This is a genomic window from Actinokineospora fastidiosa (assembly GCF_014648415.1).
GTDB lineage: Bacteria > Actinomycetota > Actinomycetes > Mycobacteriales > Pseudonocardiaceae > Actinokineospora > Actinokineospora fastidiosa.
In genome coordinates, this window is record NZ_BMRB01000002.1 from 1,342,288 (window position 1) to 1,399,958 (window position 57,671).

50 protein-coding genes and 1 pseudogene (2 of these 51 only partly in view) are annotated in these 57,671 nt (G+C 72.1%); 24 read left to right on the top strand and 27 right to left on the bottom strand.

Annotated features, from left to right (window positions below; genetic code table 11):
• Window positions 1–1,005, bottom strand: partial view of a PQQ-binding-like beta-propeller repeat protein gene (locus IEY98_RS16110; protein WP_189211228.1) — the 5' portion only. The gene continues 522 nt to the left of window position 1, outside the view; only the first 1,005 of its 1,527 coding nucleotides appear in the window; its start codon is at window positions 1,003–1,005; its stop codon lies beyond the left edge, outside the window.
• A 151-nt stretch (window positions 1,006–1,156) separates the two neighbouring features.
• Window positions 1,157–2,077 (bottom strand): LysR family transcriptional regulator, encoded by a 921-nt coding sequence (locus IEY98_RS16115; RefSeq protein ID WP_189211229.1) that lies wholly within the window; start codon window positions 2,075–2,077, stop codon window positions 1,157–1,159.
• 50 nt (window positions 2,078–2,127) lie between these two features.
• Between IEY98_RS16115 and IEY98_RS16120 the strand changes: the two genes are divergently transcribed.
• Entirely contained in the window at window positions 2,128–3,081 is a 954-nt protein-coding gene (locus tag IEY98_RS16120) for a Gfo/Idh/MocA family protein (protein WP_189211230.1), read from the top strand.
• A 41-nt stretch (window positions 3,082–3,122) separates the two neighbouring features.
• Here the strand turns inward: IEY98_RS16120 and IEY98_RS16125 are convergent, their stop codons facing one another.
• On the bottom strand, window positions 3,123–3,551 hold the full coding sequence (locus IEY98_RS16125; RefSeq protein ID WP_189211231.1) for a DUF6292 family protein: 429 nt from the start codon (window positions 3,549–3,551) through the stop codon (window positions 3,123–3,125).
• A gap of 106 nt (window positions 3,552–3,657) precedes the next feature.
• Entirely contained in the window at window positions 3,658–4,935 is a 1,278-nt protein-coding gene (locus IEY98_RS16130) for a fibronectin type III domain-containing protein (protein ID WP_189211232.1), read from the bottom strand.
• Between the two features lie 195 nt (window positions 4,936–5,130).
• Between IEY98_RS16130 and IEY98_RS16135 the strand changes: the two genes are divergently transcribed.
• Window positions 5,131–7,365 (top strand): pyridoxal phosphate-dependent decarboxylase family protein, encoded by a 2,235-nt coding sequence (locus IEY98_RS16135; protein ID WP_189211233.1) that lies wholly within the window; start codon window positions 5,131–5,133, stop codon window positions 7,363–7,365.
• A gap of 182 nt (window positions 7,366–7,547) precedes the next feature.
• Here the strand turns inward: IEY98_RS16135 and sigJ are convergent, their stop codons facing one another.
• Complete coding sequence (gene sigJ / locus IEY98_RS16140; protein WP_373292400.1) at window positions 7,548–8,456, bottom strand: RNA polymerase sigma factor SigJ; 909 nt, start codon at window positions 8,454–8,456, stop codon at window positions 7,548–7,550.
• Between the two features lie 156 nt (window positions 8,457–8,612).
• Here sigJ and IEY98_RS16145 point away from each other — a divergent pair, with 156 nt between their 5' ends.
• Window positions 8,613–9,752: an NAD(P)/FAD-dependent oxidoreductase gene (locus IEY98_RS16145; protein ID WP_189211234.1), complete on the top strand. Its 1,140-nt coding sequence runs from the start codon at window positions 8,613–8,615 to the stop codon at window positions 9,750–9,752.
• A gap of 11 nt (window positions 9,753–9,763) precedes the next feature.
• Here the strand turns inward: IEY98_RS16145 and IEY98_RS16150 are convergent, their stop codons facing one another.
• The gene (locus tag IEY98_RS16150; protein ID WP_189211235.1) at window positions 9,764–10,645 is read right to left on the bottom strand and encodes a LysR family transcriptional regulator; all 882 of its coding nucleotides are present in this window, start codon (window positions 10,643–10,645) and stop codon (window positions 9,764–9,766) included.
• Between the two features lie 115 nt (window positions 10,646–10,760).
• Here IEY98_RS16150 and IEY98_RS16155 point away from each other — a divergent pair, with 115 nt between their 5' ends.
• The 4 genes from IEY98_RS16155 to IEY98_RS16170 are packed head-to-tail and all read left to right on the top strand — an operon-like array spanning window position 10,761 to window position 14,198.
• On the top strand, window positions 10,761–11,111 hold the full coding sequence (locus IEY98_RS16155; protein WP_229786955.1) for a hypothetical protein: 351 nt from the start codon (window positions 10,761–10,763) through the stop codon (window positions 11,109–11,111).
• Complete coding sequence (locus IEY98_RS16160; protein ID WP_189211237.1) at window positions 11,104–12,654, top strand: multicopper oxidase family protein; 1,551 nt, start codon at window positions 11,104–11,106, stop codon at window positions 12,652–12,654. Before IEY98_RS16155 ends, IEY98_RS16160 begins: the two co-directional genes overlap by 8 nt.
• 23 nt (window positions 12,655–12,677) lie before the next feature.
• Window positions 12,678–13,523: a GNAT family N-acetyltransferase gene (locus IEY98_RS16165; RefSeq protein WP_189211238.1), complete on the top strand. Its 846-nt coding sequence runs from the start codon at window positions 12,678–12,680 to the stop codon at window positions 13,521–13,523.
• 45 nt (window positions 13,524–13,568) lie between these two features.
• Complete coding sequence (locus IEY98_RS16170; RefSeq protein ID WP_189211239.1) at window positions 13,569–14,198, top strand: class I SAM-dependent DNA methyltransferase; 630 nt, start codon at window positions 13,569–13,571, stop codon at window positions 14,196–14,198.
• Here IEY98_RS16170 and IEY98_RS33300 read toward each other — a convergent pair whose 3' ends face one another.
• Window positions 14,199–15,797 (bottom strand): LuxR C-terminal-related transcriptional regulator, encoded by a 1,599-nt coding sequence (locus IEY98_RS33300; RefSeq protein WP_308425902.1) that lies wholly within the window; start codon window positions 15,795–15,797, stop codon window positions 14,199–14,201.
• Window positions 15,707–16,927, bottom strand: coding sequence for an AAA family ATPase (locus tag IEY98_RS32665; protein ID WP_229786956.1), 1,221 nt, complete (start codon window positions 16,925–16,927; stop codon window positions 15,707–15,709). Before IEY98_RS32665 ends, IEY98_RS33300 begins: the two co-directional genes overlap by 91 nt.
• Before the next feature lie 189 nt (window positions 16,928–17,116).
• Here IEY98_RS32665 and IEY98_RS16180 point away from each other — a divergent pair, with 189 nt between their 5' ends.
• Together IEY98_RS16180 and IEY98_RS16185 are read left to right on the top strand one after the other, a co-directional pair.
• A complete protein-coding gene (locus IEY98_RS16180; protein WP_189211241.1) occupies window positions 17,117–18,640 on the top strand; it encodes a S8 family serine peptidase in 1,524 nt (507 codons plus the stop codon).
• A 35-nt stretch (window positions 18,641–18,675) separates the two neighbouring features.
• Window positions 18,676–20,127 carry a S1 family peptidase gene (locus IEY98_RS16185; RefSeq protein ID WP_189211242.1) on the top strand — a complete coding sequence of 484 codons (1,452 nt, stop codon included), beginning with the start codon at window positions 18,676–18,678 and terminating at the stop codon, window positions 20,125–20,127.
• Window positions 20,128–20,232: 105 nt separating this feature from the next.
• Here IEY98_RS16185 and IEY98_RS16190 read toward each other — a convergent pair whose 3' ends face one another.
• Window positions 20,233–20,916, bottom strand: a complete 684-nt coding sequence (locus tag IEY98_RS16190; RefSeq protein ID WP_189211243.1) for a hypothetical protein — start codon at window positions 20,914–20,916, stop codon at window positions 20,233–20,235.
• A 32-nt stretch (window positions 20,917–20,948) separates the two neighbouring features.
• Window positions 20,949–22,793: a P-loop ATPase, Sll1717 family gene (locus IEY98_RS16195; RefSeq protein WP_189211244.1), complete on the bottom strand. Its 1,845-nt coding sequence runs from the start codon at window positions 22,791–22,793 to the stop codon at window positions 20,949–20,951.
• 304 nt (window positions 22,794–23,097) lie between these two features.
• Here IEY98_RS16195 and IEY98_RS16200 point away from each other — a divergent pair, with 304 nt between their 5' ends.
• The 4 genes and pseudogenes from IEY98_RS16200 to IEY98_RS16215 all read left to right on the top strand — a co-directional run bounded on the left by IEY98_RS16200 (window position 23,098) and on the right by IEY98_RS16215 (window position 27,104).
• Window positions 23,098–24,540 (top strand): FAD-dependent monooxygenase, encoded by a 1,443-nt coding sequence (locus tag IEY98_RS16200; protein ID WP_189211245.1) that lies wholly within the window; start codon window positions 23,098–23,100, stop codon window positions 24,538–24,540.
• 386 nt (window positions 24,541–24,926) lie between these two features.
• Window positions 24,927–25,537, top strand: a pseudogene (locus IEY98_RS16205) (dihydrofolate reductase family protein).
• A 20-nt stretch (window positions 25,538–25,557) separates the two neighbouring features.
• Window positions 25,558–25,881, top strand: a complete 324-nt coding sequence (locus IEY98_RS16210; protein ID WP_189211246.1) for a YciI family protein — start codon at window positions 25,558–25,560, stop codon at window positions 25,879–25,881.
• Window positions 25,878–27,104: an RNA polymerase sigma factor gene (locus IEY98_RS16215; protein WP_189211247.1), complete on the top strand. Its 1,227-nt coding sequence runs from the start codon at window positions 25,878–25,880 to the stop codon at window positions 27,102–27,104. The genes IEY98_RS16210 and IEY98_RS16215 overlap by 4 nt, the downstream gene beginning before the upstream one ends.
• A gap of 11 nt (window positions 27,105–27,115) precedes the next feature.
• On the opposite strand, the gene IEY98_RS16220 is transcribed toward IEY98_RS16215, so the two are convergent.
• Genes IEY98_RS16220 through fxlM form a run of 4 tightly spaced genes read right to left on the bottom strand, consistent with a single transcriptional unit; the run spans window position 27,116 to window position 32,632 of the window.
• Entirely contained in the window at window positions 27,116–28,276 is a 1,161-nt protein-coding gene (locus tag IEY98_RS16220) for a lanthionine synthetase C family protein (protein ID WP_229786957.1), read from the bottom strand.
• Window positions 28,273–31,161: a lantibiotic dehydratase gene (locus IEY98_RS16225; protein ID WP_189211248.1), complete on the bottom strand. Its 2,889-nt coding sequence runs from the start codon at window positions 31,159–31,161 to the stop codon at window positions 28,273–28,275. Before IEY98_RS16225 ends, IEY98_RS16220 begins: the two co-directional genes overlap by 4 nt.
• A gap of 2 nt (window positions 31,162–31,163) precedes the next feature.
• Window positions 31,164–31,352, bottom strand: a complete 189-nt coding sequence (locus tag IEY98_RS16230; RefSeq protein ID WP_189211249.1) for an FxLD family lantipeptide — start codon at window positions 31,350–31,352, stop codon at window positions 31,164–31,166.
• A 17-nt stretch (window positions 31,353–31,369) separates the two neighbouring features.
• Window positions 31,370–32,632: a methyltransferase, FxLD system gene (gene fxlM / locus IEY98_RS16235; RefSeq protein ID WP_189211250.1), complete on the bottom strand. Its 1,263-nt coding sequence runs from the start codon at window positions 32,630–32,632 to the stop codon at window positions 31,370–31,372.
• Window positions 32,633–33,283: 651 nt separating this feature from the next.
• On the opposite strand from fxlM, the gene IEY98_RS16240 reads away from it, so the two are divergent.
• From IEY98_RS16240 to IEY98_RS16260, 5 genes are all read left to right on the top strand, one after another.
• Window positions 33,284–33,562, top strand: a complete 279-nt coding sequence (locus tag IEY98_RS16240) for a hypothetical protein (protein ID WP_229786958.1) — start codon at window positions 33,284–33,286, stop codon at window positions 33,560–33,562.
• A gap of 8 nt (window positions 33,563–33,570) precedes the next feature.
• Window positions 33,571–34,761, top strand: a complete 1,191-nt coding sequence (locus tag IEY98_RS16245; RefSeq protein ID WP_189211251.1) for a DUF6357 family protein — start codon at window positions 33,571–33,573, stop codon at window positions 34,759–34,761.
• 10 nt (window positions 34,762–34,771) lie between these two features.
• A complete protein-coding gene (locus IEY98_RS16250; RefSeq protein ID WP_189211252.1) occupies window positions 34,772–35,569 on the top strand; it encodes a DUF6357 family protein in 798 nt (265 codons plus the stop codon).
• Window positions 35,570–35,681: 112 nt separating this feature from the next.
• Window positions 35,682–36,029: a Cd(II)/Pb(II)-sensing metalloregulatory transcriptional regulator CmtR gene (gene cmtR / locus IEY98_RS16255; RefSeq protein WP_189211253.1), complete on the top strand. Its 348-nt coding sequence runs from the start codon at window positions 35,682–35,684 to the stop codon at window positions 36,027–36,029.
• The gene (locus IEY98_RS16260) at window positions 36,026–36,712 is read left to right on the top strand and encodes a cation efflux transmembrane domain-containing protein (RefSeq protein WP_189211254.1); all 687 of its coding nucleotides are present in this window, start codon (window positions 36,026–36,028) and stop codon (window positions 36,710–36,712) included. The genes cmtR and IEY98_RS16260 overlap by 4 nt, the downstream gene beginning before the upstream one ends.
• 3 nt (window positions 36,713–36,715) lie before the next feature.
• Here the strand turns inward: IEY98_RS16260 and IEY98_RS16265 are convergent, their stop codons facing one another.
• Window positions 36,716–38,755: a HelD family protein gene (locus tag IEY98_RS16265; protein ID WP_189211255.1), complete on the bottom strand. Its 2,040-nt coding sequence runs from the start codon at window positions 38,753–38,755 to the stop codon at window positions 36,716–36,718.
• Between the two features lie 111 nt (window positions 38,756–38,866).
• Here IEY98_RS16265 and IEY98_RS16270 point away from each other — a divergent pair, with 111 nt between their 5' ends.
• Window positions 38,867–39,616 carry a PIG-L deacetylase family protein gene (locus IEY98_RS16270; protein WP_189211256.1) on the top strand — a complete coding sequence of 250 codons (750 nt, stop codon included), beginning with the start codon at window positions 38,867–38,869 and terminating at the stop codon, window positions 39,614–39,616.
• On the opposite strand, the gene IEY98_RS16275 is transcribed toward IEY98_RS16270, so the two are convergent.
• Window positions 39,603–40,424, bottom strand: a complete 822-nt coding sequence (locus tag IEY98_RS16275) for a dienelactone hydrolase family protein (protein ID WP_189211257.1) — start codon at window positions 40,422–40,424, stop codon at window positions 39,603–39,605. The two genes, IEY98_RS16270 and IEY98_RS16275, sit on opposite strands and share 14 nt — an antisense overlap.
• 74 nt (window positions 40,425–40,498) lie before the next feature.
• Between IEY98_RS16275 and IEY98_RS16280 the strand changes: the two genes are divergently transcribed.
• Window positions 40,499–41,464 (top strand): GlxA family transcriptional regulator, encoded by a 966-nt coding sequence (locus tag IEY98_RS16280; protein ID WP_229786959.1) that lies wholly within the window; start codon window positions 40,499–40,501, stop codon window positions 41,462–41,464.
• A gap of 101 nt (window positions 41,465–41,565) precedes the next feature.
• On the opposite strand, the gene IEY98_RS16285 is transcribed toward IEY98_RS16280, so the two are convergent.
• The 5 genes from IEY98_RS16285 to IEY98_RS16305 form a co-directional block, all read right to left on the bottom strand.
• Window positions 41,566–42,333, bottom strand: coding sequence for an ABC transporter ATP-binding protein (locus tag IEY98_RS16285; protein ID WP_189211258.1), 768 nt, complete (start codon window positions 42,331–42,333; stop codon window positions 41,566–41,568).
• Complete coding sequence (locus tag IEY98_RS16290) at window positions 42,330–43,433, bottom strand: FecCD family ABC transporter permease (RefSeq protein WP_189211259.1); 1,104 nt, start codon at window positions 43,431–43,433, stop codon at window positions 42,330–42,332. The genes IEY98_RS16285 and IEY98_RS16290 overlap by 4 nt, the downstream gene beginning before the upstream one ends.
• Window positions 43,423–44,424, bottom strand: a complete 1,002-nt coding sequence (locus IEY98_RS16295) for an ABC transporter substrate-binding protein (protein ID WP_189211260.1) — start codon at window positions 44,422–44,424, stop codon at window positions 43,423–43,425. Before IEY98_RS16295 ends, IEY98_RS16290 begins: the two co-directional genes overlap by 11 nt.
• A 75-nt stretch (window positions 44,425–44,499) precedes the next feature.
• Window positions 44,500–45,252 (bottom strand): TauD/TfdA family dioxygenase, encoded by a 753-nt coding sequence (locus IEY98_RS16300; RefSeq protein WP_189211261.1) that lies wholly within the window; start codon window positions 45,250–45,252, stop codon window positions 44,500–44,502.
• Window positions 45,249–46,409 carry an MFS transporter gene (locus IEY98_RS16305; protein WP_229786960.1) on the bottom strand — a complete coding sequence of 387 codons (1,161 nt, stop codon included), beginning with the start codon at window positions 46,407–46,409 and terminating at the stop codon, window positions 45,249–45,251. The genes IEY98_RS16300 and IEY98_RS16305 overlap by 4 nt, the downstream gene beginning before the upstream one ends.
• Window positions 46,410–46,854: 445 nt before the next feature.
• On the opposite strand from IEY98_RS16305, the gene IEY98_RS16310 reads away from it, so the two are divergent.
• Window positions 46,855–48,063, top strand: coding sequence for a S8 family peptidase (locus IEY98_RS16310; RefSeq protein ID WP_189211262.1), 1,209 nt, complete (start codon window positions 46,855–46,857; stop codon window positions 48,061–48,063).
• 68 nt (window positions 48,064–48,131) lie between these two features.
• On the opposite strand, the gene IEY98_RS16315 is transcribed toward IEY98_RS16310, so the two are convergent.
• The 6 genes from IEY98_RS16315 to IEY98_RS16340 form a co-directional block, all read right to left on the bottom strand.
• Window positions 48,132–50,162: an iron ABC transporter permease gene (locus tag IEY98_RS16315; RefSeq protein WP_189211263.1), complete on the bottom strand. Its 2,031-nt coding sequence runs from the start codon at window positions 50,160–50,162 to the stop codon at window positions 48,132–48,134.
• Window positions 50,162–51,127, bottom strand: coding sequence for an ABC transporter substrate-binding protein (locus IEY98_RS16320; RefSeq protein WP_189211264.1), 966 nt, complete (start codon window positions 51,125–51,127; stop codon window positions 50,162–50,164). The genes IEY98_RS16315 and IEY98_RS16320 overlap by 1 nt, the downstream gene beginning before the upstream one ends.
• Window positions 51,128–51,162: 35 nt before the next feature.
• Window positions 51,163–51,981, bottom strand: a complete 819-nt coding sequence (locus IEY98_RS16325) for an ABC transporter ATP-binding protein (protein WP_189211265.1) — start codon at window positions 51,979–51,981, stop codon at window positions 51,163–51,165.
• 316 nt (window positions 51,982–52,297) lie between these two features.
• A complete protein-coding gene (locus tag IEY98_RS16330; RefSeq protein WP_189211266.1) occupies window positions 52,298–53,332 on the bottom strand; it encodes a pyridoxal-phosphate dependent enzyme in 1,035 nt (344 codons plus the stop codon).
• Between the two features lie 13 nt (window positions 53,333–53,345).
• Window positions 53,346–54,146 carry a Rossmann-like domain-containing protein gene (locus IEY98_RS16335; RefSeq protein WP_189211267.1) on the bottom strand — a complete coding sequence of 267 codons (801 nt, stop codon included), beginning with the start codon at window positions 54,144–54,146 and terminating at the stop codon, window positions 53,346–53,348.
• Window positions 54,143–54,859, bottom strand: coding sequence for a class I SAM-dependent methyltransferase (locus IEY98_RS16340; RefSeq protein WP_189211268.1), 717 nt, complete (start codon window positions 54,857–54,859; stop codon window positions 54,143–54,145). Before IEY98_RS16340 ends, IEY98_RS16335 begins: the two co-directional genes overlap by 4 nt.
• 130 nt (window positions 54,860–54,989) lie before the next feature.
• Here IEY98_RS16340 and IEY98_RS16345 point away from each other — a divergent pair, with 130 nt between their 5' ends.
• The 3 genes from IEY98_RS16345 to IEY98_RS16355 form a co-directional block, all read left to right on the top strand.
• On the top strand, window positions 54,990–56,237 hold the full coding sequence (locus tag IEY98_RS16345; protein WP_229787054.1) for an MFS transporter: 1,248 nt from the start codon (window positions 54,990–54,992) through the stop codon (window positions 56,235–56,237).
• 107 nt (window positions 56,238–56,344) lie between these two features.
• Window positions 56,345–57,223 carry an ABC transporter substrate-binding protein gene (locus IEY98_RS16350; protein ID WP_189211270.1) on the top strand — a complete coding sequence of 293 codons (879 nt, stop codon included), beginning with the start codon at window positions 56,345–56,347 and terminating at the stop codon, window positions 57,221–57,223.
• A 17-nt stretch (window positions 57,224–57,240) separates the two neighbouring features.
• A protein-coding gene (locus tag IEY98_RS16355; protein ID WP_189211271.1) for a FecCD family ABC transporter permease crosses the window boundary here: on the top strand, window positions 57,241–57,671 show its 5' portion. The gene runs 667 nt beyond the window's last position; 431 of the gene's 1,098 nt are visible here — the first part of the coding sequence; its start codon is at window positions 57,241–57,243; its stop codon lies off the right edge, out of view.

Consider the following 57,671-nt stretch of genomic DNA (forward strand, 5'->3'; position numbering starts at 1 on the left):
CCGTGTCCCCCCGGTGTACTCGGCGATCCGCACCGTCCTGCCCGAGTCCGGGTCCACCCGCATCAGCCGGGTGTCGCTGCCCGAGTGCCCCAGCTCGACCACGAGCGGGTCGAGCGACAGCACGCCCAGCACCGGCAGCGGCTCCCCGTCATCGCCCTGGGGCGTGACCCACTCCCAGACCATCTTCAGGTCGGCGCCGAACGAGCGGAGCCGGATGTCGCTCTCCTCGCCGTTGTCGCACTCGGCCTGGGCGAGCAGCAGATCGCCGAACAGCGCGGCCTTGGTCGACTTGCAGGCCGCGTCCGGCTTCGGCGTCGACCGGACCGCGCCGTCGTCGATGGCGAGGACGCGCGTGCCCGCCCGGCTCGGGATCACGACGTGCTCCCCGAACACCACCGGCACGTCGATCCGCACCGGCACGCGCTCGATCGGCGGGAGGTCGACGGTGAAGACCTCCCTGCCCGCGCCGATGTCGACCACCGTCAGCTTCTCGCACGTCTGCGGCGACTTGTCACCGGTGGCGACCAGCAGCGCGACCCGCAGGCCGGAATGCCCGACCGACGACGGGCACCGGTCGTCGTCGACCTCGCCGACGGGAAGCTCCCACGCCGTCTCGCCGGTCTTCAGCTCGTAGGCCACCACCCGGCCGGGCAGCCTGCGCACCAGGTGCTTGTCGGTCACCCAGTGGTCGTCGGCCCCGACGGCCTCCGGCGCCAGTCCCTGATCGACCTGCCAGACCACCTCGGCGGCGCCGACGGCCTCGACCGCGGCCGCGTGCTCGTCGCCCCCGGCCGTGCCGCCCCCGCCGTCGCCGCGCGTCCACAGCCACACACCCGCCGCCGCGGCGATGACGACCACCGCGGCGACGACGCTGACGACGATGATCCCCGTCTGCCTCTTGGGCGGCGGTGGAGTCCACTGAGGACCGGGCGGCGGGTAGGCGCCGTACGGGCCCGCAGGGTACTGCTGCGGTGGCCGACGGCCTCGCGGATCATGGTAGGTCATGGGACTGCCATCCTGGACTTTGCCGACCCCTGCGCGGCAAAGCTCCCCCGCACCAAGGCGAACGTGTTGTCGCTGATCGACAGTAAGTGCGGGGCGACGCCCGTGATGTCGGGCGAACACCCGACAGCGCGCGGTGACGCGCGTTACACGATCACTCCCGGCTGGCGCGCAGCTCGGTCAGGACCAGGTCGATGACCGGCGAGTCCTGGGCGCCCTCGGGCACAGCGGCGAAGAGGTGGCGGCGCGGCGCCGGATCGGCGATGGGCCGGACGACCAGGCCGTCGGGCAGGGAGCGCTGCGCCAGGCGCGGGATCAGCGCCACGCCGTGGCCGTGCGCGACGAGCTGGGCCACGGCCTGCCAGTCGTTGGTCTGGTGGACGATGTCGGGCACGAACCCGGCGGCGGCGCACGCGGTGGCGGTGATCGCCCCGCAGCACCCCTGGCCGTCGCCGGACACCCAGGGCTCGGTCGCCAGCGCGGTGAGCGCGATCCGCTCCTCACCCGCCAGGGGGTGATCAGCGGGCAGGGCGGCGTCCAGTTCGTCCGGGCCGAGGTCGACGCGGTGGTAGCGCGGGTCCGCGGTCGCGGGGGACCCGGCGAAGCTCACCGCGAGCCCGACGGTGATCCGTCCCGCGTCGAGCTGGTCGAAGAGGGCGGGCGGCTCGGCCTCGCACAGCCGGATCCGCAGCGCCGGGGCCGCGGCGCGGACGCGGTCCAGGAACCGCGGGAGCAGCCCGGTGATCGCGGTGGGGAACGCGCCGACGGTGACCGCGCCGTGGGTGACGTCGTCCCAGGAGTCCAGGTCGTGGCGGGCGCGCTCGATCCGGGCGAAGACGGCGTCCGCGTGGTCGAGCAGCCGCCGGGCGCGGGGCGTCAGCACCACCCGCCTGCCCTCGGGCCGGGTCACCGGGAACCCGAGGTGCCGGGAGAGCCCGGCGAGCTGTTGGGACACCGCCGAGGCCGTCAGGTGCAGGGCCGCCGCGGTCGCGGTGACGCTCCCCCGCTCCCGGAACTCCCGCAGCACCCGCAGCCGCCGCAGGTCGTCCATGAAGTCGACGCTTAACGGTGTCATTCACACATCGTAGCTGGACCTAACGCGTCACCGGCCGCAAGCTTGGGGCCATGGGCGACCTGAGACTGGGCATCGTCGGGCTGGGCGCGATGGGCGCGGAGATGCTCGCCGTCGCCGCCGCGCACCCGGACTTCACCGTGCCGCTGGCGGCCGACCTCGACGACGGCGCGGTCGCCCGGCTCGCCCCCGCCCATCCGGGCGTCGCCTTCGGCACGGACCCCTGGGCGGTGGTCGACGCCCCCGACCTGGACGCCGTCTACCTCGCCACCCCGCCGTCGTCGCACGCTCCCCTGGCCGTCGCCGCGCTCGACGCGGGCAAGGCGGTGTTCAGCGAGAAGCCGCTGGCCATCGGCCTCGCCGACGGGCGGCGCATGCGGGACGCCGCCGCGCGTGCCGGACGGGCCAACGCGGTGAACTTCGCCCTGTCCGACCGTCACGCCGTCCTCGAGGTCGAACGCCTGCTCCATGGGGGTGGGGCAGGAACGGTCCTCGGCGTCGACATCCGGCTGGCGTTCCCGCGTTGGCCCCGCGACTTCCAGTCCGGGGCCGACTGGCTGGCGGGGCGGGCGCAGGGCGGCTTCCTCCGGGAGGTGGTGTCCCACTTCGTCTACCTCACCGACCGCCTGCTCGGCCCGCTCCGCGTGGACCAGGTGAGCACCGACTATCCGGCCGACGGCAGCGAGACCGCCGCACACGGACTGCTCCGCGCGGGCGACACACCCGTGCGCGTCGCCGCCATCGCCGGACAGGCCGGACCCGAGCTGTACGAATGGGTCCTCTGGGGCACCCGGCGCTCTTACCTGCTGCGCGACTGGTCCGAGCTCTACACCTCCGATGGCGGCGACTGGCGCCCGGTGCCGCTGACCGGCGACCGCGGCTCCGAGCACACCCGCCTCACCCTGTTCGCCGCCGCGATGCGCGGCGAGCACCCCGCCGACCTGGCCGACTTCGCCACCGCCCTGCGGGTCCAGGAGGTCGTCGAGTCGTTCCACCGGACCGGCTGACCTGCCGCCGAGCCGCCATGCCCGAGAAGGGCGGCGGCCGGTCAGGCGAGCCGCGGCAGGGGCATCAGCGCGTCCACCGCGTACGGCGCCAGCCGGGCGGCCAGGTCCTCCTGGGGACGCCGGGGCGACACCAGCCTCGGCTGCTGGAGCCTGCCGTCGAACAGCCCGCGCACCCAGCGCGCCACCTTGTGCGGCGCGGGCAGCAGGTCGTGGCCGAACCACGCCTGGACGAGCAGGTCCTCGCCGCTGTGCGTCTCGACCGCGGCGGCCCAGCCGCGCTCGTCGTCCCACAGCAGGGCCACGTCGCGGTCGGGATAGCCCGGCAGCCGACCGTCCAGCGCGAGGTAGACGCCCAGCGGCTCGGCCTGCACGTAGGAGCACTCCCCGGACAACCCCAGCCGCTCGGTCACCTCCCGGACGTACCCGTGCAGGCCCCGCACCACCAAGTCGTCGAAATCCACCTTCACCACTCGCCGCCTCTTCCCGAACCGCCGACCACTCCGGCGCCGCGATCGAATTCCCCGCCCCGGCGAGCGGCCAAACGGTACGCTGACAGTGATCAGCGTCACGTTCGGGTCACGGATTCGACGCGAGGCCCACCCGCAGCGTGCCGGTCCCGGCGAAGGCGGTGTTCACGTAGCCGGTCAGCCATCCGCAGCCCACGAACTCCGGCATCGTGAACGCCCCGCTCACCCCGGTCAACGGCCCGGAGAGCGGGATGTCGACCGGCGCGGCGGCGCGGCAGTCCGGGGTCGGGTGCGGCGTGCCGAACCAGCTGATCGTCGGCGCGGACAGGGTGGTGGTCAGCCTGCCCGTGAGCACGCCGTCGGCGAGCGCGCCGGTGATCTCGGCGGGGCCGAACTCGACGGCGACCCGCATGCCGCCCCACACCGTCGCGCTGGACGCGTCGAGCGCGCCGGTCGCGGTGAGGGTGCCGCCGTCGAGGGTGGCGCTGAGCGCGCCCGCCACCGGGAGGTCCGCGCGCCAGGGGCCGAGCACGGCCGCGCCCGTGACGCGGTAGACGAGCCGGTCGGGCGCGGTCCGCACGAACACCGGGACGCTCGCGTCGCTCTCCTGCCCGATGGTGTCCCGCGAGCGGACGGTCACGGGGTACTCGGTGTCCGGCCGGAGCCCGGTGATGGTCGCGCGCGGTTGCAGGACGGTCGCCACGACGTCGTGCCCGACGTACACCGCGTAGTCGCGGATCGGCAGGAGCGTGCTCGACGCCGTCCACTCCACGGTGACCGTGCCCGGGTCGGTCGCGGTCCGCGTGATCACCGGTCGGGGCGGCCGCTCGTCGATGACGTTGTCCACCCGCACCGCGCCCATCACCCTGTCCTGGCCGGGCGCGGGCGCGCACCCGAACTCGACGGGCTCGGACCACTGCCGCCCGTCCGACACCGACCAGGTCACGGTCGCCTCGCCTGCGGAGAACTCGGTGAGCCCGAGCGCCACGTCGAACACGTGCCTCGGGAACACGCCGTGCGCGGTGAACGCGAAGCCGCCCTCGTCCGGCACGGCGGTCTCCGGGATGTCCCCGCCGACGCCGCGTGCCTCGTCGGCGAAGGCCACCGACAGCTCCAGATGACCCCGCACCGCGCGGACCCCGTCCGCCCGCAGCGCGGCGGCCACCTCGGCGGGAACCGACACCTCGGTGGACACCAGGAACGGCGCGGTCGGCACCCGAGGCCACGCCCGCACCGGAAGCTGTTCCCGGACAACCACACCGAGGGACACCGCCCCGACGTCGGGCATCGCGCACCCGTAGGTCAGATCACCCGTGTCCGCCGCGGCGACGGGCACACCGGCCCAGCCGGACACCGCGACCAGCGCCGCGACAAGGAGCCTTCGCATAGCAGCATGATCAGCACTCGCTCTCCGCCGGGACACCGCTGAACGTCCCCTCGCGCAGTGCTCCGCCACGGCTGCCGTGCATCTGGACGTCCGAGCGTCGGATTACCGACAGTGACCACCGGTTCGTGGAATGGACGACCGGTCCGACGCGTGTTGCGGTTGGTGGGCAGAGGTTCCCCGCATCCGGAGGTCATCGTGACGGACGAGAGGTCGCCGATCGCGGCGGAGCACGCCGCGGAGCTGTCCACGCTGCTCGGCGACTACGACCTGTCCTCGGTGCCGGGGACCTCGTCGCTGGCGGCGTGGTTCCTCGGCCCGAAGGCGGAGAACGAGGAGTTGCTGTCCCGCCTGGTGCTGCGCGCGGTGAAGGCGCACTGCGACGACCGGCGCTCGGACTACCACGACGACCCGCCGTACGTCACCGAGGAGATGAAGTCGGGCGAGGAGTACCGGAGCAGCGTCCGCGAGATCGAGAAGCAGCTGGAGGTCCTGCTGAAGGCGCTGGAGCGGTCGGTGCCCTTCTGCAGCTACCGCTACCAGGCGCACATGAACTGGGACCTCACCCTGCCCTCGATCGTGGGCTACTTCGCGGCGATGCTCTACAACCAGAACAACGTCGCCGTCGAGGGATCGCCCGTCACGACCCTGCTGGAGACCGTGGTCGGCGACGACCTGTGCCGCATGCTCGGCTACACCGTCCCCCGCGACGAGAACGCCTCGCCCCGCCCGTGGGGCCACATCACCTGCGACGGCACGGTCGCCAACATCGAGGCGCTGTGGTCGGCCCGCAGCCTCAAGTACTACCCGATCGCCGTCGCCGAGGCCATCCGCCGCGAACACGACCTGCGGCCCGCGGGCGACATCGAGGTGTCCCTGCCGGACGGCACCCGGCACTGCCTGCTGGACCTGGACCCGTGGTCGCTGCTGAACCTGCCCGTGGACGAGGTGCTCGACCTCCCGCGCCGCATCGTCGCGGTCGACCCCTGCCTCGCCGACGAGCTCTACGCGGTCAACAACCACACCATCCAGTACCTCGGGTACGAGCAGTTCGCCAAGAAGCACCTTGGCGGCGAGGTGAAGCCGCCCGTGGTGCTGGCGCCGATCACCAAGCACTACTCCTGGCCCAAGGCCGCGATGATCCTGGGCATCGGCGAGCAGCACCTGCTCCCCATCGAGGTCGACCTCGACGCCCGCGCCAGGCCCGACCACGTCCGCGAACTGCTCGGCGAGTGCGCCGCGGAGAGGCGGCCGGTCCTGGCCCACGTGGTGGTGCTGGGCTCGACGGAGCAGAGTTCGGTGGACCCGCTGGCGGAGATGCTGCGGATCCGCGCGGACTTCCACCAACGCAACCTGACCTACCCCATCCACGTCGACGCCGCCTGGGGCGGCTACTTCGCCTCCCTGCTGCGCCCGGGGCCGCTGGCGGAGACACCCGAGCTGTGGATGAGCGAGTACGTCACCGCGCAGTACGAAGCCCTGCCGCAGGCGGACTCCATCACCATCGACCCCCACAAGGCGGGCTTCATCCCTTACCCCGCAGGCGGTCTTTGCTATCGGAACAAGGCCCAACGCGAGCTGATCAGCATCTCCGCCCCCTATGTCTCGCATGGCGGCGTCGACCCCAGCGTCGGCTTCTACGGCATCGAGGGCTCCAAACCCGGAGCCGCCGCCGCGGGCGTCTACCTCAGCCACCGCGTCATCTCCACCGACCAGAACGGCTACGGCAAGCTGCTGGGCAAGGCCCTGTTCAACAGCAAGCGCTTCTACGCCGCGATCGTGACGATGGCGACCGACAACGACCCGTTCGTCATCGTCCCCTGCCAACGCCTCCCCGCCGAACGCACCCATCCCGGCGATGAGGCCAAACTGAACGAACAACTGGCCTTCATCCGGGAACGCATAGTCCCCAAGACGAACGACGAACTCCTGGCCGACCCCGAAGCCCTGCGACTGCTCCAGGAGCTGGGCTCAGACCAGGTCATCATCGCCTACATCATCAACTTCAAACGCGACGGCGTCCTGAACCCGCGGGTGGACGCCATGAACGCGCTGAACCGGCAGATCTACCACGCCCTCAACATCACCCCCTCCCAAGCCGTCGGCCATCAGCCCGCCACTCCCCTGCCACCCCTGATCGTCACCGGCTCGCAGTTCTCCCCGGACATCTACGGCCCGTCCTACCTCCACCGCCTCCGCACCCGCCTGGGCATCGAGGACGGCCGCACACAACCCCTCGACTACCTGATCTCCACAACCATGGACCCCTGGGTGACAGACACCGCGACAGGCGACTTCACCCCCACCCTGATCACCGCCCTCCGCGACACGGTGACCCGCATCATCCGGGAGAACGAGACCGCCGACACCCCACTCCCGATCCCCACCCAGGCCCAAGACAGCCCCGCCCCGATGACCCCGAGCACGCCCTGACGAAGCCCAGCCACCCAACCGCGCACGGCCGCACCTCAAGACGCGGCGCCCCTCTTGGCCCCACACCACCGCAATCACAGCCTGCCCGCACCTACAGACGAGCCACCGACGTCGCCCAACCGCGCGTCGGCGAGGAACGACGCTGGTGAGCAAGTCTCCCCCGCGCCTGCCGCCGCTCGCCCTCAGTGCCGGGTTTCCACCGTCCACTGGCGGAGCTTCTCGGGGTTGCGGACCGCCCAGATGCGGATGACGCGGTCGTCGGCGATCTCGAAGGCGTACACCGAGACGGTGACGCCGTCCCGCTGGGCGATCAGGCCGGGCTGGCCGTTGACCGTGCGCTCCAGGAACGTCTGGTCGCGGAACCGGTCCTCGAGGTGCGCCAGGGCGCGCACGATCCGGTCCGCGCCGGTGACCGGGTGCAGCACCGTGCTGACCAGGCCGCCGCCGTCGGCGACCACGGTGGCGTCGGGGTCGAGGAGGCCGATGAGGGCGTCGATGTCCTTGGTTTCCCACGCCCGCTTGACCTTCCGGACGACCTCGGCGTCGCGGGACCGCCGCCGCGCGGGGGCGTCGGCGGCGCGGACGCGGCGGCGGGCCGACGAGGCCAGCTGGCGGCAGGCGGCCGGGGTGCGGCCGACGATCTCGGCCACGTCGGCGAAGGGATACCGGAAGACGTCGTGCAGGATGAACGCGACGCGCTCGGCCGGGGTCATCGATTCGAGCACGACGAGGAAGGCCATGGTGACCGACTCGTCGAGGGTGACGCGGTCGGCCGGGTCGACGGCCCGCCCGGTGGTCCACTCGTCGGGGTCGGGGAGCGGCTCGGGGATCCACTCGCCCACATAGGTCTCCCGCCGCACCCGCGCCGAGGAGAGCACGTTGAGGCACAGGCGGCCCGCGACCTTGGTCAGCCACGCGCCGGGGCACTCGATGGCGGCCTGCTCATCGCGGGACATGGCGTACCAGCGGGCGTAGGTCTCCTGCACCACGTCCTCGGCCTCGGCCAGCGAGCCGAGCAGGCGGTACCCGAGGTTGAGCAGCCCGCGCCGCTCGCCCATCACCGCGCTCAGGCCGTCGTCCGGTTCGGTCACGTTCCCCACTCCCCCTGGATCGCGTCGGTCTCACCACTACGACAGGGCGGCACGGCGGAATGTGACGTCCGCGCGCCGCCTCACATCGCGGCGCCCCGCCTTGTCGATGGGGCGCGCCCCGATCGGGGCGACCTCCACGAGAAGGGAGACCTCCCCATGTCCGACCCGGCCACCAGGGTCGTCGTCATCGGCGGCGGCTACGCGGGCGCGATCGCGGCCAACCACCTGCGCAAGCGCGACGACGTCGGCGTCACCGTCGTCAATCCCCGCGCCGAGTTCGTCGACCGGATCCGGCTGCACCAGTTCGTGGCGGGCACGGGCGAGGCCGTGCACGACTACGACGGCCTGCTCGGCGCGGGCGTCGGGCTGGTCGTCGACAGCGCCCGGCGCATCGACGCCGCGGCCAGGACCGTCCGGCTGGCCTCCGGGCGCACGCTGGACTACGACTACCTGGTCTACGCCGTCGGCAGCACCGGGTCGGCGCCCACGTCGGTGCCGGGCGCTGCCGAGTTCGCCCACGACGTCGCCGAACTCGAACCCGCGCGGCTGCTGCGCGCCAGGCTGGCGGAGCTGCCCGCCGACGCGCCGGTGACCGTGGTCGGCGGCGGGCTGACCGGCATCGAGATCGCGGCCGAGCTGGCCGAGCGGGGCCGGTCGATCACGCTGGTGTGCGGGCGGACCCTGGCGCCGTCGCTGAGCGCGTCGGGCCGCCGGTATGTCGCCAAATGGCTGTCCAAGCACGGTGTCACGGTGCTGGAGGAGGTCGTGGGCGAGGTGCGGGCGGACGCGGTCGTCTTCGCGGACGGGGCGGTCCGGCCGAGCGCGCTGACCATCTGGGCGGGCGGGTTCGGCGTGCCCGGCCTGGCGGCGGCGAGCGGGCTGCGCACCGACGGGCTGGGCAGGCTGCTCACCGACGAGACGCTGACCAGCGTGGACGACGAGCGGATCGTCGCGGCCGGGGACGCGGCCGCGCCGTCGGGCAGGCCGCTGCGGATGAGCTGCTACGCCGCGGCGCCACTCGGGGCGCAGGCCGCCGACACCGTGCTGAGCCGCATCGCGGGGACCGACCCGGCGACGGTCGACGTGGGCTTCCTCGGCATGTGCGTCAGCCTCGGCAGGCGCGCGGCCCTCCGGCAGTTCGGCCGCCGGGACGACACCGCGATGAACGTCTGCTTCGGCGGGCGCGCCGGGGCTGCGTACAAGGAGCTGACCTGCAACCTGGGGGTGTGGAAGATCCGCCGCGAGGCCCGTTCGCCGGGGTCGCTGCGGTGGATCAGGGGCGCGGCCCGCTCGTAGCGACCCGCTGATCATCGCCCCGCGCCCCAGTCCCAGTCGGTGAGCGCGGCCCGCATGCGCCGGGCGGCGGCCGACAGGTGCGCGTCGGCGGCCCAGTAGAGGGTGACGTCACGGCGGCAGTCCGGGTCGTCGACGGCGATCCACGCGCCGGGGACCCGCGTGGCGGCGCGGCGGGCGATGCCGGGGACGAGGCCGATGCCGAGCCCAGCGCTGATCAGCTCGGCGATGGCGCTGGGCTCGTCGCCCTCGCAGACGATCCTCGGCGTGCGCCCGTGCGCGGCGAAGAGGCGGTCGAGCAGCCTGCGCAGCCAGTGCCCCTCGCGGGCGGTGACGAACGGCTCGTCGAGCAGTTCCGCGATGCGCACCGAGGTCCGGCCCGCCAGCGGGTGGTCGAGCGGCGTGCCCACGCCCACCGGGTCGGTGAACAGCCGCGCGGACTCCAGGCCGTCGGCGTGCAGCGGCTGCGAGGCGACGCACAGGTCGACGTCCTGCGCGCGCAGGCGGCGGGCCATGTCCTCGGCGGGCGACCAGTGGAGCGCGATCTCGACGGCGGGGTGGTCGCGCTTGTAGGCGGCCAGCGGCGCGGTGAGCGTCAGGAAGGTCTCCGACGCCAGCCGCACCGTGCCGGTCCCGCCGCCGACGGCCTCGGCGACCGCGCGCCGTCCCGCGTCGAGCTCGCCGAGGGACCGCTCGACGTGCGTGCGGAAGATCCGGCCCGTCTCGTTCAGCCGGAGCCTGCCGCCTCGGTCGAACAGCGGCGCGCCCAGCTCGCCCTCCAGCCGGGCGATGGTGCGGCTCAGCGAGGGCTGGGCGACGCGCAGCTCGTCGGCGGCCCGGCTGAGGTGCTCCAGCCGGGCCACGACCAGGAACTGCCGGAGCGAGTTCAGGTCCACCATGCCTCCCGAGGCATAACGCCATAGCGATACTGATCTTGGACATGATGCCTGAGTGATCATAGCCTCTGGAGTCATGGTGAGACGGCCGAGCGAGTGGGTGTTCCGAGGAGTCGTGAGCGCGCACGTGGTGGCGGCGGTCGGGCAGCCCGTGTTCGCCGGGGTGTACCTGACCGGCGACTTCGACGGCCTGCGCTGGCACGCGGTCGGGGCGGACGTGGTCACCTCGATCGGGCTTCTGCAGTTGGTCGCGGCGATCGCGGTCTGGGCGCGACTGCGCCGGGCGTGGCCGTTCCTGACGACGTCGGCGGTGGTGGTCGCGGAGACGGCGCAGTACTTCGCGGGGCTGAACGGTGCGCTGTGGCTGCACGTCCCGCTGGGCGTGATGACCATCGCCGCGCTCGTCGTGCAGTTCATCGCCGTCTGGCGGAATCCCCTGGCGCGGACGGAGAACGGGCATGCGTGAGGGCATGAGCAGGCGGCGGGTGCTGGGCATCGGCGGGGCGCTCGGGCTGGTGGCCGCCACCGGGCTGTCGACGGCGGCGGCGCTGGCCCGCAGGCCGTCGATGACCGGGGCAGTGCTGCGCAGCGCCGTGCCGCTGCCGCCGCCGTTCCAGGCGCCGCTGCCGATCCCCGCCGTGCTGGAGCCCGTCGGCGACGGCCGGTACGAGATCACCCAGCGCGAAGCGGTCGCGGAGATCCTGCCCGGCCTGAAGACTCCACTGTGGACGTATGAGGGCACCTTCCCCGGGCCGACGATCGAGTCGCGGCGGGGCAGGCCCATCACGGTGACGCACCGCAACGAGCTCCCGGTGCCCACCGTGGTGCACCTCCACGGCGGCCGGACCCCGGCGTCGTCCGACGGCTACCCGACCGACCTGGTCCTCCCCCATGGCCACACCGCGTCGCACGCGATGCACGACCCGCGCGCCGTCGTGACCACGCTGACCCGGGACTACACGTTCCCGCTGGACCAGCGGCCCGCGCTGCTCTGGTACCACGACCACCGCATGGACTTCACCGCTCCGGCGATCTGGCGCGGCCTTGCGGGGCTGCACGTCGTCCGGGACGACGACGAGGACGACCTCGGCCTGCCCGCCGGGGACCGCGAGCTCCCGCTGATGATCTGCGACCGCGCGTTCGCCGCCGACGGCGGCCTCGCCTACCCGGCACTCGACCCGGCCCTGCGGGAGCGGCCGGGCGTGCACGCGGCCTACCTGGGCGGGGTCCTGGGCGACGTCATCCTGGTCAACGGCGCGCCGTGGCCCGTCCACGAGGTCGATGCCGCCCGCTACCGCCTGCGCGTCCTCAACGCCTCCAACGCCCGGCACTACGAGCTGGCGGCGGTCACCGACGACGGCCGTCCGGTGCCCCTGGTGCAGATCGGGGCCGACCAGGGCCTCCTTGCCGCCCCGGTCCCCCACCACCGCCTGCCGATCGCTCCCGCGGAACGCTACGACGTGGTCATCGACTTCAGTCAGGTCCGTCCGGGCGAACGGGTCAGGCTCATCAACCACCTGGGCGCCGACCGCACCCGCGACGTGATGGCCTTCCACGTCACCCGCCGAGCCCCCGACGACAGCCGCGTCCCCGACGTCCTCTCCACCGACCTGCCCACCTGGCGGCGATCCGAGGCCACCACCGTCCGCGACTTCTCCTTCCGCGCGGGCCACACCCCGCACGGCCGCGGCTGGGTGATCGGCGGGCTCCCGTTCGACCCCACCCGCACGGACGTCGCCACCACCCTCGGCGCCACCGAGGTCTGGCGGCTGATCGCCGACGTCCACCACCCCGTCCACCTCCACCTGGTCGGCTTCCGGGTCCTCTCCCGCGGCGGCCGCCCGCCGCTCCCCCACGACGCGGGGCTCAAGGACACGGTCTCCCTGCGCCCGGGCGAGGCGGTGGAGATCATCACCCGGTTCGACGGATACCGCGGGCGCTACCTGTTCCACTGCCACAACGCGGAGCACGAGGACATGGGCATGATGGCCAATCTGGAGATCACCTAGCCCGCCGTCCGGCATCATGTGGCATGCGCTGGCTGCTGACGACCGACATCGACGACTTCCTCGCCCGCACCGACGACTTCCTGCGCTCCCGCCCCGCTCTGCACACGACGCAGCTGTCCGTGGCCGAGAAGCTGCGCACCCGGGGGGCGGACGCGTTCGGCGGACGGCCCCTGCTCGGCCGCCTGGAGCACGCGGGCGAGGTCCACGCCGTCTGCTACCGCCTGCCGACCTCCGGCCTCGGCGTCACCGCGCTGACGCCCGACCAGGCCGACGCCCTCGCCGCCGACCTGCACGCCCTCGGGCACGCCCTGCCCTATGTGAGCGCCGAACACGCCACCGCCACCGCCTTCGCCCAAGCCTGGCAGCGGCGGACCGGCGCGACCCCGTCGGTGCGCGTGCGACTCCACCTCTACCGCCTCGGCACCCTCACCCCACCCGACCCGTCCCCCGCGGGCCGAGCGCGCCCGGTGGGCGGGCAGGACCACGACCACCTCCTGGGCTGGTGCCGCGACCTCGCCGCCGACCTCGGCGAGAACGTCACCATCACCGCCGACACCTGGCCCACCACCCGGTTCGCCGAGAAGACCTACACCTACTGGGAAACCGCCGACGGCGTCCCGGTCTCCATGGCGGGCCTGAACCCCATGGTCGCGGGCCAGGTCCGGGTGGACCCCGTCTACACCCCCGCCCGCCACCGCCGCCGCGGCTACGCCGCCGCCATCACCGCCGAGGTGAGCCGGGCCGCCCTGACCGCGGGCGCCACCGACGTGGTCCTCTACACCAACGCCGCCAACCCCACCAGCAACGCCCTCTACCGCCGCATCGGCTACCGCCCCATCGCCGACATCGACGTCTGCGACTTCACCTAGAGGGCAAGCCGTCCTGCCACCTCCGGCGACGGCTATGTTCCAGCCGTGACCGAACCGTCCGACACCAAGGCCGCCTACGACGCCGTCGCGCCCCTCTACGCCGAGCTGTTCAGCGACGTGCTGGAGACCCTGCCGCTGGAACGCGCGATGCTGGCCGCGTTCGCCGAGCTCGTGCGGACCCAGGACGCGGGCCCGGTCGCGGACGTCGGCTGCGGGCCCGGCCACGTGACCGCGCACCTGCACGCGCTCGGGCTGACCGCGTTCGGCGTCGACCTGTCCTCCGAGATGGTCGCCCTGGCCCGCCGCGCCCACCCGGGCCTGCGCTTCGACGAGGGGTCGATGACCGACCTGGACCTCGCCGACGGCGTGCTCGGCGGCGTTCTCGCGTCCTACTCGGTCATCCACATGCCGCCGGGGCGACTGCCCGCCGTGTTCACCGAGTTCCACCGGGTGCTGGCCCCGGGCGGCCACCTGCTGCTCGGGTTCTTCGCGGGCGACGACCCGCTGCCGCGGCCCTTCGACCACAAGGTCACGCTGGCCTACCGCTGGTCGCCGGACAGCCTCGCGGACCTGTTGCGCGAGGCCGGTTTCGCCGAGGTCGGCCGGATGGTCCGCGAGCCCCACGCGGACGAGCGGCAGTTCCGCCATGCCCAACTGCTGGTCCGCAAGCCCTGATCACGACGCGGAGTTGAGCAGATCCCGCCGCGACGTGCCCAGCTTGCGGAGGGTGTTGGCCACGTGCTGCTCGACGGTGCTGCGCGAGATGAACAGGGTCTCGGCGATCTCCCGGTTGGTGTGGCCGCGCGCGAGCAGATGGGCGATCTCCGCCTCCCGAGGGGACAGGCGGTTGCCGTACCCCCTTCTGCCGCGGCGGGACGGGATCGCCGCGCCCGCCGTGCGGGCCAGGTGACGGCAGCGGGCGGCCGCCATGGCGGCGCCCATGCGCTCGTACTCCTGCGCCAGCCGGTGCAGGGCATCGGTGTCGACCGGCGGCTGGCACGCGGCGTGTTCGGCGAGGCGGGCGGCGTGATAGGGAAGACCGAGCGCCCGGTGACGCCCGGCCGCACTGTCGAAAGTGGAGCGATCGGGCACGAGGTAGGCCCTCGCGGCGGCCAGCGCGGCCGCAGGATAGGGAGCGTCGAGGGTGGTGAGCGCGGCGTCGAACTCGTCCGCCAGCGCCCGCGCGTCGTCCGGTCGGCCCGCGGCGAGGTAGGCCTGCACGGCCTGCGGCACGAGGTCGCCCGCCCACGACCAGACTCCCTTGTGCCGCAGGAGTGCCACACCGCTGTCCGCGAGCGCACTGGCGGACGCGATGTCGCCGCGGTCGAGCCGCAGGCTGATCATCCCGCCGGTGGCCGCGATCGCGACCGGGGCGACAGCGGAGTCCGGGTCGGACATCCGGGTGGCCAGGAAGCACCGCTCGGCGCGGGACCAGTCGGCGTGGGCGAGCGCGAGCCAGCCCTGGACCAGCCGCATCTCGCTGACGATGGGCAGCGAGTGCGGGTTGGCCTCGCCGAGGGCGTCGGCGCGCCGGTCGAGACCGGCCCAGTCGCCCGCGAGCCAGTCGAGCCGCACGGCCGTGGCGTCGCCGATGTCGCGCACGTAGGGCGCCGCCGCGCGGACGGCGTGGGCGACCCCGCTGCGCAGGAACTCGCGCGCCCGCTCGTAGTGGCCGGTCCAGGCGTAGGTGTCGCCGAGGTTGCAGTGGGCCCGGGCGAGTTGCTGGACGTGGTTGTGGTCGGCCGGGTCGACCTCGCTCGGCAGGAGCCGGATCATCTCGTCGACGCCGGGCGCGCCGATCTCGTGGCGGGACTGCAGGATGCTGGCCAGCAGCGTCGTCCGGGTGGCCCCCGGCGGCAGCCTGCCGATCCGCTGGCAGATGACGTCCTGCCAGCGGCGGCACTCGTCGATCGTCTGGGTGCCGAAGTAGGGCATGGCCAGCAGCGCGATCCCGCGCAGCCGCCGGTCGTCGTCGGCGGCGGGCGGGCGCTTCATCGCCGCGGTGATGGCCTCGGCGCTGTTGGCCAGGTCGCCCGGCGTGCGGGCCATCAGCAGGGCCACGGTCACGTCGATCTCGGCGCGCGTCTGCTCGGTGAGCCTCGGGTCGGTGCGCAGCCGGTCGAGCACGGCGATCACGGCGTCGTGGCGGGTGTCGCTCAGCGCGCAGCGGCCCAGCGCGGTGATCAGCCGGGGCAGTTCGGCGGCGGGCAGGCCCGGCGCGGCCACGAGCGCGCGGAGCTGGTCGATCGCCACGTCCTGCTGTCCGGCCGCCATGGCCAGTCCGGCGGCGCGCTCGCCGTGCCGCAGCCACGCCGCGAGGTCGCCCGCACGCCGGGCGTGGGTGGCCAGCCGCAGGGCGGGCGCGCTGTCGGCCAGCACCCGCAGGGCGCCCCGTGCAGGTGCGCGCGGTCCGGGCCCGACAGCGCCTCGTACACCGCGCGGCGCGCGAACCAGGTCCGGTGGTCGTACCGGCCGGGCTCGACCTCCACCAGGAGGCCGCGGGTGTCCTCAGGACGAGCGGTGGGACGATCCGCCGCGGCGCGCAGGAGGTCGGCCGACGCGGGCTCGCCGAGGACGGCGGCGGCCTCGACGAGCGCCCGCGCCGCCGGGGACAGCGCGCGCACGGCGTCCGCGACGGCGTCCCTGACGAGCCCGGGCACCGGGGCGTCGTCGAGGAGCGCGGCCGCGGTGCGCCGGTCTGCGCGGTCCAGCGGGGGCAGCACGCCGAGCGCCTGCTCGACGAGGAACGGGAACCCTCCCGTCCGTTCCCAGAGCACCTCGGCCGCTGCCTCGGACACCGGGCCCGCCATCGCCCAGACGCCCGCCACGTCGAGCGGGCCGACCGACACCGTGGCGGCCGCGTGGGCGCCCAACTCCCGGACCGCGCTCACGGCGTCGCCGGTCAGGTCGTCGGGGCGGTAGACCACCACGAGCGTCAGACCCGGCGGCGGGTCCGCGGCGATGACCGGCAGCAGCCGCAGGGTGTCCGCGTCCGCCCACTGCACGTCCTCGATCACGAGCACCGCGCGGCCGATGGCGGCCACCAGGTCCCGCACCGCGTCGAACAGCGCGGCCGGGCGGGAGTCGGGGGGAAGCAGGTGCGCCAGCTCCGGCAAACGGGAACGCAGCGCGCCCGCGGCTGACCGCACGCTACCGAGTCTGCGGCAATCCGCGAGCAATTCTATGAATACCCCCAGCGGGAACGGGTCCCGTGGTGGCAGACAACGTCGGGTCGCCACGTGCACGCCGCGCAGCGCCGACACCGTTTCAGCTACCAGCCGCGATTTCCCGACCCCGGCCGCGCCCTCGACCAGCACCACGCCGGGCGGCCAGTTCACCGCGTCGGCCAGGGCGGCCAGCTCGCGCTCGCGTCCCACGAACCTCGGGACCAGTCCGCTACGCACGAATCCGAGAGTAGGCATGCCGGGCCCGCAGCGGAACCCGGATCGGCGGTCCGGGGGTACGTACCGATTCCCCGGTTGTTTCCCACTGTGGGCGGTCCCATAGTTCGTCGTCGCAAGGCAAATCACCGCCACCGGGGGTCGGCACCCTGCTTCGGTCGCCCGCCCGGTGTGACCGAGAGGAGAGACCGGATGCACAGGTTGCTACGCGGTGGACTCGTGTCCGCCGCCGTGGCCGCGGTGCTTGTCGGCGGGGGCGTGTCGACCGCTTCGGCGGAGGGGGTCGTGTCCCAGGCCGACCGACCCGTGCCCGGACAGTACATCGTGGAGCTTCGCGGCTCGGACGCCGTGGCGAGCGCGGCGTCGATCGCCCAGCGGTACGGCGGTCAGGTGATGGACACCTACCGGCTCACGTTCAGCGGCTTCTCCGTCAAGGGCATGACCGAGCAGCAGGCGCGGCGGCTCGCCGCCGACCCCGCGGTCAAGGCCGTCCACCAGGACGGGACCGCCCGCGCGGTCGGCGAGCAGCCGAACCCGCCGTCCTGGGGCCTCGACCAGGTCGACCAGAAGACCCGCAGTCTGGACAGGCTGTTCAAGTACCCCAACACCGCGGACGACGTCACCGCCTACGTGATCGACTCCGGGGTGAACAAGAACCACTCGGAGTTCGAGGGTCGGGCGAGCTTCGGATACGACTACGTCGACAACGACGCCGACGCCAGCGACTGCTTCTGGCACGGGACGCACGTCGCGGGCACCATCGCGGGCAAGACCGTCGGCGTGGCGAAGAAGGCGAAGGTCGTCGCCGTGCGGACGCTCGGCTGCGGCGGCTCCGCGCCCGACTCCGCCACCGTCAGCGGCATGGAGTGGGTGGCGGCCAACGGCAAGCTGCCCGCTGTGGTCAACATGAGCCTGGGCATGGACGTCGTCGGCGTGGGCGACACCCAGGTCAAGGCGCTCGTCAGCAAGGGGTTCGTCGTCGCGGTCGCCGGGGGCAACAACGGCACGGACGCCTGCCAGACCAGCCCGGCCCGGGTGCCGGAGGCGATCACGGTCGGCTGGATGAACGACAACGGCAGCCGCAGCGGCAACTACGGCACCTGCCTCGACCTGTTCGCACCCGGCGGCAACATCTACTCAGCCGACCACACCGGCGGCTTCCGCACCGGCAGCGGCACGTCGATGGCCACCCCGCACGTCGCGGGCGCCGCGGCGCTGCACCTGACCGCCAACCCGGGCGCGACGCCGAAGCAGGTGCACGACGCGCTGGCCGCCAACGCCACGCCCAACCTGGTGACCAACCCCGGCAGCGGCTCACCCAACAAGCTGCTCTACACCGGCTACATCGGCGGCGGCGACCCGCCCGCCTGCGGGAGCCGCGCCAACGACCAGGACTACGCCATCCCGGACACCGAGTCGGTGACGTCCACGGTCGAGCAGAGCGGCTGCGGCGGACAGGCCCCCGCGACGCTCGCGGTGCGGGTCGACGTCGACCACACCTACGCCGGGGACCTGGCGATCGACCTCATCGGCCCGAGCGGCGCGGAGTTCGCCCTGCGCAAGGCGGGCCCCGGGGTCGGCGGGTCCGACGGCGTCCACGAGACCTTCACCGTCGACGCCTCCGGCGAGAAGGCCGACGGCGTGTGGAAGCTGCGCGTCACCGACGTCTACCGCTTCGACACCGGCACCCTGACCGGCTGGTCGGTCACGTTCTGAACCCCGAACCCACCCTGCAACGCGAAAGGCCAGTAGTGAGAAGCAAGAAGTTGTTGGCAGCCTGCGCCATGGCGCTGGCCGCCGTGTCGCTCCCCGCGGTCGAGTCCCAGGCCGCGGCGCCGTCCGACGTGAGCGTGGCGGCCATTCCGACCGACCGGCTCGTCCCGGACGCGGGCACCCAGGTCATCAACGGCGAACGCACCACGGTGCGGGAGAACCCGTCGGTGATCGCGGGCATCCGCGTGGGCGGCGGCGGCCCCCAGGGCCAGTCCTGCACGGCGTCCGTCGTGGCCAAGCGCAAGATCCTGACCGCGGCGCACTGCATGATCGACGTCAGCGGCGACAAGAGCTACATCTACGGCGACGACGACCTCAACACCGCGGGCGACGAGACCTTCCGCACCAAGGTCGCCTCGTTCAAGGTCCACCCGAAGTACACCGGCTCCGGCAGCTGGCGGACCGGCTACGACGTCGCGGTGATCACCACCGCCGACGACATCCCGGTCCCCCAGTCCCAGTGGGCCAAGGTGGCGGGCTCGGGCGACGCCGCGCTCACCGCCCCGGGCAAGAACGGTTTCGCCCTGGGCTACGGCCGCGCGTCCAGCGGCTCCGGCGTGCTCTACCGGGCCGACATGCCCGTCAACGACGCCAACAACTGCCAGGTGTTCGACGTCCGCGTGAACCCCGACCTCATGGTCTGCGTCGGCTACAACGACGGCCGCGTGGGCACCTGCAGCGGCGACAGCGGCGGGCCGTACACGGTAGACGGCATCATCGTCGGCGTGGTGTCGTGGGGCAGCGGCCAGTGCGACCGCTACAGCATCATGGCCCGCCTGACCAACGAGATGGGCGACTGGGCCAGGACCGAGATCGGTTCCCAACAGCCGCCCGACGGCAAGTTCAGCGTGGGCGTGAACCCGGCCTCCGGCAAGGTCGAGCCCGGCAAGTCGGTGTCCACAACGGTCACGAGCACCGCGGGCGACCAGGGCCCCGAGGAACTGCGCCTCACCGCCAGCGGCCTGCCCACCGGCGCGGCCGCCACCTTCCAGCCCACCACCATCACCTCCGGCGAGTCCTCGAAGCTGACGCTCACCACCGAGCCCACCACCCCCAAGGGGACCTACAAGGTCACCCTGACCGCCACCGCCACCTCCGGAACGAAGACCACCGACTACACCCTGACCGTTGGAGACGGAGGCTCCACAGACGGCCCCCGCCCGACGGTCTCCCCCACCACGGTGACGGTCCCCCGAGGCGGCATGGCCGAAGCGACGGTCACGGTGACCGGCGGAACCGGCACGATCAGGCTGTCCGCCACCGGGATGACCTTCTCCCCGTTCTTCTTCCCCAACACAGTCTCCCCCGGCGGCACCTCCACACTCACCCAGTTCGCCCCGTTCGAGCCGGGCACCTACAAGTTGGTGATCACAGCCACCGACTCAGCGGGCAAGTCCGGCACCACCGATCTGACCATCACAGTCACCTGACCCCGTAGCGGTGGTGTGGTCGGCCCAACCACCCGACCACACCACCCCGCCAGCCGGTGACCCCGCACCCGGGACACTCCTCACCGGCCCGTGGCACACGGTCCCCTAGACGGTACGACGGGCGGTCCACGTCCAGGCATCGGTGATCACGACGCCGTCCTCGGTCGTCTGCTTGTTGGCCGACGACACGGCCATCAGCTGCCCGCCGGAGTCGGCAACCGCCGCGGACTCCGGCCACGGCGTGCCGAGCGACAGCGGTGTCGTCGAGAGGACCTCACTGCGGTTCAGATAGACCAGGGACACCGTCGCAGGCAGCTCGGCGTTCTGCTCCGTCGCCCACTCCAGCGACAACACCCCGGCGGCCAAGCTGCCCTTGATCGGCCCATGGCGGGTCGGCAGCGGGTCCGGCCAGGCCACGGTGACGCCCACGACCGTCTGGATCGCCGCGTTCGGGATGATGCCGGGCAGGCCCAGCGTCCCCGCCACCGCACTGCCCATCGACCGGGCGATGCCGATCTTCTGGTTGAGAATGCCGAAGTCGGCGGAGGGCTGGTAGACCACGACCGCGTGCCCGGTGACGTTCCCGTCACCGTCTACTTGGAACGAGAAATCCCCCCGCGCGGTGTAGCCCGCGCTCCCCAGTTCCGTCGCGCGGCTCTTGGCCGCGTACGTCGTGCCCGACCAGTGGGCCACGCCGGTCTGCCGCGCAGGCTCCGTGCCCGCGTTCGCGGTGCAGGAGGCCAGCCCCAGCATGAGCACCAGAACCCATCCCCAGTGACGCACCCTCATCTTCACGCCCCCCTTGCTCTTGATATCAGCGGCTAGCGCTCCGGGTTGATCACGATGTCGTGGCCGGACTGGAGGATGACGCCGGAGTTGACGCTGCCGCTGACCTCAAGCCAGTTGTGCACGAGGTCTCCGTGCGGGTACCGCGCGTTCAGGGCGGGGCGGAAGCACGGATGGATGCAGAAGTCCGACTCCAGCGGATGAATCGCGGTCTCCGACGCCCCGGCATAGACGTACCGGCCATCACGTCGGACGCCCAGGAAGCCCACCGCGTAGAGAAGCTCGATGACGAGGTCCGGCTCGAAGAACGCCTCGAACCGAGGATAGCCTGCCCGCAACTCCTGCCGCAGCGGGGCGAACAGCCGTGCGACGGATTCCCGCGTCAGCAGGTACGGCGCGTCCCGGAAAGCCGCCAGCAGCTCCCGCAGGAACGGGAACCGGACCCCGTACTCCTTCGGCAGGTCGGTGATCTTCCACCGGGAGAAGACGACCACCGCCCGCCGGACGTCCTTCTCGGTGATCCGGTGGTGGCCCTCGGCGAGGGCGGTGTCGCGGCACTGGTTCAGCAGCTGGATGACGTCACGCGGCCGCGGCAGCACCCGCTCGAACAGGTAGTCCGCCACGGGGGTCTCGCCGATGCGCCGAGGGAACACCTCGCCCCACAGCTCGTCCGGGCGCAGTGCGCGGCCGAGTGACGCGCTCGCCCGCGCCAGCGCCAACTCGCGCAACTGACCACTCGTCCAGTCGAGCCGGATCTCGTCGCTGTGGAACTTGTCCGCGTCGCCGAAGTCGAGCGCGTCGTAGATGTCGGACCGGAGGAACACCACGCAGCGCACCGCGTTGCCGTAGGTCATGGCGAGGTGCTTGCCCGCGAGCAGCAGGCCGATGACCATGTCCGCGCTGGAGTCGTCACCGGTCCAGATCTGCTCGATCCGGTCGACCAGCAGGAGCAGCCGCGGATCGCCGGGGGACTCCCGGAACGCCCGGCGGATGCCCGACTCCACCACGTCCAGCTGCCGCGACGCCCGCACGCCCTGGGGCGCCTTCGCCGAGTCGACGCCGACCTTCAGCCCGAACGCCTCCAGCGAGAAGTGCGAGCTGAGCCCGCGGCTGGCCTGGGCGATCCGGTCGTAGAGATCGAGGTCCTCGAGCTCTCCGTTGTCGCGCAGGAACCGGTCCAGCACCGCGACCGCCTTGGGGCGCCTGCGGCCCGCATCGCGATGGTGGTGCACCAGGTAGCGCGCGGCATGGACGGCGAAGACGTAGCGCCAGATGAGCGACTTGGCCGTCGGGGCGGTCAGTCCGGCGAGCTGGAAGCGGTCGAGTTCGGCGCCTGCGGCGTCGTCCGGGGTGATGACCCGCGTCTGGCCTGCGACCAGGTCGCCCTTCGACAGCCGGACGCAGATGGCGCTCTTGCCCGTCCCCTTGCGGCCCACCACCAGGTTCTTCCGACCCGACACGGCCTCGGTGAACGCGGTGGTGCGCATGAAACCGGTGAGCAGGAGGCCGTCCTGGTCGTCGTGCTCGGCGTCGTCGCGCCCGAAGAACAGCGGCCGCACCACGTCGACATCGTCGGCCACGACCGCGTCCTGCCGCGGCGCCAGCGTCATGACCACGGGCGGGGCGAGCGGCGCGTCCTCCAGCGCGGCCGCGAGGACGTCCCTGAACGCGGGTTCCCGGTCCATACGGTCTTCCAGCGCGAGCCGGACCCGGGTGAGCGTGCGCTCGGAGACGCCGTCAGCGCCCGCCTCGTCGACGAACTGCCGGACGGCGGTGTCGTCACCGAGATGGTGGCGGATCACCGCGCTGACGCGGGCCGCCACCGGATCGCGGCCCCCGCAAGCCCACGAACTGAGCGCGTCCAGTGCTGCGCGGATCACGGCGTCCTCCCTGACCGGGTGAAAACCAGCTTAGCGAGCGACGATCACCCGCGAAGCGTTTCGGGGAGAAGGAGGTCTAGGGCGCAACCACTTCCCGGACGAACATCACCATCGATCGCACCCCATCCGTAAAGGGTTGGACTGGATCATGCCCGCGCTTGTAGTTTGCCCCCGGACCGTGACCCCGCCCGAGGAGGTGAGACCCATGAACGCTCTGTGGGTGCTCTCCCTCCCCGTCACGGCAGGCGATTGACGTAGGTGTCGCCGGGAGCGCCTTGACCAGGCACTCCCGAAAGGCAGCACCATGAACTCCTCCCAGCCGTCGGCGGACCTGTTCGACGTGGTCATCGCCGGATGCGGCCCGACCGGCGCGATGCTGGCCGCTGAACTGCGACTGCACGACGTGCGAGTACTCGTCGTGGAGAAGGACACCGAGCCCGTCTCGTTCGCCCGCATCGTCGGTCTGCATATCCGCAGCATCGAACTGATGGCGATGCGCGGGCTGCTGGACCGCATTCTCCCGCACGGCAGGCAGCGTCCTGCGGCCGGTCTCTTCGCCGCCATCCCCAAACCCGCGCCCGAGGGCCTGGACACCGCGCACGCCTATCTGCTGGGCATCCCGCAGCCGGTCATCGTCCACCTGCTCGAAGACCACGCGACCCGGCTAGGCGCGCAGATCCGGCGCGGTCGCGCACTAGCCGGGTTCGAGCAGGACGACGAGGGCGTGACCGTCACGCTGTCCGGCGGCGAACAGCTGCGTGCGCGCTACCTCGTCGGCTGCGACGGCGCGCGCAGCACCGTCCGCAAACTGCTCGGCGTCGCCTTCCCCGGCGAGCCCGCGCGGAACGAGACGCTGATGGGCGAGATGAAAGTGGGTGTGCCGCAGGAGGAGATCGCCGCCCGGGTGGTCAAGACCCACCAACCGTTCTGGCTCAAACCCTCCGGCGAGGGGATGTACAGCGTCGTCGTCCCCGCAGCGGGAGTCACCGACCGCTCGGAGCCGCCCACCCTCGACGATTTCAGAACCGGACTGCGCGCCATCGCCGGAACCGACTTCGGCGTCCACTCCCCGCGCTGGTTGTCCCGCTTCGGCGACGCCACCCGCCTGGCCGACCGCTACCGCGTCGGACGAGTGCTGCTGGCAGGCGACGCCGCGCACATCCATCCGCCGATCGGCGGCCAGGGCCTCAACCTGGGCGTTCAGGACGCCGTCAACCTCGGCTGGAAGCTGGCCGCGCAGATCCGCGGCTGGGCGCCGGAAACACTGCTCGACACCTACCACAGCGAACGCCACCCAGTCGCGGAAGCCGTGCTGGACAACACCCGCGCCCAGACGGAACTCCTGTCCCCCGACCCAGGCCCCCAAGCCGTACGCAGGCTACTCACCGAACTGATGGACATCGCCGAGGTGAACCGCCACCTGATCGAGAAGATCACCGCACTCGACATCCGCTACGACTTCGGCGAAGGCCCCGACCTCCTAGGCCGCCGCATACCCGACATCCCCCTGAAGACCGGCCGCCTCTACGACCACCTACACCAAGCCCGCCCCCTGGTACTCGACACCACCACCCACCTCACCGTCGACGGCTGGTCCGACCGAGTCGACCTCATCCCCGACCCCACCGCCCCCCTCACCACCCCAGCCCTCCTCCTCCGCCCCGACGGCCACATCGCCTGGATCGGTGACCACCAACAGTCCCTGAACACCCACCTCACCCGCTGGTTCGGCAACCCGACGCATTAGGGCAGGCGAAGTGGCGGTTCGACTGGCAGGCGACTTGCTTCAGGGCACCCCCAGAAGGCCAAGAAAATCTCGCCGACCTCCCCATTCGGTAGGTGGCGGACTCGGTCAATGCGCTGTCGGCCTCGGTGCAGAGGTAGACGGCGTGAGTTGAGCAGGACGCCCACCTGCCACTGAACGCGCGGAGCAAGCTGGGGTGTCTCCAGGATGTGACCGCGCCGCTACCTACCCATCCCGAGCATGGAGCGTGGCGACAAGATCACTGGCGAGCAGCGTCTCAAGATTTCCTCAAGAAAGTTCGGGCAGCAGTGTCGGATCCGGGTCGTCGCGTTCGTAGCAGGGGTGAGGCTGTCCGCGAGGGGCGGCGGTGAGGTGGAGGAACGGCGATCGTGAAGCTGACGACCATGACCCAGGTCTCCGTGGACGGAGTGATGCAGGGCAACGGGGCACCTCGGATGACCGCAGGAACGGGTTCGAGCGCGGCGGGTGGGCGCTGGGGAAGGGGGACGACGAGACCAGGGCGTTCATCACCCGGACCTACCAGCGCGCAGACGCGTTCCTGTTCGGCAGGCGAACCTACGAGTTGTTCGCCCGCTCCTGGGGCGCGATCGACCAGATGCGCGCGCACCCCATCGGCGTCGCCCTGAACACGACCCCCAAGTACCTCACCTCCACCAGGCTCACCGCCCCGGGCTGGGAGGGCACGACTGTTCTCCGCGACGGCCGCGCCATCCGGGAGCTGAAGGCCAGGCCCGGCGGCGAGCTGCAGGTGCACGGCAGCGGCGTCCTGACCCGATGGCTGCTGGAGAACGACCTGGTCGACGAGATGACCCTGATCGTGATCCCGGTGATCGTCGGCCAGGGCGCGCGGCTGTTCCCCGAGACCGGCCCCGATCTCGGGCTCGACCTGGCCGAGTCGCGAGTCGACTCGAAGGGCGTGACCATCCAGGTCTACCGGCCTGCCGGGCGCCCGCAGTACGCAACGACCACGCAGTCCTGACCACAGGAGAGGATCATCCCATGCAGTACCTGGTTTCCGTGATCGACGACAAGAGCAACCCCGGCAGCACGGACCGGCAACCCGCCATCAGCGCCTTCAACGAGCGGCTGATCACCGAGGGCCACTGGGTCTTCGCGGGCGGACTCGCCGACACCGACGCGGCCACCGTCGTCGACAACCGCGGCGAGCAGCCGGTATTCAGCGACGGGCCGTTCGTGGAGTCGAAGGAGTACCTGGCAGGCCTGTGGGTGTGGGAGGCCCCGGACTTGGACGTGGCGCTCAAGCTCGCCGCGGAGGCGTCGAAGGTCTGTGACCGGAAGATCGAGGTGCGGCCGTTCCGGTGAGCGACGTCGACGCGGCGATCACCCGTGCCCACCACGACGAGTGGGCGCGGGTGGTCGCCACCCTGACCAGGCGTTTCGGTGACCTCGACACCGCGGAGGAGGCAGCGGCCGAGGCGTTCGCCGCCGCCGTCGAACGCTGGCCCGCCGACGGCGTGCCGCCCAGCCCCGGCGCCTGGCTGACCACCACCGCCACCCGCAAGGCCATCGACCGGATCCGCCGCGAGAACAAGCGCGACGACAAGCACAAGGAGGCCCGGATGGCGTACGACGACGACCCGCCCGAGCCCCCCGGCGCCATCGACGACGACCGCCTGCGCCTGATCTTCACCTGCTGTCACCCGGCACTGGCGATGGACGCCCGTCTGGCGCTGACGCTGCGCATGGTCGGCGGCCTGACCGTCCCCGAGATCGCCCACGCCTTCCTGGTGGCCGAGAGCGCCATGGGCCAGCGGATCACCCGCGCGAAGGCCAAGATCAAAGCGGCGCGCATCCCCTATCGGATCCCGTCCGCCGACGATCTGCCCGCCCGCGTCACCGGCGTCCTCGCCGTCCTGTACCTCATGTTCAACGAGGGCTACCTGGCCACCGGCCCCGGCACCGACCCGGTGCGCCACGACCTGACCACCGAGGCGATCCGCCTCACCCGCCTGGTCCGGGCCCTCCTGCCCGAGGACGGCGAGGTGGCCGGGCTGCTGGCGCTGATGCTGCTCATCGAGGCCCGCCGCCCCGCCCGCGTCTCCGCCAGCGGCGAACTGGTCGCCCTCGACGAACAGGACCGAGGGGCCTGGGACACGGCCCTCATCGCCGAAGGCCACCACCTGGTGCGCGAACGCCTGGCCGCAGGCGTGGCCCCGGGCCGCTACCAGGTCCTCGCCGCGATCAACGCCGTGCACACCTCCGCCCGCGACATCCGCGACACCGACTGGTCGCAGATCCTCGCCCTCTACGACCACCTCGTCCGCCTCGACCCCTCCCCCATCATCGCCCTCAACCGGGCCATCGCCGTCGCCGAGCTGGACGGCCCGGAGGTGGCACTCGCCATCGTCGACCGCCTCGCCGAGCCACTGGCGAACTACCACGCCTACCACGCCACCCGCGCCGACCTGCTCCGCAGACTCGGCCGAAGCCAACAGTCCCGCGCGGCCTACGACAGAGCCATCGAACTGGCGGGCAACACCGCCGAAATCGCCCACCTGACCCGCCGACGCGACCAGTTGGGATAGCAGGCCCGACCTCAGACCAGGGCCATGCAGCGGTCCCAGTCGGTCTCCACGGCGAGCGTGTGGAGGTTCAGGGCGACACCGGGTGCTCCCCGCAGCAACCCGGGGTTGTGAAGGTCTGCTTGCAACGCTGCGGCGAGGTGCGTGGTCACAACATCGGCCAGACCGGGGTTGAGGGAGTCCTGGGCAGCACGCCACGCCGTGCGGATGAAGCCCGCGGTCCCATGGCACAGGCCACTTTCTGTAAGCCGTGCGGAGTCCTCAATGCACCGAAGCAGGGCACCTTCCGCTTCCTGTCGCCGATCGGCCCGTCCTGTCACGACCGCGGCGAGTTGGTGGGCGCGAGCCACTCCAGGTGTCCCGTAGCACCACGATGGGCGGTCAGAACGGCGAATTCCCGTGGCGGTGACGACTTCCGGCCACGTCAGGTCGGGTTGCCGCCACCGATCCAGCCAGTCGGTGATGGCGTGGATGGCGTCGAAGTGTCCATCGACGACCACGCCCTGGCGCGCTGCGATGGCCAGCAGGGCCAGCGGCCCGGCGATGCCGTGCGCGAGCCCGAGGTTGCCGTGCCCGCCGATGGTGCTCGGCCCTCCGTTGGGGGCGTGATGAACCCACCAGGGCGGCAGAGTGTCCGCTACGGCAAGGGGTTGGGTGAGCCGGACAAGGTAGGCGAGGACATCTCCGGTGATGGAATGCCGCGGATCACGACGCAGGTGGTGACAACCGAGTCCTGTCAGCCCCTGGATGAGGTCGTACTCGGCGAACGCAGGCCGCCGTCCCTGCTCCATGCGCTGATGGGCGGCACGCAAGCGTTTGTAGGTGAGATCGGTGACGGCAGCGTCGAGTGTGCGCAGGGCGCGCTGGTAGCGGCGAGAGTCGTCGGCGGCGGAGTGGAGGACGAACGCGAGGGCAGGGGCCCCGGTGAACAGCCCGGCCGTGTCGGTGACATCGGCTCCCGGCTCGATGGCGCGGGCGAGCCAGGCGTGCGCGGTGGCCCAGTCGCCGTGCCCGGTCCGCGCTCGCTCCGTGTGGAGGAGGGCGATGCCCGCGGCGCCGCCGCCCAGCGAGCCGGGTGGCGCGTCGGAGGGCAAGGCTGCCGGATCGGCCCAACGCGCGGCGATGCGCTCAACCACCTCCGTCGCCTGCGCCGTGAACCACTCAGGCAGGGTCACGGTGGTTGCCCTCGGCGTGCGAGCCAGCTGAGCGCGAGTGCGCGAGCGACCTGGTGGGCGACCCGTTCCCGCTCGGCATCCAGGCCGAGGACCCGCACGCAATGCAGATGCAGCAGCGACGGCATCACTCCATCGGGATCAAGCGCGTGCTCGACACGCCTGCCGCGGTAGTCAGCGAGAGCCTTCTGCCTGCGCACGAGCGCCACATCGCCCGACGGGTCGAGGGCCGCGGCCTGCATCGCCACCCCGGGCAAGTCGCGCGGAGGAGCCGACCGCGGCACATGGTCGATGAGCCAGCGCAGACCGGTTCGGGTGTCGCCGTGGAAGTGAGCCGCGATCTCGGCGACGCCCGCCGCCGCGAGCGCCACCGGTTCGGTTCGCGTCACGCGTCTGCGAACGGCGATCGTGGAGTCGGCGACGAACACCGCCTCGGCCGCGGCCAGAACCGGACCGTCCCCGAAGCGCCCGACTTCGGGGAGATGGGTGTCGAACTGGAGGCGGTTCGTCAGACCACGACGCCGCAGGTCGTCCACCCAGTCGGCGATCCGGCCGACCACCGGTTCCCCTTGCGGATGACGGAAGCGGACACGGAGGTGGTCGTCGGGATCACGGTAGGGCAGATACCACCAATCGAGCGCGTCGAGTTCGCTGAGGCGGGCGAGGATGGCGGTATGGCTGCCAGGATGGGCGTAGATCTTGGCGTGGAGCCACTCGTGCCTGGTGGGCAACCGGGCATGCTCGGTCCTGGTCGGGCAGGCGAGGACCCGATGGCGCCCGCCAGGCGGCTTGCGCGCGACCAACGGAAGAACGATCTCGTGCGCGTGCCCGTCGAGCCAGTCGTACGCGTCGCGCGGGGGCGCCTCGATGAGCGTGACCGTGCCATGACGGCGTAGCGCACGGTGCACCTGTCGGACGTGATGGTCACGGGTGAGGTCCAGGGTCAAGCGCTGGTCGCCCTCGGCGAGGACGACGGTCTCCGGGACCGCATCACGGCCGCGCCGGTCATGGGCGAAGTCGTCCGCCGTGACCCGCCAGCGCGCCGGGGCCAGCACGGCCTGCCCGTACCGAACCCGGGGCAGAAACGGCAGCCTGCCCGCGATCCCCCACGGAAGCATCGCGGGATTGGGGGAACCGGCCGTGGCGATGTCGCTGAGCAACCGCACCAAGGGGTGCGCGCGGTGGGTGAGCTCCACGGCGTTCAGCACCCTGGGGTGCACCACGTCGCCCGTGGTCAGCGAGACCACGTGCAGCCGGTGCGAGGTGCCCCACACCGCGAGGTCGGCGATGGGGACCGTGCCCGGACCGGGAAACTCGGCGACGTGCACCACCTGCGGCAGCGACGCGGACACGCGCGCGACGTTCTCGGTGGCGCGGTAGAGCGGCGGGCCGGAGACCTGCAGCAAACCCGGCTGAGGCAGGGCGGAGTAGGCAGCGATCATGCGATTGCGGTCGGCTTCCTCGAGCAGGTCGAGGAAACGGCCGGTCAGGGTGCCGACGGCGCGGGAGCCGCCGACCACCGCGAGGGTGAAGTCACCTTGGTCGAGCTGGGCACGGGAGCGGGCGTGCAGTGCGAACGTCAGCTCCAGATCAGGCACTGAGGTTTCGGTGGCCAGTGCGGCGATCGTGCTGTCGTCGAGCACGATCTCGGCGGCTCCGGTCCGCACGGCGTCGTACGCGAGGAGCAGCATCCGGGTGTCGGCCTCTGTTGCTTCGGGATCGCGGACGCTGTCGCGGTAGCCGTCCGGGTATCCCAGTCCGGTGTCGGCGTTGACGAGATCATTGATCGGCACGACCGCGCCAGGGCCGTACCGCTCCAGGAACCGCTGATGGAACCGCTGGAAACGGCCGGTCCCGGACGAGGCCAGCCGGGCGAGCGCGGTGGCGGCCGCCTCCGCGACCAGGCCGACTGACCGTGGCAGGACAAGCGTTCCCCTGAACGCCAGGTCCGCACCGAGGTAGCGCTCGGCAGGCGCAACAGCACGCATCCGCTCGGTTAACTGTTCCGCCTCAAGCGGTTTGCCTCCCAGGCAGGCGATGTCTTGATGAAGGGAGCCCAGTTCATGGCGCAGGTCGGCTTTCTCCGGCAGAAAACGCAGGACATGACCGAGTGGGTCGGTGTCGGTCATCGCGGGACGGAGTTCGGTCACCAGCAGGGTGTGCCGGATCAGTTCGGCGGCCAGGGCGTCGACAGCGCCCTCCGGCGCCGAGGGGAACTCCGACCTCAGCGCGCGGAGTAGTTCGGTCATCGGCAGCAGCGCGGCCGCGATGCGCTGAACAGCGCGCACGACAGCGGTGTGGCGAACCGAGACCTCGGCGGCAGGCTCATCGCCGGTCGGCACCTGGTTGAGGACGAGCCTGCCATCCCGCACGAATGCCAACGGGTTGACCACCACGCGCGCGTTCAGATCCGTTCGCGCCTGCACGAGATCACCGACAGCGGCGAGCCAACGGGCATCGGGCCGGTACCTCGGCACCCGTCTTCGGAGATCGAGCGTGGTCGAGCCGACACCGATCCGGGCTGGGGCGACCCCGGCGAACAGGCCGAATGGCGTCGCTCGTGTCGTTGACCGCAGGCGGTAGCGCATTATCGCGTCACCCAGCCTGCGGTATCCGCGAGCGGTGAGAACGGCGCCTGCCCTGACCTGCCGGACGCGGTCGGCCAACTCGGGGCTGGCCAGTGCGACCGCGGCCGCGAACCAGTCGTCCGACCACACAGCGTCGACCCACGCCCGCCATCGCACCGCCCCCGCGTCCGGGTCAGGCGGCGCGGTGTCCGGGGCGGGAGGCTGCGCGGTGACCCGGACGACGGCGGCGTCGATCGCGCGGTAGTGCTCGTCGGACCTGCGTCTGGCGGCCTTGTCCCGACCGGCAGAACGTCTCGCCACGGTCAGTCGTCACCGTCGGTGCAGCTTGCCGCGCAGGCGCTGTCGCAGGTGTGGCCGCAGCCGTCGTTGGAGTGGCAGTGCCGTCCGGAATCCCCCGCCCCGCTCGGCCATGCGGCGGAGCGGACCACCACGACGTCGAGGTCGAAGTCCAGATCGTCGGCGGTGCCCGCGGTGGGCGTCGACGGTGACATGGTGCCTCCTTGTGTCCTCACCCTGGTCGCTCGCCTTCCGTGCGAGTCGGCCAGGAGACCACGAACCGACTGTGGTCGCGTTGCAGAGCGAACCCCGGGGCCACCCGGTCCACGGTTGTGGACGCGGGATACACCGAGATGCGCGCGCCTGGCCCATGGCGGTGGGTGCGGTCCCACTGGCGGATCAACCGAACCCACTGATCGCCGAGCACGGCCGCGTCGCCGCCGTGCGCGAAGACGCCCAGCTCGAACCGGCCCGTGTCGGGGACCTTCCTGGTCACGCGATAGGCCAGGCCGTGATCGCTGTAACAGGCGGGCGCGCCCCAGAGCGCCCACCGGCTCACCAGCTTCGCCTCAACCGCCGACCGCAGAGCCACCAGGGTGCCGAACCGGTCGGTATGGGTCGCCAGGTACAGGTCGAGGTCGTCGAACGGTTCTTCCCCGGTGACCGTGACCCCGGACCACACCGGGAAACGGGGCTGGCTCAGCGCTTCGGCAAGGGCGGCGGGGTCGACGTCGATCGCGCCCTCGCTGCGCAGTCCGGCCTCTTCATCGCCCCACAACGACACGAACGCGTCTTCGTGGGCTCCGGCTCCCTGCATCGCCACGAACCCGGCCTGCGCGTGGCCCCGGTCGACCAGGACGCCCCGGGTCTTCTCCAACGCGACGACGCGGGTCATCCCCCGCAGGCGCACCGGCACCACAATGCGCCCGTTCTCCGCCAACAGGTTCCACCAGGCAGGCGGGATGTCCCACGCTCCCGCCGTGACGATGACGCGGTCGAAGACACCCGGCACTCCGTTTTCCGCATCCCCCAACAGCACGCGCACGGTGTCGTAGCCGGTGTCGTCGAGGAATCTCCGGGCACGGTCGACGACCACGGGATCGATGTCGATCGACACGACAGCGCCCTCCGCGCCCACCATCTCCGCGATCAGGGCCGCGTTGTAGCCGCCGGACCCGATCTCCAGCACCCGCATCCCAGGCCGCAGCGCCGCCTGCTCCAGCATCATCGCCTGGATCGCCGGGGCCGAGACAGTGCTCACCACAGCGTGGTCCGCGTCCCGCCTGACCACCACGGATTGGCTCGCGTCATAAGCGGAATCGAGCGGGACACCGGGGGTGAACTTGTGCCGAGGAACCTTCAGGAAAGCCCGCTCAACAGGTTCGGTCCGCAGCGCCTTCAACTCCCGCAGCCGCGAGACCATCGCCGCCTTGAGTTCGTCTGAAATGTCGTGAGTCTCGATGGCACAACCACCGCCAATCCCGTGACCGATCATCGCGCCATCCTCCCAACACCGCTCCCCGACCGGAGCGATCCAACGCGCCTGAAACATCAATCGGGCGACGGCAACCACCCGACCGGGCACAACTCGCGATCGTTCACTTAACAGTTATAGGCGGCCAACCTTCACCGAGGAGCACGCTCATGATCACGGTAGCGCAAGGGAAGCAGCCGAGCGAGACCACCCACCCGCCAGGCAACTCCGCACAGGGGGACAGCCAGTGAGTTCATAAGATTGACTCAAATACCACTCACACGCACCCCCTTCGAGGCTGAACGCCTTGTCGATCGCCCGTCACCTGAAGGCGTTACAGCCATCGCGCGGCGTCAAGGTGAGAATCACTCGATGAATGCCATTCTGCCGCCAAGTTGCCGGGCATGCGGTCTCGCGAACCACACCACCTCACGTCGATCGAGCAAACCTGCCGACTCACCCCTCCTACAAACCAGACCCATCACATCGTCGCCGTAGTCTGTCGCGCGATTATTAGGCGATCTCACGATAGTCAACTAGCCGAATACCGACACTGAGCCGAGTCCAGCCGCACGGCGCCCCGGTTCGCCTTGTGCCAACCATGGCCAGCCCGCGCGCGATCGCACTGCACGCCCGCGACGGCAGTGGCGCGCGGGCGTCTAGCATCCGCGCATGGATATGGCCACAGAGGACGACCTCGTCATCGAGTTCTCGCCGCCCTTGATCGCGTTGCTGCTCGCCGCGGAGCGCTCGAAGGGTGGTCCGCTCACGGAAGAGGAGGTCCTCGCCATCCGGGACGGGGCGACCTGCATCCGGTCGCCCCGGTCGTTGGCCGAGGCGATGGCGGAGCGGCGCGGATATCCCGACCTCGACCCGGAGCTCTGCTGGGAGCAGTGGCAGGCAGTGCGGACCGAGCTGGTGGGACGAACGTCCAGGAACCAGACGCATTAAGGGCGGCCATGAGACCACTCACCTTCAGCGACGACAAGGGCAACGAGCAGACGTGGCTCCCAGGTGGACCGCAACCCGCCCTCGACGCGTTCCAGGAGTTCCTCAACCGACACCGTGACAACGACAACGCGGCGTTCGGCATCGAGGATGAGGAGAACGAAGAGGCGCTGTTGCTCCTGTTCGAGGTCGGGGCCGCCTGCCGGATCAAGGGGACGCAGAACCCGAGGACCGAGTACCGCCTCATCACCAACAGCGGCGACTACCGCACCCAGGCGGCCACCTTCATCCGCGGCGGTTTCCCCGCTCTCGACCGCCGCGGCCCTTGGCTGCCCGACATCCCCAGCCTCGCCCGCGCCCGACTCCGACTCGAGTTCGACGAGTCCGTCCTGCGCCGGACCCACCCGCGCGAGCTGCGCCGCAGGCTGGACATCCTGACCCGCGTCGACGGGCGGGAGCCGACGACGACCGCCGGGGTGACGCACTTCGGCTTCGGCAACGGCGGCGGCGACACCGTCAACGCCTGGTTCACCGCCGACGGTCGCGGCCTCGTGGTGACCTTCGACCACACCAGCACGCTCAATTCCTACGAGGACCCGCGCGCGCAGGCAGCGCTGTACGACGGCGTACCGGCGGACCTTCTGGCTCTGGCAGGGAACGCGCCGGAAACCGTGCTCACCGTCCCGCATCCCGACGGCGGCACCCTCGTGGCCGCCACGGGCGTCTTCACCTTCTCGGGTCCCTGCGCCATGGCGGAAGGCCTGGTGTCCCGCCTGCAGGAGGCCCGCTTGGGCGTCGAGGCCACCGGGGTCGGCTGGCTGTTGGAGGACTTTCTCGCGATGGAGGACTTCACCCCCGAAGCGGTCGCGGAGACAGTGGGCTGGTGGAGCGCCGAGGACATCGCGAAAGGCTTCGCCGCGACCACCGCGCCTGAGCAAGAGCAGACGCCACCCGACCGGGAGGCGGTGGACCGGTTCTGCCAGCTCTGGGCGGACTCCGGGTACAACGACCGCTGGGACGTGCACTACGTCCTCTTCGACAGCCACACCCTCGAGGAGACAGGCGAGGCGCGGAACGAGCTCCTGGGGCTGATCCGGACACTCGGGCTCGAGCGCGTCGACGCCCCGCCGGGCGCCGCCAGCGGCGAGGTGTGGGTCCGCTCAGACCCCCGTATCGACGCCGAACTCGGGCACTGGGCATGAGGTCGCGGCCATGAGCGAAGTCGTCTTCACCCGGGAGAACGGCTGGCTCCCTCGGGTGATCCGCGCGGACGGCGGGCTGTGGCTCCAGCTCGGCGCCGGAGCCGACGCCAACCACGACCCCCGCACGTTCGCCTTCCCCGTCTCCGCGGCACACCTGGCGGTGATCAGGGACGACCTGGTCCGGCACCTGCTGCTGTGGAGCGCGGTCCTGCCCCTGTGCGCGGCCGCCGGGACCCGAGGTCCCCTCGACGAGAGCGCGGCGGTCGCGCTGCTGGACCCGATCCTCCTCGGCCCGCCCGATGACGTCGAGTCGTTGTTCCGCCGCATCCCCTGGGACAGACGCCAGCTCGTCGCCCAGGGCGCGGACATCGACCTGCTCGAACGCGGCGAGGTCTTCGCCGCACTGCGTTCCGCGACTGCGGCGTCCGACTGGCAGCGCGTCCACAAGTACGACGCGGACCGTGACCGCGCCCGGCGCGGTGTCCGCCTCACCCCGCTCGACGCGGCGCTCCTCCAGTACACGGGCCGCTATCTCCACGGCGGGAGGGTCCCGACCCGGGAGCCCGACGCCGTCGACCCCGACCTGCTGCCCGAGGTCATGCGCGTGATCGCCACCGCGGAGCAGGCGTGCGCCGGAATGCGACTCTCCCCCGAGCGGCGGGGCGGCCGGGACTCCGGGTGGAAGCGGATCGAGCAGAAAGTCGACCGTGCCGTCCGCCGCGCGCATCCCAACCTCACCGACGATGCCGTGCGCACGGTGAGCTTCCTGATGTGCTCCGAAGCCGCCGCCCGCGCGCGAAGGTCTTGAGACCGGACGACCCGTCGGCCTCGGCAAGACCTCGCGTCCCCCGCACTGCCTCCCGGGCGGCCGGATGATTCAGCCGTGACTGTAGTACAGCGGACGCTGTATGGTTCTGGCCATGCTGAAGTGCGAGACGCGGGAGGACGCGCTGGCCCGGCTGGGCAAGGCGCTGGCCGACCCCACCCGCTGCCGCATCCTCGTCGGCCTGCTGGACGGGATCAGCTATCCCGCCCAGCTCGCGGACCACCTGGGGCTGACCCGCTCGAACGTGTCCAACCACCTGTCGTGCCTGCGCGGCTGCGGCCTGGTCGTGGCCACCTACCAGGGCCGTCAGGTCCACTACGCCCTGGCCGACGCCCACTTGGCGCGCGCGTTGCGCGAACTGGTCAAGGTCGTGTTGGCCGTGGACACCGCCGAACCCTGCCTCAATGACGACCAAGCCGTAACCGGGGATGTGGGCACATGAGCGAGAACACCAGCCACATTGGGGTGACCGCGAGCGCCTGTGCGGACGGCTGCTGCGCCCCCGCCGTCCCGTCGCGGGGCACAGCCGACCCGAAGCGGCGGGCCGTGCTCACCCGGCGGGTGCGGCTGCTGGTCGCGGCCACCATCGCCTACAACGTCATCGAGGCGGTCATCGCGATCACCGCCGGGACGATCGCCTCCTCCACCGCGCTGATCGGCTTCGGTCTGGACTCGGTGATCGAGGTCGCCTCCGCCACGGCCGTGGCCTGGCAGTTCTCCGGCGCCGACCCGGAGAAGCGCGAGCGGACGGCGTTGCGGGTCATCGCCGTGTCGTTCTTCGCGCTGGCCGCCTACGTCACCATCGAGTCCGTGCGCGCCCTGGTGGGCGCCGAGGCGGCCGACCACTCCACGGTCGGCATCGTGCTGGCGGCGGTGTCCCTGCTGGTCATGCCGTTCCTGTCGGCCGCGCAGCGCCGCGCCGGACGGGAGCTGGGCTCGGCCAGCGCGGTGGCCGACTCCAAGCAGACCCTGCTGTGCACCTACCTCTCCGGCGTCCTGCTGGTCGGCCTGCTGCTCAACTCCCTGCTCGGCTGGTCCTGGGCCGACCCGGTCGCCGCCCTGGTCATCGCCGCCGTCGCGGTCAAGGAAGGCCGCGAGGCCTGGCGCGGCCAACACTGCTGTTGACCATCACCCCGGTCGGAGTTCCGGCAAGGCGGACAGCACGGCCGGCGGCTGACCGAGGTGCACGACGCCCAGCCGCCGGGTGGCTCTGGTCATGGCGACGTACAGGTCGTTGTGGCCCAACGGTCCGGCCAGGATCCCGGCCGGATCGGCGATCAGGACCGAGTCGAACTCCAGGCCTTTCGCCTGATCGGGGGTCAGCAGCACGACCTTGCCGGTCAGGTCCGGCGGGATGCTGAGGGACAGTTCGGCGGCCAGCGACCCGATGTGGGCGCTCGGGGCGATGATCGCGAGGTGGCCGTCGGTGTGTGCCTCGGCGAGGTCGGCGACGACCGTGGGCAGCTCGGCGGGGGTGGTGCCGATCCGCCAGGGCTCCTCGCCGGTCGAGCGGACCGAACGCGGTGGCGGCGTGTCGGGGTGGTGGGCGGCGAGCAGGTCGGCTGTGGCGGCCATGATCTCCATCGGTGTGCGGTAGTTGACTGTGAGCGAGGCGAGCCGCCAGCGGTCCCGCACGTGTGGCCGCAACACGCGGTCCCACGAGGAGGTTCCTGCCGGGTTCCCGGTCTGGGCGGGGTCCCCGACGATGGTCATCGACCTGGTGGGACACCGGCGCATGAGCATCCGCCAGGCCATCTCGGACAGTTCCTGCGCCTCGTCGACGACCACGTGTCCGAACGTGACGCGGTCGCCGCCCTCGCCGATCAGGGCGGCGGCCTCGTCCAGCAACGGGATGTCCGCGGCACTCCAGCCCTCGGCCCGCTCCCCCACCACCTGCTGCGGGGTCAGGGGCGGCCACAGCGCGTCGAGCGCGGCCCGGACGCCGCTGTCGGCGATCAGGGAGTCCCGCAGAGCGGCGCGGTCGGTCTCGTCCAGCAGGGTCCTCGGGCCGTCGTCGTGGTCGATCAGGACGCCCGCGGCGGCCAGCGCGCGCAGCTCGGCCTCGCCGAGGCTGCCGTCGGCGCTGCCGCCGTCGATCGCCTCGCCGGTGTCGGTGAGGACGACCGTCTCCATATCTTCGATCAGGCGTTGGGCGAGCACGTCCACGATCTCCCGCTCGAAGACCAATCTGGCCTGGTTGTGCGGAAGCCCGGTCTCCCTGGCCCTGCGCATGGCACGTGCGCAGGCGCGCGGGTCGAGCCGCAGCAGTTGCTGCTCGAACTCGACGTCGACCGGGTCGTCCGGCGGCCGGACCCGCGACCGCACCGCCGCCGCCAGCCGCTCGGCCATGACCGCGCGGCCCTTGAGCTCGACGACGTCGGGCGGGTCCACCCGGCTGACCTCGACGCCCGGCCCCAGGTCGGCGATGGTCGCCGTCACCACGCTGTTCTCGCCGAGACCCGGCAGGACCTGGCCGATGTAGTCGAGGAAGACCCGACTGGGGCCCACCACCAGCACACCGCGCGTGCGCAGGTGCGGACGGGTGTAGAGCAGGTAGGCGACCCGGTGCAACGCGACGGCCGTCTTCCCCGTGCCGGGACCGCCCTGCACGACCAGCACACCGTCGGCCCCGTGCCGGATGATCCGGTCCTGTTCGGCCTGCAGGGTCGTCACGATGTCCCGCATCCGCCCGGTCCGCTCCGCGGTCACCGCCGCCAGCAGCGCGGCCTCGCCGACCAGACTGCCGTCGCCCGCGCCGTCCGGGTCCAGCAGCTCGTCGTTCACCGCCACGACGGTCCGGCCCCGCGTGGTGATGCGCCGTCGCCGCCGCACGTCCTGCGGAGCGGCCGCCGTGGCGGTGTAGAACGCCTGGGCCACCGGGGTGCGCCAGTCCACCAGCAACGGTTCGTCGCCCTCGTCCCGGAACAGGCCGAGCCTGCCGATGTAGACCCGCCGACCGTCGCGCATGTCCAGCCGCCCGAAGCACAACCCCTGCTCCACCCCGTGCAGCCGGGTCACCTCGGCCTGCCAGACGGCCGCCGTCTCCCGATCGCCGTCGGCCCGCCGCGCCGCGACCAGCCGCTCACCCGCCTCCTCGCGCATGGCGTCCAGACGGGCGTACAGACCAGCGACGTACTCCTGCTCGATGGCGAGCTCACGGTCGGTCACGCGTTCCCCCACGTCGACGACCAGCGCCGTCGAGCCTGCACCGCGACACCCCGAAGAAACAGTCTTGTTCTTCCCAGCGCCGTCAGCCGTCAACGCGCGAGGATGGCGGGCATGACGTTGCCTGCACTTCCCGAAGAGACCTTCCAGCGCGTGCTCTGCGTCGTCGCGCACCCCGACGACATGGAGTACGGCACGTCCGCGGCCGTCGCGCGGTGGACCGCGCGCGGGATCGAGGTCGGCTACCTCCTGCTCACCCGGGGCGAGGCGGGGATGCCGAACCCGCCCGAGGAGACTGCCCGCCTGCGCGTCGCCGAGCAGCGAGCGGCCTGCGAGGTCGTCGGCGTCCAGCACCTGACCGTCCTGGAGCACCCGGACGGCGTGCTGGTCTACGGGCTGGACCTGCGGCGGGACATCTGCCGGGAGATCCGCCGGTTCAAGCCCGACGTCGTGCTCGGCTCCGGGTTCGAGATCGAGACGCCCTACGGGTTCGACCAGGCCGATCACCGCGCGGCCGGGCTCGCGACGCTCGACGCGATCCGCGACGCGGGCAACCGGTGGGTCTTCCCCGAGCAGATCGACGACGAGAACCTCGAACCGCACTCGGCGCGCTGGTACATCGTCCCCGGGCTCGGGGACTCCGCGACCCACGGCGTCGACGTCACCGGTGAGCCGCTGCGCCGCGGCGTCGCCTCGCTCGAGGCGCACGCCGCCTACCTGGCCGCCCTCCCGGACCACCCCGCGCCCGAGGAGCTGATCCCGATGTTCACCGCGATGAGCGGCAAGGCCATGGGGGTCGAGCACGCCGTCCTGTTCCGCGCCCACGACCTGCAGGCGCCGCCGGAGTTCTTCACCGAGGACTGACCGCGCCGCCCAGGCGTTCGGCGAGGAAGGCCAGGATCTCGTCGCGCGCCCGCACCGTCGGGTGGCCCTCCTCGTCGACGAGGTGGGCGGTGACGACGCTGTGCGGGCAGGCGACGAGCTCGCGGAAGAACGGCGGCGGGTTCGGGTTGGCCACGTGGCCCGGGAGGACCCGACCGTCGAAGGCGTCGCCGAGGAGGTCGCGGTAGGCGGCGAAGCGCTGAGCGGTGCACCACCGGTCGTTGTCGAAGCGGTAGGCGAGGACCGTCAGCCCGTCGCGCTCGACGCGGTCACGCAGCGCGGCGGCGTCCTCGGGGCTCAGCTCCAGGCCGCCGGGGTCGTCCAGCGGCAGCGCGGGGTGGTTGACGACAGGGGCGACCACCGCAGGTTCGAGCGCCATCGCGAGCGCGAAGTTGCCGGTGAAGCAGAGCCCGATCGCGCCGACGCCCGGGCCGCCGCACTCCGCGTGCGCCTGCGCGGCCAGCCCGCGCAGCCAGCTCACGACGGGGCTCGTGCCGCCGCCCGCGAACACGCGGAACTCGGCGCTGACGCAGGCCCTGCGCATGATCCGCTCGCCGTGGGCGGCGGTCGGGTAGGCGCCGTCCACGCCGAAGAGGGACGGCAGGTGGACGGTGAACCCGGCGTCCCTGATCCACCGTGCGAACCGCACGACGTCGGGGCTGATGCCGGGCATCTCCGGCATCAGCACCACCGCGGGCCCGGACCCGCTGACGTGGACGGTCTTGCTGACCCCGTCGACGTCGACGAGGCGCGCGGTGAAGTCCGAGAGGGCGTCCGGTTCGGTCGTCATGGCGGCATCGTGCCGGGGTGGTCGAGGTCGCGGACAGGGGCGAGATCGCCACATGTCGGGGTAATCTCGCCACCGTGGTCGGTCCTCGCGTCGGTGTGCTCGCGTACCCGGGCTGCTTCGCGTCCGAGGTCTACGGGGTGCCCGATTTGCTCACGATGGCCTCGCACGTGGCCGATGTCGAGCCCTACGCCGTCACGGTCCTCTCCCCACGGCGCCGGGTCGTCGCCGCGGGCGGCACCCCGATCGCGGTGCGCCCCATGCGGGACGTCGATGTCCTGGTCGTGCCCGGTTTCGAACTGCACCCCCGGCTCGACGTCGACACCGTCGTCGCCCGCCTCCGACCCGAGATCGACGCGATCAGGACATGCGCGCTCGCGGGAACCGCCGTCGTGTCGATCTGCGTCGGCGCGTTCCTCGTGGCCGAAGCGGGCCTGCTGGACGGCCGACGGTCAACGACCTCATGGCTGTTCGCCGATGAGTTGGCACGCAGGCACCCCCGCGTCGACGTCCACCCCAGCGAACTGGTGATAACCGACAGCGGAGTGACCACCACCGCCGCCTTCAGCGCGATGTACGACTTCGCCCTCGACCTCATCCGCAAGCACCACGGCGCCAAGGTCGCCAGGACAACCGCCCGAATCGCCCTAGTCGACGACGCCCGATCAAGCCAAGCCCCCTACGTCGACGCCGGTTTGCTGGCCACCACAGGAACCGCCTTCTCCCAAAGCGTCAAACGCTGGCTGGACCACCACCTCCGCGACCCCTACGACCTCACCCGCCTCGCCGACACCTTCCACGTCAGCACCCGCACCCTCCTCCGCAGATTCCGGGCCGAGACCGGCACGACCCCCCTGGGCCACCTCCAGGCCACCCGCGTCCGCAGGGCACGACACCTCCTGGAGACGACCGACCGGACGGTGACCGCCATAGCCGCCGAGGTCGGTTACCGCGACCCAGGAACCTTCACCACGATCTTCACCCGCCTCACCGCCTGCAAACCCAGCACCTACCGCACGACTTTCCGGCGGTCCCGCGCGTAATCCCCTGGCACCGCCCCGAAGCCTGCAATACGACGTCACTCGACAGCCTCATTCGTCAGGCTCTTCAAGAACCCGCCGAACGCGCTGGTCTCGACCGACCGTCACCGGGCCTCTACCCGGTAGCTGATCGACAGGTGGCCGAGCACATCGCGGCCAACGCAAGCGTCCACTTCGTACACCTCCCGCAGACGCTCCCCCGTCAGAACCTCCTCCGGTGTCCCATCCGCCACGACCGCGCCATCGGACAGGAGGACAAGTCGATCGCAATACCGCGCGGCCATCGCAAGATCATGCAGGGCGACCAACACCGTCTGGTCGGACGACGCCAGCAGCTCCATCAAGTCGAGCTGGTGCCGGATGTCGAGATGGTTGGTCGGCTCATCCAACAGGATCGCCCACGGCCGCTGAGCGAGCGCCCGGCCGATGTGCGCCCGCTGCCGCTCGCCCCCCGACAACGTGTTCCAGTGGCGGTCTCGCAACCCCGTGAGGTCGACGTGCTCGAGAGCGGCGTCGACGATCGCGTGGTCCGCGGCGGACAAACCGCGCCAGCGGTCGCGGAACGGTGTCCGGCCCAGGGAGACGACGTCACCGACCCGCAGATCGCTGTCGCTCTCGGCGGCCTGCTCGACGAAGGCCAGACGCTGGGCGACGCGTCGGGCGTCCCATCCCGAGATGTCCTCGCCGTCGTGCCGGACCACCCCGGACGACGGCGCCCGCAGCCCCGCGATGCAGCGCAGCAGCGACGACTTCCCACACCCGTTGGGACCGATCAGCCCGACGGTCTCCCCCGCGCCGATCTCCACGGTGACGTCACGGACGATGGCCCGCCCGTCCACCCCCCAGGTCAGGTTCTCGGTCGCGAGCCTCACAGCTCACCCCGCCTGCGCAGCACCAGCAGGAAGATCGGCACCCCGACCAGCGCGGTGAAGACGCCCACCGGCACCTCCCTCGGCGCGAACGCCACCCGAGCCAACGCGTCCACCCACACCAGGAACACCGCGCCCGCCAACGCGCTGGCAGGCAGCAGGATCCGGTGCAACGGCCCGAGCAGGAACCGGACCGTATGGGGCACGATCAGCCCCACGAAGGCGATCGCCCCGACCGAGGCCACCACGACCGACACCAGCAACGCGGTCGTGACCAGCAGCAAAGCCCTGGTCCGCCGCACATCAATCCCCAGCGAGGCGGCGGTGTCGGCGCCGAAGGCGAACCCGTCCAAGGCCGTCGAGTGCAGCCACAGCACCACCAGGCCCACCCCGCAGACGATCGCCGTCACGGCCACCGAGTCCCACCGCGCGGACGCCATCGACCCGAGCAGCCACGACAGGACCGCCCGGGTCGTGTCGGCGTCACTGGAGGCCATCAGGATCAGGTACGTCACCGCCTCGAACAGCAGGCCGATGACGATCCCGGTCAGCACCACCCGCACCGAGCCCAGCCCGCGTTTGCCCAACAGCGCCAACAGCAACGCGAACGACCCGAGCGCCCCGACCAGCGCGCCCCCGGACACGCTGAGCGCCCCGCCGCCCACCCCGAGCACCACGACCAGCACCGCGCCGGTGGACGCCCCGTGCGCGACGCCGAGCAGATAGGGATCGGCCAGCGCATTGCGGGTCACCGCCTGCAATACGGCGCCGCAGACCCCGAGCGCGGCGCCCACCACGGCGGCCATCAGCACCCGCGGCACGCGCAGGTCCCACACCAGCGAGTCGAGCAACCGGGGCAGCGGTTCGACGTCGAGACCGAGGTGACCGCCCCACACCCGCCCCAACTCGGCGAATCCGATGTCCCCGCTGCCGATCACCATCGCCACGGCGAGCGAGACGGGCAGCACCACCGCGCCCAGCGCGAACCACCCGCCGCCTGCGCGCCGCGCGGAACCCGAGGGCGCGGTCCGGGGCTGGTCGACGGCGGCGGCGGGGTGCAGCACCGGAGGCAGCCCGCCCGTCCGCGACGCGCTACCGGGCATAGCCGAGGTCCCGCATGCCCTTCGCCACCAGGCCGAGGGTGTTGACCGACCGCACCGACGGGTCCATCTCGATGCCCGGGACCCGGATGATCCGGTTCTCCCGCACCGCCGTCAGCTGCGACATCGCCGGGTGCGCGCGCATCATCGCGATCTTCTCGTCGGCGCTGTCCCCGGGCGCGCCGCGCTCGGAGAGGTCCCCGACGACGATCACGTCCGGGTCCCGCTCGGCGATCCGCTCCCACGACACCTCCGGCCAGGACTCGGCCACGTCGTCGAAGGCGTTCTCCGCCCCGACCAGCCCGCTCATCTCGCTGGGCACGCCGATCCCGCCCGCCACGTAGGGCGTGCCGTTGAACGTCGAGTACAGCCACAGGATCGTCGGTTTCCCCGACACCGCCGCCCCGGTCTCGGCCGCCGCGGTGACGACCGCCCGCTGCTCCGCGATGAGTGCCGCGGCGCGCTCCTCGATCCCGAAGATCCGGCCCAGCGCCTCGTAGTCGGAGAACAGCAGGTCGAACGGCGTCATGTCGGCCGGGTTCTGCTCGGGGCAGTCCGTCGCGCTCACCAGCGACGGCAGGCCCAGTTCGGCCAGTTCCCCGCGGGTGCCGGAGCGGTCGGCGGTGTACTGCGCCTTGAAGGAGGCGACGACGAAGTCCGGGGTCGCGGCGAGGACCTGCTCGCTGGTGGCGTTCTTGGGCGCCAGCACCGGCACCTTGGCGTAGTCCTCGGCGTACTCGGGCGCCACCTTGGTCTTCACGTTCGCCGTGCCCACCATGCGGTCGACAAGGCCCAGCTCCAGGAGCGTCTCGGTGGAGGACTGGTCGAGGGCCACGACCCGCTCGGGCGGCGCGGCGAACCGCAGCTCCTGGCCGCAGCTGACGACGGTGACCGCGTCGCCGCCGGGCCCCGGCGCGGAGGCGGCGGGATCGGCGCACCCGGTGAGGCCCAGCACCAAGGCGGCTGTGAGACCTGGCAGGGCGCGTCGTGTCATCGGTGTCTCCACTCGGGCTGCTGGGCGGGTCGCGGTGTGGTTGTCGGGCGGGGCCGTGCGCCGGTTCCCGCGGGATCAGCGGGCGTCATCGGTGCGCAGGGTCAGGATGCGGACCGCGCGGTGGCCGGTGTGCGGGTCGCGGCCGTGCCAGCAGCGGTAGTTGTCGATGGCGAGGATGTCGCCCTCGGCGAGACCGATGCGGGGCAGCTCGGGCTCGATCGCGCGGACGCTGTCCCGGAAGCGGTCGAGCATCGCGGTGATGTGCCCGGCGTCGCGGTCGCGGTGCAGGGGCACGGCGCCGTCGGTGCGGCGGGCGATGCGGCGTCCGGTGCGGGTGTACTCGACGTGGCGGGCCACCCGGGGTGTCGCGGGCAGCCCGCGCAGTCCGGCCCACGCCCCGTAGAGGTCCACGTCCTTGCCGGTGAGGAAGTCGAGGAGCTCGGCGTCGGCGCGGGTGTCGAGGTAGCGGTACGCGTCGAGCACGAACGACCGGCCGCCGTCGGGCGCGGGGCGCACGCACTGCACGAGCACCGCGTCCTCGTCGGGATCGCGCCTGCGCGTGGGGACGCCGCCGATGTCGACGACCTGGTCGAAACTGTCGGCGTGCAGGTGGACCGCTCCGCCGTCCTCGGAGGCGCGTTCCCGCATGGGGAACAGCCGCCGCAGGCGTTCCCCGTACAGGTGCGCCGCGGCCACCGCGAGCGCGTCGGCGGTGGCGGGCAGCCCGGTCAGGACGACCGCGCCCCTCTCGGCGAGCCGCCGCCTGGCCTCATCGACGTCCCGCGCGTCGACCCGGGCCGCGTCGACACCCAACTGCGCTGTGCTCACCGGCTCTCTCCCGTGCTCCGTGCGAAGTGGCGGGTGGTGGGGACCAGCGCGGCCGCCGCGGGGGCGAGGAAGCAGACGGCGGCACACGTGCCGAGCACGGCCGTCACCCCGAACAGGTCGATCGCGGGGGCGATGAGCACCAGCCCGACCGGCGCGAGCCCGTAGGACATGAGGAAATCCAAAGAGGACACCCGGGCCAGCTTGTCCGGCGCGGCCTCCCGCTGCGTCGCGGTGAACCACGGCACGTTGAACAGCTCGATCCCCAGGCCCGCGACGACATAGGCGGCGACGATCACCACCCAGGGCACGGGCAGCAGCAACGCCAGCGGCGCGAATCCGTAGCAGGCCAGCGCGGCGAGCGCCGTCCACCCCTGTGAACGGGGTCGCCACCGCGCGACCACCAGCGCGCCGATCAGCCCGCCCACGGTGTAGGCGGTCAGCGCGGCGGCGAGCACGACCTCGGTGTCGTAGCGGTCCCGGCTGATCAGCGGCAGGGCGACGCTCGTGGCCGAGTAACCGGTAGCGATCACGGCGGTCAGCGCGCCCAGTCCGGCCAGGAACCACGGATGCCGCCGCGCCTCATGGACCCCGTCGACGAACTCCCGCCAGAACGGCACCCGCGGGCCGTCCACCCTCCGCGCGGGCGCACCGCGCGGAGGGACCAACGCGGCGCACAACCACAGGAGACCGATCCCCACCAACAACGCCGTCGTGTCGAGCACGGTGGCGAGCAGGGCGGTGACGCCGGGCGCGGCCAGCGTGGTCGTGCGCGTGGCCAACGCCATCGCCGCGTTGGCCGTCTGCCGCCGCTCGACGTCGACGACCTCGGTGACCAGCGCCTGGAACGCGGGCCTGCACGCGCCCTGCCCCGCCCCCATCACCGCGGCCGCCACCGCCATCACCGCCAGCGACCAGCCGAGCCCCCACGCGATCACCGGCGCGGCCCCCGCCGCCGCCAGCCCGGCCCACAGCACGACCCCCCGCCGCGAGTGCCGATCGGCCACCACCCCCGCCACCGGCACAGCCCCCAGGAACCCCGCCGTGCGCGCGGCCAGCACGACCCCGAGCCCCGCCGCGCTCAACTCCCGCTCCAACACCGCCAACCCGAGCACGAACGGCAACGCCCAGGTCGCCAGCCCCGACGCCGTCGTCCCCACCCACAACCGGACGAACCCCGCCTCCCGGAGAACGGACCGAGCCTTCCCCCCACTCGACGTCCCCACGGCCACCGCAACCCCCACCCCAGCTATCGCCACAATCTGGCAAGAGCAATATTGCCGCGCAAAGGCCGTCTCACGTGCTGTTTGTGCCCGGAGTCACAGCCGCTGACCCCGACTCCGGTGACCCGCCCGAGCGCCTGGCGGCACCGAGTGCCTGCCCGGCACCTTCACCGCGAACCCCGGGTGCGCACTGCTCCCCCAAATCGCGTCACCCGAGGTCACACCCGATCAGTGAGGAGTGGTTAACAATTCCCAGTTTATCGTCCTGGCCTGCACAGACCAGCGGACAGAGCCGGTTGGACTATTCGGCGGAATGACTCTGTGTCGACGATCGAGGGAACATCGACCTTCCCCCTGCAACCCAGCCGAACCGAGGAGCGCGATGCGAAACCTGGGCACAACCCTGATCGCTGCGACCCTGGCGACCCTCGTCGCCCCGGCACTTCCCGCGGCCGCCACCACCTCCGCCGCTGGCTACATCGTGATGCTCTCCGACGATGCAGCAGTGTCCACAGTGGTAGACGACCACGCGCGTCGCCACGGGGTGGAGGTGACCCACCGCTACCAGCACGCCCTCAACGGGTACGCCGCGCGCATGAGCGCGACCGCCGCGGCACGGCTCGCGGCCGATCCGCGCGTCCTCCTCGTCCAGCGCGACGGCATCGCCACCACCACAGCGCAGACGATGCCGACCGGCGTCGACCGCGTCGACGCCGAGCTGAGCGCCACGGCGAAGATCAACGGCGCGGACGAGCGGGTGGACGTCGACGTCGCCGTGATCGACACCGGGGTCGACCTCGACCACCCCGACCTCAACGTCCACGCCGCGGGCGCGAAGAACTGCTCGACCGGGCGCAGCGCCGACGACGGCAACGGCCACGGCACGCACGTGGCGGGCACGATCGGCGCTCTCGACAACGCCACCGGCGTGGTCGGGGTCGCGCCCGGCGCGCGGATCTGGCCGGTGCGGGTGCTCAACAACAACGGCAGCGGGAGCTGGTCGGACATCATCTGCGGGGTCGACTTCGTCACCGCGAACGCCGACCGGATCGAGGTCGCCAACATGAGCCTCGGCGGATCGGGCGCCGACAGCACGTGCGGCACGAACCGGGACGCCCTGCACGAGGCGATCTGCCGCTCGGTGAACGCGGGCGTCACCTACGTCGTGGCCGCGGGCAACAGCGCCTCCGACGCGGAGTCCTTCGTGCCCGCCACCTACGCCGAGGTCATCACCGTCAGCGCGCTGGCCGACTTCGACGGCAGGCCGGGCGCTCTCGGCTCGGCGACCTGCCGCGACGACGTCGACGACACCTTCGCCGACTTCTCCAACCACGGCGCCGACGTCGACCTGATCGCGCCCGGCGTCTGCATCAACTCCACGTGGAAGGGCGGCGGCTACAACACCATCTCCGGCACGTCGATGGCCAGCCCGCACGCCGCGGGCGGCGCCGCGCTCTACAAGGCCACCAACCCGAGCGCCACGCCCGGCACGGTCCGGTCCGCACTGCGGTCGGCAGGCACCAGCGACTGGGACACCGCCACCGACCCGGACGGCAGCGCCGAGCCGCTGCTGAATGTCGCGAAACTCTAGCCTTGCCCGGTTGATCGGGGACGCGGCCCGGTCGATCACCCGCTGGGCGATCGATCGGGCCCGGCCCCTCAGGTGCGCATCTCGCGGGTCCGCCAGAGCACCAGGATGAAGTACGGCGTGCCGATCAGGGCGATCACCAGGCCCGCGGGCACCTGGGCGGGTGCGATGACCGTCCGGCCCACCGTGTCCGCCGCGCTCACGAGGACCGCGCCGATCGCCGCCGCGGTGGGCAGGACACGACTGTGCCTGCCGCCCACCAGCGACCTCGCCAGGTGCGGTGCGACCAGGCCGACGAACGCGACCACGCCGATCGCCGACACGGCCGTGGCCGCGAGGACGCCCGCCGCGGCCAGGATCACCAGGCGGGAGCGCTCGAGCCGCATCCCGAGCACGCGGGGTGTGTCCTCGTCGAGGCTGTGCAGGTCCAGTTCCCGGTGGTGCGCCCACAGGAGAGGGGTCAGCAGGACCAGTGCCAGGGCGGTCGGCACGACCTGGTCCAGCGTGCGCCCGTAGGTCGAGCCGGACAACCAGGTCAGCGCCTTGGCCGTGTTCCACGGGTCCGATGTGACGATCAGCAGCGTGATCAGCGCCATCCCGGCCGACCACATCGCGATGCCGATGACCACCAGCCGGTCGGAGTCCAGCCCCGACCGCCACGCCAGCCCGTAGACCAGCGCGAACGCCGCCATCGCGCCCACCCCGGCCGCGCCTGCGATGTGCCACGCGCCCGCCATCGGGACGGCGGTGATCAAGGCGATCGCGCCCAGGCCCGCGCCCGCCGTGATGCCGAGCAGCCCCGGCTCCGCCAACGGGTTGCGGCTCACCGACTGGATGCCGCAGCCTGCCACCGCCAGCGCCGCGCCCGCCACCATCGCCGCCAGCACGCGGGGCAGGCGGTGGTCGAGGACGAACGTCAGCGCGGTGCCCGTGCGGCCCGCGAACCAGTTCGCGAGGTCACCGAGAAGCACCAGGCGGTCCCCGAGCATCAGGCCCGCGGCAGGCGCGGCGAGCAGGAGCGCGCCGAGCACGGCCGCCGTCACCACGAGCCTGCGTGACGACGTGGCGACGCCGACGCGGCCAGCCGGGGCCTGGCGCGGCGCCCCGCCGGACCGGCCGCGTCGCGCCAGCCAGATCAGCACGACCGCGCCGAGGACCGTCGTCATGACCCCGGTCGGCACGCGCACCGCGGCGGCGGAGCCCATCACCGCGCGCAGCAGCACGTCCGCCCCCAGCACGATCACGACACCGACCAGCCCGGACACCGGCAGCAGCAGCCGGTGCGCGCCCAGCCCGGGCACGAACGGCGTGAGCAGGCGGGTGATCACCGGCGCGCTGAGCCCGACGAAGCCGATCGGGCCCGCGACCGTCACCGCCGCCGCCGTCAGGGCCACCGTCAGCAGGACCGCGCCCACGCGGGTCCGCCGCACCTTCAACCCCAGCACGGTCGCGTTGTCGTCGCCCAAGGCCAGGATGTCGAGCGAGCGCCCCATCGCGATCAACGCCACCACCGCCGCCAGCACGATCGGCGCCATCTGCGCGGTCGCGTTCAGGTCGCTCACCGTCAGCGATCCCGAGCCCCAGGCGAACAGCCCGGTGGTCTCCTGCTCGTACATCAGCAGCAGCAGGACCGTCGCCGACTGCAGCGTCAACATGACCGCCGACCCGACCAGGACCAGCCGGGGACTGGTCGAGCCGCCGCCGGAGAGCCCCAGCACGACCACCGCCGCGGCCAGCCCGCCGACGAACGCCGCCGCGCCTGCGGGCAGGGCGGGCAGGCTCAGCCCGAACGCCGCGATCGAGACCACGGCCAGGTGCGCGCCCGCGTTCACGGCGAGCGTGTCCGGCGAGGCCAACGGGTTGCGCGCCACCGACTGCATGCCCGCGCCCGCCGCGCCGAGCGCGACCCCGAGCAGCACCGCGGCCAGGAGGCGGGGCACGCGTGACCCCTCCAGCACCGCGAGGGTCTGCGCGTCCCCGTTGCCCAGCAGGGCGTCGAGGACGTCGAGCACGCCGGTCGACGCGGTGCCCTGGGTGAGGTGGACGGCGGAGAGCACGACGATGAGCGCCACGATCCCCGCCGTCACGACGGCGGCGCGCATCAGGCGGTGGCGGCCTTCACGAACTGCTCGGCGATCGCGATAACCGACCTCGGCCCGCCGAACGTCCACGTGCCCGGCTCCAGCTTGACGACCTTCTTGTTCACCACGAACGGAAGCCGCTGCCACACCGGGTTCCCGGCGAGGCCGGTGGTGAACACGTCGTCCTCGGAGGCGCTGTAGACCAGGAACGTCTTCGGGTCGGTGAGCGCGGTCAGACCCTCGACGTCGGTGGCGCCCAGGCCCCACTGCGGGTCGACCTCGCCGGTCCAGGCGTTCTTCAGGCCGACGGCCTCGGCGGCCTCGGAGACCAGCGAGCCCTTGCCGAACGGGCGGATTGCGACCGTGCTGCCCTCGAGCCAGCCGTCGGCCATGACGAACGGCGTGCCCGTCGCGCCCTTGGCCTCGACCGCCGCCCTGCCGTCGGCGAACGCGGCGTCCATCTCGGACAGAAGCTGCTCGGCCTCCGCGGACCTGCCGATCGCCTTGGCGATCATCCTGGTGTCCTCGCGCAGCCGGTCGAGGTTGCCGGAGGCGTCACTGGCCTCGGTGACGACGACGGGGACGTACTGCTCCAGCTGGCCAGCCAGCGTCTCGTCCCGCCCCTTGGGCATGATCACCAGGTCGGGGTCGAGCGCGACGATGGAGTCGACGCTGGGCTCGTTGCGCTTGCCCACGTCCTTCACGTCGTCGGCGAGCGGGCTGGCCGAGTCCCACGTCCGATAGCCCGCGACGTCCGCGACGCCCACCGGCATGACGCCCAGCGACGCCACGGTCTCGGCCTCGGCCCACTCCAGCGCGACGACCTTCGTGGCCGGGGAGTCGAGCGTGACCTCCTTGCCTCGGGAGTCGGTCACGGTGACCGGTTCCCCGGCCGACTGGCTCGGGGCGGACGACGGCGCCTCGGTCGTGCCGCACGCCGACAGCACCACGGCGGCCGTCAGGAGGGCAGGGGCGAGCAAACGCATGGCAGATTTACCTCTCAGGGTGAAGGGGGGAGGGCTCAGACCAGCCGGGGGCTGTGCCTGCCGACAGGGCGGCAGTGGAGCGCGCCGGTCACCGGGTCGTCGGCGACGTGCACGGTGACCCCGTAGGCGCGGGTCAGGTGCTCGCCGGTCAGGACTTCGCGGACCCCGCCCGCCGCCACGACCTCGCCGTCGGACAGCAGCACGACCTCGTCGGCGATCATCGCCGCGTGGTCGAGGTCGTGGAGCACGACACCGACTGCCACGTCGTGGTCGTTCGCGAGATCGCGGACGATGTCGAGGACCTCGACCTGGTAGCGCAGGTCGAGGTGGTTGGTCGGCTCGTCCAGCAGCAGCACGGACGTCTCCTGCGCCAGGCACGACGCCAGCCACACGCGCTGCAACTCGCCGCCCGACAGCTCGTCCACGCCCCGGTCGGCCATCGCGGTGACACCCGTCAGGTCCATGGCGCGCTGAACGGCCGCGCCGCCCTCCACGTCCACCCCGCGCCATCCCGTCCGGTAGGGATACCGTCCATAGGAGACGACATCGCGCACCGAGACACCCGACGGCGTCGGCCGATGCTGGGTCAGCAGGGTGACGTTGCGGGCGAACTCCTTGCCGGACAGCGGGGAGTGTCCCCAGACCGAGCGCCCGCCCATCCGGACCCGCCCCTGCTGAGGGCGGTGCAGGCGCGCGAGAGCCCGCAGAACGGTCGACTTGCCGGAGCCGTTGGGCCCGACAAGGGCCGTGACAGTGCCCGCGCGGAGTCCGAGCGAGACACCGTGCACCACGGCGCGATCATGGTGCGCGAGCACCAGTTCCTCGCCAGCCAGCAGTACGTCTCCCGCGAACATAAGGGGAGCCTAACCTAATCCCCTTGATCACCCATATAGGCGTGACCTACTGCACTTTTTGGCCCATTTGGCGGTGCACGACAACTCACTGTCACCGCGCCGAGACCGGGCCTGCTGGCGTCCCATCGGACCACGAACGGCCCGCCGTAGAGGCGCAGTCGCGCGGGGTGGCGAGGACGGTCGAGCCGATCGGAACGGTCAACTCGTTCCGGGAGGTCGACCTCGCCCGGTTCCACCGGCTGTCCCCACGGGTCGACCGATCGGCAGGCCCGCGACCACCCGGCCGCGGGCCGCGCCCACCACCCCCGGCCGCCGGTCAGGACGCGGCGCGGACGCCGTCGACCGCCGAGGCCGCCGCTGGGGCGGGGGCCCTGTCCCAGTCCATGCGCGACCACGGCGGGGCCATGTCGGCCGGGGAGGCGATCTGCCGGGGAGCCAGGTGCTCGGGGCCGGGGACCTCCCGGTGCCGGGAGTAAGCGGCCTCCACGTAGCGGTGGCCGGTGTCCGCGGCGAGGAAGACGACCTGGCGGCTCGGGTCGACCCGCCGTTCCCAGCGCGCGGCCAGGTAGGCAGCGCCCGCCGAGAGCCCGGCGAAGACGGCATGGCCGCGCAGCAGCGCGACCCCGCCCGCGAGCGCGGCGTGGAAACCGACCCAGTGCATGGTGTCGTAGAACTCGTGGACGACGTTGGCGAAGGGGATGGAGCTGCCGATCCCGGCGATGATGATGTCGGGATCGTGGACGTGCTCGCTGCCGAAGGTGACGCTGTCGAAGGGCTGCACGCCGACCAACCGGACGTCCGGATCGGATTCGCGGAGGTAGCTGGCGAGCCCTCCGGTGGACGCCCCGGTCCCCACGCCGCCCACGATCGTGAGGTCGCCCGTCCCCAGTTCGCGGTGGACGAGGTCGGCGATCGGGCGGTACCCGAGGTAGTGGATGTCGTCGTGGTACTGCCGCATCCAGTGGTGGCGCGGATTGGCGCGCAGGATCTCCTGCACCCGGGCGACGCGGCGGTTCTGGTCCAGCTTGAGGCTGGGGGTCGGGGGCATCGGCTCGACCGTGGCGCCGAGGATCTCCAGCTGCGTGCGCAAGGTCCGGTCGACGGTGGTCGACGCGACGATGTGGCACCGCAGCCCATAGCGGTGACAGGCGAGGGCCAGCGCGTGCGCGTAGATGCCGCTGGAGCTGTCGACGAGGGTGTCGCCGGGGGCGATCGTGCCGCGGTCTAACAGGTGGCGCACCGCGGCGAGCGCCGAGACCACCTTCATGGTCTCGAAGCGCAGGCAGGTGATTCCGTCGTCGAGGCGCAGCAGCGCGGGGCGGCTGAGCGCGTCGGCGATGTGGTCGTCCACGTCTCTCCTGTCGTCAGGGGTGGGCGCGGTAGCGGTACAGGACGGTTTCCTCGGCGCTGAACTGGGAGAACGGGAAGGGCTCCGCGGACAGCGCGGTGACGCCTGAGCCGAGGAAGGCGCGGGCGACCGCGCTTCCGGTCTGGGCGTAGACCACCAGCGGGACCGCGCGGTCGCGGCAGCGGCGCAGGATCTCGTCGAAGGTGCCGTTGCCGATGGTCATGCCGGTGGCGACGACGGCGTCGGCGACGTCGAGCACCTCGCCCATGTCGGGGGTGATCGGGTCGCCCCACTGGGTGGTGCGCAGCGTGAGGTCGCAGGGCAGGCACTCGGCCCCTCGGTCGCGGATGGCGGCGACGAGCGGGTTGACCACGCCGATCAGCGCGACCTTGGCGCCGGGCGGCAGGTCGAGCAGGCCGGCCACCGCGGCGTCGCGCCCGCGGGCGCGCGACTCCGGGGTCCCGGCGGGCAGGACCACGGGCTCGGCGTCGAGTGTCCGGTGTGGACGCACGTGGCCCAGGTAGGCGTCGAGCGCGGCGACCCGGACCGCGGCGGGGGCGTCGGCGAGCAGGTCGGCGACCGGGGCGCCGGACGCCTCGGCGCACACCGCCGGGTCGATCTCCCCCTCCGCGAACGCGCACGCGCCGAACGCGGTGCCCACCCTCGCCAGGACGTACTGGTTGCGGTAGGTGGTGCCGCCCCCCGCGAGCCGGGTGCCGTGGTGGATCCAGAACACGCTGGTGGCGACCACCTCCCGGGGGTCGGGGCCGTGCCCGCCCGCCAGGACGTCCGCGACCAGGTCCTCGACGGTGTTCACGCCGCCGCCTCGGTGAAGCGGAACAGGAAGGTGATCACGCCGTCGTGCCAGTCGTGCCGCAGGGCGACCTCGGCGGCGAACCCGCGGGCGGCGGCGTGGCCGACGATCGCGGGCAGGTCGGCGGTGTTGGACACGATGACGAACACCTCGCCGCCCGGCGCGAGCAGGCCGCGGTCGGCCAGCTCGTCGAAGAAGCGGGTGACGATTCCGGCCCCCACGCAGGAGTTGCGCACGACCTCGGGGTCGTCGCTGACGACCTGGCTGACCGCAGGCGGGTTGAAGGTCACCACGTCCAGCGCCGTCCCGGCGGGCACGGCCGAGAACAGGTCGGACACCAGCGGCACGAACTCCGTCCCCGGCCGGTCACCCACGTGCTGGGCGTAGTGCCGCGCCGTGGTCTCCACGCTCGCCGGGTGCACGTCGAGCGCGAACACCGTGCGGGCGCCGCGCAGGCCCGCCGCGACGGCCTCCACACCGAGGCCGACGCCCATCGCGGCGTACACCCGGCCGCGGGTCTCGATCGCGCCGTCGAGGATCCGCTGGTGCAGCATCCGACTCGTCTCGCCGGGGAAGAAGACGCCCGGCGGCAGGGCGAACTCCATCCCGTTCCACGAGTAGTCGCGGTGGGTGTGCAGATCCCCCTTGGGCTGGTTGATGGCGATGACGTGCTCGGCGGGCAGCGGTGCGGGCAGGTCGGTCAGAACCGAGTCCACTTCGTTCCTTCCCCAGTGGTGTGGGCGTTTTCCTCGCGCGGCGCCGGGGGCCGGTCTCGTCAGGCAGGCGCCCGCTCTGTACTCTACTGACAACGATTCTCATTTCAAGACGCACCGCCGGAGGAGTTCGATCACCGTGCCCAGCACCGCCGTCCGGCCGCCGTCGCTGTCCCGCGATCCCGCGTTCCTGCGGCTGTGGGCGGGCACCACCGCGTCGGGCCTGGCCACCTGGGCGCTGCCCTTCATCCTCGGCCTGGCCGTGCTCGACCGGTCGATCGGCGCGGTCGACCTCGGCGTCGTGCTGGCGACCCGGACCATCGGGTTCCTCGCCGCCGTGCCGGTGGCCGGGGTGCTCGCCGACCGCTTCTCCCGCCGCGGGGTGGTGCTGTGGTCGGGGCTGGTCGCCGCCGCCGGGTCGCCGCTGATCGCGGTCGGTCTCGGCCGGTCGGTCTGGCTGATGGCCGCGGCGGCCGCGCTGGTCGGCGCGGGGCAGGGCGCGTGCCGCCCGGCCTTCCAGGCGCTGACCGCCGAGGTCGTCGACGAGGACCGGCGCCAGCCCGCCAACGCAGCCATGACCCTGGCGGTGCGGGTGACGACCCTGGTCGCGCCGAGCCTGACAGCGCTGCTGGCCGTGGTCGCCGACACCGCGGCGCTGCTGGTGGGCACCGGCGTGCTCTGGCTGGTCACCGCGCTGGTCCCGCCACCGGGCGCGGACAAACCCGCCGTCGTGGGCGTCCGGGCCGGTTTCGCCGCCGAGTTCGCCGAGGGGGTGCGGGAGGCGCGCAGGCACCCGTGGTTCCTGGCCGGGCTGGCCGCGCTGACCGCGGTGATCGCCACCGGGTACTCCGCGACCGGGGTCGTGCTGCCGCTGGTCAGCCGGGACCGCTACGGCACCGAGGCCGTGCTCGCCGCGGCCATGACCGCGTACACCCTGGGCGCGCTCGCCGGAGCGGTGCTGATCGCGCGCATGCGCCCGCGCGCCCAGGGCTGGGCGGCGCTGGCGGCCCTGGCCTGCTACGGATTCGCCCCGCTGGCGCTGCTGCTGCCGGTGCCCGCCGCCGTCGTCGTCGCCGCGTACGCCGTGGCCGGGCTGGGCATCGAGCTGTTCAACGTGCCCTGGTTCACCGCGACGCAACGCGAGGTCGCCCCGGACAAGCTCGCCCGCGTGTCCTCTTTGGACTTCCTGCTGTCGTACGGGCTGGCTCCGGTCGGCCTGGCGCTGATCGCCCCGGCGATCAGCGCGTTCGGGGCCGCCCCGGTGCTGCTGGTGTGCGCCGGGGTGTGCTTCCTCGCGCCCGCCGCCGCGGCGCTGGTCCCCTCGACGCGCGGCTTCCGCGCCGAGGCGCGTCAACCCGATCCCCACCGAAAGGCAAGCTGACCATGCCGAGAACAACCTGGCCGCTAGTCGCGTCCGCCGTCGCACTGCTGGCGAGCACGGCGTGCGGGACCGAGTCCCCAGGAGCCGCTGCCACCCCGGGTTACCCGATGACGGTGGAGAACTGCGGCCGCCAGGTGACCATCGAGCGCGCGCCTCAGCGGCTCTATGTGATCGGCGGCGAGGCGGGCACGCTGGTGCACGCCGCGGGCGGCGCCGACCGGGTCGCCGTGTTCGCCCCGCTGAAGGACGAGCCGCTCGGCGCCGCGGCCGAACCGCTCGGCCGGGCCGAGCAGCAGCCGATCAAGAACTCCAAGGACATCTCCCGCGAGGTCATCATCGGCGCGGCGCCCGACATGGTGGTGACGTTCGGCCTCAACGACTTCGGCCCCGACGAGCTGGCCGCCGCGGGCATCCCCACGCTGATCGTCAGCGGCTACTGCGGCGGGTTCGGCGCGGGCCAGTCCGACGTGCACGACCCGCTGGAGGAGCTCTACCGCGACATCGAGACGCTCGGGCGCGTGCTGGGCACCGAGCAGCAGGCCAAGGACGCGGTGACCGGCCTGCGCGGCCGGGTCGACGCGGTGCGGGAGAAGGCGCGCCAGTCCCCGCCCGCCGACACCGCGACCGCGGCCCTGTTCATCGCGGGACCCGACGCCCAGCCCGGCGCGTACGGCAAGCGCAGCATGATCCACCAGCAGATGGAGAGCGTCGGCCTGGTGAACGTCTTCGCGGGCACCGACGAGCGCTACTTCGAGCCCAACACCGAGGCCCTGATCAAGGCCGCGCCCCAGCGGATCGTCGCGCTCTACGAGGCGGCCGACACGACCGAGGACGCCGTGCGCCGTGCGGTGACCGGCCGCGCCGATCTCGCCGCCATCCCCGCTGTCGCCTCCGACGACATCCTGGTCCTCGACTTCTTCTACTCCGGGCACGGAACCCTCGCCGTCGACGGCCTGGAACAGCTGGCCGCCCAACTCGCCGCCTGAGCGCCCGGAGCCGAACGATGACCCAGACCGCCCACCGGGCGACCGCGAATCCGGCCGATCCGGCTCCGGACGACCTCGATCGCAGGCGCAGGACGCTGCACGCGACGCTGTGGGTATGCGGGCTCACGGCGCTGTTGCTGGCGGGCATACCCGTGGCCATCGGGTTGGGGCCGGTGCCGGTGGAACCCGGGACGGTCGCGCGGATCGTCGCCGCGCACCTGGTGGGCGGTCTGGACATCACCTGGACGCCCTCCGAGGACAGCATCGTGTGGCTGGTGCGCGCGCCCAGGGTGCTGCTGGCGGCCGTGGTCGGCGCGGCGCTGGCCGTCTCCGGCGTCGCGCTGCAGGCACTGGTGCGCAACGTGCTGGCCGAGCCCTACCTGCTGGGCGTGAGCGCCGGGGCGTCCACCGGCGCGGCCCTGACCATCCTCTTCGGGGTGGGCGCCTC

Excerpts from the sequence above, each read along its gene's own strand:
- IEY98_RS16115 (WP_189211229.1), bottom strand. The coding sequence starts at position 2,077 with ATGACACCGTTAAGCGTCGACTTCATGGACGACCTGCGGCGGCTGCGG.
- IEY98_RS16120 (WP_189211230.1), top strand. The coding sequence starts at position 2,128 with ATGGGCGACCTGAGACTGGGCATCGTCGGGCTGGGCGCGATGGGCGCG.
- IEY98_RS16130 (WP_189211232.1), bottom strand. The coding sequence starts at position 4,935 with ATGCGAAGGCTCCTTGTCGCGGCGCTGGTCGCGGTGTCCGGCTGGGCC.
- IEY98_RS16145 (WP_189211234.1), top strand. The coding sequence starts at position 8,613 with ATGTCCGACCCGGCCACCAGGGTCGTCGTCATCGGCGGCGGCTACGCG.
- IEY98_RS16160 (WP_189211237.1), top strand. The coding sequence starts at position 11,104 with ATGCGTGAGGGCATGAGCAGGCGGCGGGTGCTGGGCATCGGCGGGGCG.
- IEY98_RS16165 (WP_189211238.1), top strand. The coding sequence starts at position 12,678 with ATGCGCTGGCTGCTGACGACCGACATCGACGACTTCCTCGCCCGCACC.
- IEY98_RS33300 (WP_308425902.1), bottom strand. The coding sequence starts at position 15,797 with ATGGCGGCCGGACAGCAGGACGTGGCGATCGACCAGCTCCGCGCGCTC.
- IEY98_RS16180 (WP_189211241.1), top strand. The coding sequence starts at position 17,117 with ATGCACAGGTTGCTACGCGGTGGACTCGTGTCCGCCGCCGTGGCCGCG.
- IEY98_RS16190 (WP_189211243.1), bottom strand. The coding sequence starts at position 20,916 with ATGAGGGTGCGTCACTGGGGATGGGTTCTGGTGCTCATGCTGGGGCTG.
- IEY98_RS16200 (WP_189211245.1), top strand. The coding sequence starts at position 23,098 with ATGAACTCCTCCCAGCCGTCGGCGGACCTGTTCGACGTGGTCATCGCC.
- IEY98_RS16210 (WP_189211246.1), top strand. The coding sequence starts at position 25,558 with ATGCAGTACCTGGTTTCCGTGATCGACGACAAGAGCAACCCCGGCAGC.
- IEY98_RS16230 (WP_189211249.1), bottom strand. The coding sequence starts at position 31,352 with ATGTCACCGTCGACGCCCACCGCGGGCACCGCCGACGATCTGGACTTC.
- fxlM (WP_189211250.1), bottom strand. The coding sequence starts at position 32,632 with ATGATCGGTCACGGGATTGGCGGTGGTTGTGCCATCGAGACTCACGAC.
- IEY98_RS16240 (WP_229786958.1), top strand. The coding sequence starts at position 33,284 with ATGGATATGGCCACAGAGGACGACCTCGTCATCGAGTTCTCGCCGCCC.
- IEY98_RS16245 (WP_189211251.1), top strand. The coding sequence starts at position 33,571 with ATGAGACCACTCACCTTCAGCGACGACAAGGGCAACGAGCAGACGTGG.
- IEY98_RS16250 (WP_189211252.1), top strand. The coding sequence starts at position 34,772 with ATGAGCGAAGTCGTCTTCACCCGGGAGAACGGCTGGCTCCCTCGGGTG.
- cmtR (WP_189211253.1), top strand. The coding sequence starts at position 35,682 with ATGCTGAAGTGCGAGACGCGGGAGGACGCGCTGGCCCGGCTGGGCAAG.
- IEY98_RS16260 (WP_189211254.1), top strand. The coding sequence starts at position 36,026 with ATGAGCGAGAACACCAGCCACATTGGGGTGACCGCGAGCGCCTGTGCG.
- IEY98_RS16270 (WP_189211256.1), top strand. The coding sequence starts at position 38,867 with ATGACGTTGCCTGCACTTCCCGAAGAGACCTTCCAGCGCGTGCTCTGC.
- IEY98_RS16275 (WP_189211257.1), bottom strand. The coding sequence starts at position 40,424 with ATGACGACCGAACCGGACGCCCTCTCGGACTTCACCGCGCGCCTCGTC.
- IEY98_RS16290 (WP_189211259.1), bottom strand. The coding sequence starts at position 43,433 with ATGCCCGGTAGCGCGTCGCGGACGGGCGGGCTGCCTCCGGTGCTGCAC.
- IEY98_RS16295 (WP_189211260.1), bottom strand. The coding sequence starts at position 44,424 with ATGACACGACGCGCCCTGCCAGGTCTCACAGCCGCCTTGGTGCTGGGC.
- IEY98_RS16310 (WP_189211262.1), top strand. The coding sequence starts at position 46,855 with ATGCGAAACCTGGGCACAACCCTGATCGCTGCGACCCTGGCGACCCTC.
- IEY98_RS16315 (WP_189211263.1), bottom strand. The coding sequence starts at position 50,162 with ATGCGCGCCGCCGTCGTGACGGCGGGGATCGTGGCGCTCATCGTCGTG.
- IEY98_RS16320 (WP_189211264.1), bottom strand. The coding sequence starts at position 51,127 with ATGCGTTTGCTCGCCCCTGCCCTCCTGACGGCCGCCGTGGTGCTGTCG.
- IEY98_RS16325 (WP_189211265.1), bottom strand. The coding sequence starts at position 51,981 with ATGTTCGCGGGAGACGTACTGCTGGCTGGCGAGGAACTGGTGCTCGCG.
- IEY98_RS16350 (WP_189211270.1), top strand. The coding sequence starts at position 56,345 with ATGACGGTGGAGAACTGCGGCCGCCAGGTGACCATCGAGCGCGCGCCT.